This is a genomic window from Pseudomonas sp. KT_2_4 (assembly GCF_041410225.1).
GTDB lineage: Bacteria > Pseudomonadota > Gammaproteobacteria > Pseudomonadales > Pseudomonadaceae > Aquipseudomonas > Aquipseudomonas paracarnis.
Genome location: NZ_CP166962.1, coordinates 4,505,357 through 4,563,027 on the forward strand (window position 1 = coordinate 4,505,357; position 57,671 = coordinate 4,563,027).

46 protein-coding genes and 1 pseudogene (2 of these 47 running past the window's edge) are annotated in these 57,671 nt (G+C 61.9%); 18 read left to right on the top strand and 29 right to left on the bottom strand.

All coding sequences use genetic code 11. The features are described 5' to 3' along the window. Positions 1-251, top strand: the 3' end of a protein-coding gene (cobJ, locus tag AB9N64_RS20645) for a precorrin-3B C(17)-methyltransferase (protein WP_103451347.1). The gene continues 1,387 nt to the left of window position 1, outside the view; 251 of the gene's 1,638 nt are visible here — the last part of the coding sequence; the start codon falls outside the window, past its left edge; it ends in the stop codon at positions 249-251. A 236-nt stretch (positions 252-487) separates the two neighbouring features. Continuing rightward, a complete protein-coding gene (locus AB9N64_RS20650) occupies positions 488-1,267 on the top strand; it encodes a hypothetical protein (protein ID WP_019818279.1) in 780 nt (259 codons plus the stop codon). Here the strand turns inward: AB9N64_RS20650 and AB9N64_RS20655 are convergent. From AB9N64_RS20655 to AB9N64_RS20715, 13 genes and pseudogenes are all read right to left on the bottom strand, one after another. Then, positions 1,264-1,860: a MarC family protein gene (locus AB9N64_RS20655; RefSeq protein WP_003171467.1), complete on the bottom strand. Its 597-nt coding sequence runs from the start codon at positions 1,858-1,860 to the stop codon at positions 1,264-1,266. The two genes, AB9N64_RS20650 and AB9N64_RS20655, sit on opposite strands and share 4 nt — an antisense overlap. 200 nt (positions 1,861-2,060) lie before the next feature. Continuing rightward, entirely contained in the window at positions 2,061-4,835 is a 2,775-nt protein-coding gene (locus AB9N64_RS20660) for a hybrid sensor histidine kinase/response regulator (RefSeq protein ID WP_019818278.1), read from the bottom strand. 116 nt (positions 4,836-4,951) lie between these two features. Beyond that, positions 4,952-6,244, bottom strand: coding sequence for a phosphoribosylamine--glycine ligase (gene purD, locus AB9N64_RS20665; RefSeq protein ID WP_014716727.1), 1,293 nt, complete (start codon positions 6,242-6,244; stop codon positions 4,952-4,954). Between the two features lie 129 nt (positions 6,245-6,373). Continuing rightward, positions 6,374-7,981 carry a bifunctional phosphoribosylaminoimidazolecarboxamide formyltransferase/IMP cyclohydrolase gene (gene purH / locus AB9N64_RS20670; protein WP_014716728.1) on the bottom strand — a complete coding sequence of 536 codons (1,608 nt, stop codon included), beginning with the start codon at positions 7,979-7,981 and terminating at the stop codon, positions 6,374-6,376. Positions 7,982-8,063: 82 nt separating this feature from the next. Continuing rightward, complete coding sequence (gene fis / locus AB9N64_RS20675; protein ID WP_002555375.1) at positions 8,064-8,384, bottom strand: DNA-binding transcriptional regulator Fis; 321 nt, start codon at positions 8,382-8,384, stop codon at positions 8,064-8,066. After that, entirely contained in the window at positions 8,381-9,394 is a 1,014-nt protein-coding gene (gene dusB / locus AB9N64_RS20680; RefSeq protein WP_003188182.1) for a tRNA dihydrouridine synthase DusB, read from the bottom strand. Before dusB ends, fis begins: the two co-directional genes overlap by 4 nt. Before the next feature lie 185 nt (positions 9,395-9,579). Further along, a complete protein-coding gene (locus tag AB9N64_RS20685; RefSeq protein ID WP_032904014.1) occupies positions 9,580-10,839 on the bottom strand; it encodes a DUF3426 domain-containing protein in 1,260 nt (419 codons plus the stop codon). 30 nt (positions 10,840-10,869) lie between these two features. Beyond that, the gene (prmA, locus tag AB9N64_RS20690) at positions 10,870-11,748 is read right to left on the bottom strand and encodes a 50S ribosomal protein L11 methyltransferase (protein ID WP_014716730.1); all 879 of its coding nucleotides are present in this window, start codon (positions 11,746-11,748) and stop codon (positions 10,870-10,872) included. Between the two features lie 185 nt (positions 11,749-11,933). Further along, on the bottom strand, positions 11,934-13,295 hold the full coding sequence (gene accC, locus AB9N64_RS20695) for an acetyl-CoA carboxylase biotin carboxylase subunit (protein WP_003188188.1): 1,362 nt from the start codon (positions 13,293-13,295) through the stop codon (positions 11,934-11,936). A 17-nt stretch (positions 13,296-13,312) separates the two neighbouring features. Next, positions 13,313-13,777, bottom strand: coding sequence for an acetyl-CoA carboxylase biotin carboxyl carrier protein (gene accB, locus AB9N64_RS20700; RefSeq protein WP_014716731.1), 465 nt, complete (start codon positions 13,775-13,777; stop codon positions 13,313-13,315). Between the two features lie 24 nt (positions 13,778-13,801). Next, positions 13,802-14,257, bottom strand: a complete 456-nt coding sequence (aroQ, locus tag AB9N64_RS20705; protein WP_014716732.1) for a type II 3-dehydroquinate dehydratase — start codon at positions 14,255-14,257, stop codon at positions 13,802-13,804. 292 nt (positions 14,258-14,549) lie between these two features. Beyond that, a pseudogene (locus AB9N64_RS20710) lies at positions 14,550-15,065 on the bottom strand (methyl-accepting chemotaxis protein); the annotation flags it as partial. Between the two features lie 1,499 nt (positions 15,066-16,564). Further along, positions 16,565-18,235, bottom strand: coding sequence for a PleD family two-component system response regulator (locus tag AB9N64_RS20715; RefSeq protein WP_019818274.1), 1,671 nt, complete (start codon positions 18,233-18,235; stop codon positions 16,565-16,567). Between the two features lie 298 nt (positions 18,236-18,533). Here AB9N64_RS20715 and AB9N64_RS20720 point away from each other — a divergent pair, with 298 nt between their 5' ends. The 4 genes from AB9N64_RS20720 (at position 18,534) to speA (ending at position 22,750) form a co-directional block, all read left to right on the top strand. Further along, the gene (locus AB9N64_RS20720; RefSeq protein WP_003188197.1) at positions 18,534-19,601 is read left to right on the top strand and encodes a DUF2333 family protein; all 1,068 of its coding nucleotides are present in this window, start codon (positions 18,534-18,536) and stop codon (positions 19,599-19,601) included. A 2-nt stretch (positions 19,602-19,603) separates the two neighbouring features. After that, positions 19,604-20,140 carry an NUDIX hydrolase gene (locus tag AB9N64_RS20725; RefSeq protein WP_014716735.1) on the top strand — a complete coding sequence of 179 codons (537 nt, stop codon included), beginning with the start codon at positions 19,604-19,606 and terminating at the stop codon, positions 20,138-20,140. A 182-nt stretch (positions 20,141-20,322) separates the two neighbouring features. Next, positions 20,323-20,694 carry a translation initiation factor Sui1 gene (locus tag AB9N64_RS20730; protein WP_003188201.1) on the top strand — a complete coding sequence of 124 codons (372 nt, stop codon included), beginning with the start codon at positions 20,323-20,325 and terminating at the stop codon, positions 20,692-20,694. Between the two features lie 142 nt (positions 20,695-20,836). Beyond that, the gene (gene speA / locus AB9N64_RS20735) at positions 20,837-22,750 is read left to right on the top strand and encodes an arginine decarboxylase (protein ID WP_003188203.1); all 1,914 of its coding nucleotides are present in this window, start codon (positions 20,837-20,839) and stop codon (positions 22,748-22,750) included. Between the two features lie 112 nt (positions 22,751-22,862). On the opposite strand, the gene AB9N64_RS20740 is transcribed toward speA, so the two are convergent. Beyond that, on the bottom strand, positions 22,863-24,206 hold the full coding sequence (locus tag AB9N64_RS20740) for an MATE family efflux transporter (protein WP_038448719.1): 1,344 nt from the start codon (positions 24,204-24,206) through the stop codon (positions 22,863-22,865). A gap of 307 nt (positions 24,207-24,513) precedes the next feature. Here AB9N64_RS20740 and AB9N64_RS20745 point away from each other — a divergent pair, with 307 nt between their 5' ends. Further along, positions 24,514-29,409, top strand: coding sequence for an alpha-2-macroglobulin (locus tag AB9N64_RS20745; RefSeq protein WP_371359651.1), 4,896 nt, complete (start codon positions 24,514-24,516; stop codon positions 29,407-29,409). Positions 29,410-29,478: 69 nt separating this feature from the next. Here AB9N64_RS20745 and AB9N64_RS20750 read toward each other — a convergent pair whose 3' ends face one another. After that, complete coding sequence (locus AB9N64_RS20750; protein ID WP_003188208.1) at positions 29,479-29,772, bottom strand: hypothetical protein; 294 nt, start codon at positions 29,770-29,772, stop codon at positions 29,479-29,481. Between the two features lie 245 nt (positions 29,773-30,017). On the opposite strand from AB9N64_RS20750, the gene pbpC reads away from it, so the two are divergent. The 6 genes from pbpC (at position 30,018) to AB9N64_RS20780 (ending at position 36,891) form a co-directional block, all read left to right on the top strand. Beyond that, positions 30,018-32,309 carry a peptidoglycan glycosyltransferase PbpC gene (gene pbpC / locus AB9N64_RS20755; protein ID WP_371360395.1) on the top strand — a complete coding sequence of 764 codons (2,292 nt, stop codon included), beginning with the start codon at positions 30,018-30,020 and terminating at the stop codon, positions 32,307-32,309. Positions 32,310-32,402: 93 nt separating this feature from the next. Next, a complete protein-coding gene (locus AB9N64_RS20760; protein ID WP_003188211.1) occupies positions 32,403-32,711 on the top strand; it encodes a MazG-like family protein in 309 nt (102 codons plus the stop codon). Further along, on the top strand, positions 32,704-33,453 hold the full coding sequence (locus AB9N64_RS20765; RefSeq protein WP_014716739.1) for a methyltransferase: 750 nt from the start codon (positions 32,704-32,706) through the stop codon (positions 33,451-33,453). The genes AB9N64_RS20760 and AB9N64_RS20765 overlap by 8 nt, the downstream gene beginning before the upstream one ends. Positions 33,454-33,476: 23 nt before the next feature. Next, positions 33,477-34,079, top strand: coding sequence for a DUF4136 domain-containing protein (locus AB9N64_RS20770; protein WP_014716740.1), 603 nt, complete (start codon positions 33,477-33,479; stop codon positions 34,077-34,079). A 44-nt stretch (positions 34,080-34,123) separates the two neighbouring features. Further along, positions 34,124-34,681, top strand: a complete 558-nt coding sequence (locus AB9N64_RS20775; protein ID WP_014716741.1) for a DUF4136 domain-containing protein — start codon at positions 34,124-34,126, stop codon at positions 34,679-34,681. Positions 34,682-34,947: 266 nt separating this feature from the next. Beyond that, entirely contained in the window at positions 34,948-36,891 is a 1,944-nt protein-coding gene (locus tag AB9N64_RS20780; RefSeq protein ID WP_371359652.1) for a pilus assembly protein TadG-related protein, read from the top strand. 480 nt (positions 36,892-37,371) lie between these two features. Here the strand turns inward: AB9N64_RS20780 and AB9N64_RS20785 are convergent, their stop codons facing one another. Together AB9N64_RS20785 and AB9N64_RS20790 are read right to left on the bottom strand one after the other, a co-directional pair. Then, a complete protein-coding gene (locus tag AB9N64_RS20785; RefSeq protein WP_038448727.1) occupies positions 37,372-40,113 on the bottom strand; it encodes a PAS domain-containing sensor histidine kinase in 2,742 nt (913 codons plus the stop codon). Further along, positions 40,110-40,547 (bottom strand): TadE/TadG family type IV pilus assembly protein, encoded by a 438-nt coding sequence (locus AB9N64_RS20790; protein ID WP_003188217.1) that lies wholly within the window; start codon positions 40,545-40,547, stop codon positions 40,110-40,112. The genes AB9N64_RS20785 and AB9N64_RS20790 overlap by 4 nt, the downstream gene beginning before the upstream one ends. A 71-nt stretch (positions 40,548-40,618) precedes the next feature. Between AB9N64_RS20790 and AB9N64_RS20795 the strand changes: the two genes are divergently transcribed. Both AB9N64_RS20795 and AB9N64_RS20800 read left to right on the top strand, forming a co-directional pair. Beyond that, positions 40,619-41,122: a prepilin peptidase gene (locus AB9N64_RS20795; RefSeq protein ID WP_014716746.1), complete on the top strand. Its 504-nt coding sequence runs from the start codon at positions 40,619-40,621 to the stop codon at positions 41,120-41,122. 71 nt (positions 41,123-41,193) lie between these two features. Beyond that, positions 41,194-41,979, top strand: coding sequence for a response regulator transcription factor (locus tag AB9N64_RS20800; RefSeq protein ID WP_014716747.1), 786 nt, complete (start codon positions 41,194-41,196; stop codon positions 41,977-41,979). Between the two features lie 48 nt (positions 41,980-42,027). Here AB9N64_RS20800 and AB9N64_RS20805 read toward each other — a convergent pair whose 3' ends face one another. The 8 genes from AB9N64_RS20805 to cpaB are packed head-to-tail and all read right to left on the bottom strand — an operon-like array spanning position 42,028 to position 49,451. Beyond that, on the bottom strand, positions 42,028-42,297 hold the full coding sequence (locus tag AB9N64_RS20805; protein ID WP_191949479.1) for a DUF3613 domain-containing protein: 270 nt from the start codon (positions 42,295-42,297) through the stop codon (positions 42,028-42,030). A gap of 10 nt (positions 42,298-42,307) precedes the next feature. After that, entirely contained in the window at positions 42,308-43,033 is a 726-nt protein-coding gene (locus AB9N64_RS20810; protein ID WP_019818344.1) for a tetratricopeptide repeat protein, read from the bottom strand. 10 nt (positions 43,034-43,043) lie between these two features. After that, positions 43,044-43,931 carry a type II secretion system F family protein gene (locus AB9N64_RS20815; protein ID WP_019818343.1) on the bottom strand — a complete coding sequence of 296 codons (888 nt, stop codon included), beginning with the start codon at positions 43,929-43,931 and terminating at the stop codon, positions 43,044-43,046. 1 nt (position 43,932) lies between these two features. Continuing rightward, the gene (locus tag AB9N64_RS20820; protein ID WP_060767982.1) at positions 43,933-44,814 is read right to left on the bottom strand and encodes a type II secretion system F family protein; all 882 of its coding nucleotides are present in this window, start codon (positions 44,812-44,814) and stop codon (positions 43,933-43,935) included. 9 nt (positions 44,815-44,823) lie between these two features. Next, complete coding sequence (locus tag AB9N64_RS20825; RefSeq protein ID WP_014716751.1) at positions 44,824-46,095, bottom strand: CpaF family protein; 1,272 nt, start codon at positions 46,093-46,095, stop codon at positions 44,824-44,826. After that, complete coding sequence (locus AB9N64_RS20830) at positions 46,092-47,285, bottom strand: hypothetical protein (RefSeq protein ID WP_019818342.1); 1,194 nt, start codon at positions 47,283-47,285, stop codon at positions 46,092-46,094. Before AB9N64_RS20830 ends, AB9N64_RS20825 begins: the two co-directional genes overlap by 4 nt. Beyond that, on the bottom strand, positions 47,282-48,487 hold the full coding sequence (locus tag AB9N64_RS20835) for a type II and III secretion system protein family protein (protein ID WP_060767983.1): 1,206 nt from the start codon (positions 48,485-48,487) through the stop codon (positions 47,282-47,284). Before AB9N64_RS20835 ends, AB9N64_RS20830 begins: the two co-directional genes overlap by 4 nt. 19 nt (positions 48,488-48,506) lie before the next feature. Then, positions 48,507-49,451: a Flp pilus assembly protein CpaB gene (cpaB, locus tag AB9N64_RS20840; protein ID WP_371359653.1), complete on the bottom strand. Its 945-nt coding sequence runs from the start codon at positions 49,449-49,451 to the stop codon at positions 48,507-48,509. A 336-nt stretch (positions 49,452-49,787) separates the two neighbouring features. On the opposite strand from cpaB, the gene AB9N64_RS20845 reads away from it, so the two are divergent. Together AB9N64_RS20845 and AB9N64_RS20850 are read left to right on the top strand one after the other, a co-directional pair. Beyond that, on the top strand, positions 49,788-49,985 hold the full coding sequence (locus AB9N64_RS20845) for a Flp family type IVb pilin (protein ID WP_073453197.1): 198 nt from the start codon (positions 49,788-49,790) through the stop codon (positions 49,983-49,985). A 53-nt stretch (positions 49,986-50,038) separates the two neighbouring features. Further along, entirely contained in the window at positions 50,039-50,443 is a 405-nt protein-coding gene (locus AB9N64_RS20850) for a response regulator (RefSeq protein ID WP_072434937.1), read from the top strand. A gap of 130 nt (positions 50,444-50,573) precedes the next feature. Here AB9N64_RS20850 and AB9N64_RS20855 read toward each other — a convergent pair whose 3' ends face one another. From AB9N64_RS20855 to AB9N64_RS20870, 4 genes are all read right to left on the bottom strand, one after another. Then, on the bottom strand, positions 50,574-52,256 hold the full coding sequence (locus tag AB9N64_RS20855; RefSeq protein WP_371359654.1) for a ShlB/FhaC/HecB family hemolysin secretion/activation protein: 1,683 nt from the start codon (positions 52,254-52,256) through the stop codon (positions 50,574-50,576). 186 nt (positions 52,257-52,442) lie between these two features. Then, the gene (locus AB9N64_RS20860) at positions 52,443-54,296 is read right to left on the bottom strand and encodes a collagen-like triple helix repeat-containing protein (RefSeq protein ID WP_371359655.1); all 1,854 of its coding nucleotides are present in this window, start codon (positions 54,294-54,296) and stop codon (positions 52,443-52,445) included. A gap of 303 nt (positions 54,297-54,599) precedes the next feature. Next, positions 54,600-55,448 carry a MaoC/PaaZ C-terminal domain-containing protein gene (locus tag AB9N64_RS20865; RefSeq protein ID WP_014716758.1) on the bottom strand — a complete coding sequence of 283 codons (849 nt, stop codon included), beginning with the start codon at positions 55,446-55,448 and terminating at the stop codon, positions 54,600-54,602. A gap of 2 nt (positions 55,449-55,450) precedes the next feature. Next, positions 55,451-56,803 (bottom strand): 3-oxoacyl-ACP reductase, encoded by a 1,353-nt coding sequence (locus AB9N64_RS20870; RefSeq protein ID WP_014716759.1) that lies wholly within the window; start codon positions 56,801-56,803, stop codon positions 55,451-55,453. A 113-nt stretch (positions 56,804-56,916) separates the two neighbouring features. Here AB9N64_RS20870 and AB9N64_RS20875 point away from each other — a divergent pair, with 113 nt between their 5' ends. Next, positions 56,917-57,671, top strand: partial view of an acetyl-CoA C-acetyltransferase gene (locus tag AB9N64_RS20875; protein WP_014716760.1) — the 5' portion only. Its footprint extends 523 nt past the window's final position; 755 of the gene's 1,278 nt are visible here — the first part of the coding sequence; it begins with the start codon at positions 56,917-56,919; its stop codon lies off the right edge, out of view.

A 57,671-nucleotide genomic window follows, 5' to 3' on the forward strand; every position in this document is an offset into this window, starting at 1 on the left:
GGCAACTGGGGCGCGCCCTGGAAATCGTCGCGCTGCATCGCACGCCACAGACGCCAGTGGTGCTGGGCCGTGACATCGGCCGCCCAGGCCAGACACTGCGCGTCACCACCTTGGGCCAACTGACGCCCGAGCAGGTGGACATGCGCACCATGGTACTGATCGGTTCATCCACCACTTGTGTGTTCCCGCGTGCGGGTGGCGGCGAGTGGGTGTACACGCCACGTTGGTATGGCAACAAACCCAACTCCTGAAACAGCCCCGTTGGCTGCCGGAAAGCTCCGAATATCCCAGGGATTCCCCTGGCGTTGTTCGGAGCTTTTTCTTTTTTATGCGATGAAAACCGCACGCCTGCCCGCCGCGCCTTGTCATTGCTGGACGCTGGTTTTGGGCGGGGCAGGCCAAGGGATGTTTGTCGCATGGAAACCCCGCCGCTCCCTGGACTAGTGTGGAAGCAAGCCCCATGTGGGGTGCTTGTGGAGAACAGAAAATGGAGCGACGTCACAAAAGGATCAACAGCAAAAAAAGGCGCAAGTTGATTGCCGCCTACAAGTTACCGGGCGCACCTGCCAGGCAGGCCACGGCAGTGTTGGATAGCGAGGATGATTGCAATGCGGCCGTGGTCAACAACGGCGTGATTTCGTTTGCCGAAGGCTTGTCGGCGTTGAATCGGGAATACGTGCGCAAAAGCTATCTGCTGGCCAGCAGTTATGTGAGCGATGTGCTGAACGTCCAGCGAGGCAGCGAGGCGTGGTACGAGGAATTTATCAAGGTGATGGTCAGCCTGGGGTGGCTGCCGCTGCGCAGTCGCTTTGAGCGAGTCTCGCGTGCGGGCAAGGGCCTGACGGTGCAACTGGCGGCGCTGAATATCATCGCCTCGATGCTGACGTCGACGGCGCTGTCCGGGCCACTGCTCAGCGCATTGCCAAAGCTGGCTGCCGATGCGCTGGACGCACTGAAGCGCCAGCCAGCATCTTTCGAGCTGTTCAAGCGCAATTGCGCAGTGCGTGAGGGCGGCGATTTCGGCCTGGCCTCCTGCGTTGAAACAGACGGCGAGTTGATCATGGTGCTGGTGACCTACAGCACCCATGGTGTGGATAAACAGGTGGGCCTGCCCTTCCTGGAGTGGGACAGCTCCTCGTTCGAGGCCTTCAGCGGGCAGACTTGCCTGGTGCTCAATACCTCGATGGTCAACGAGAAAACCATCCAACTGATGCGCGAAAGCGCCGGTGACAAAGTGGAAATGGCTATCGCCAAATACCGGATCTAGGGCACCAGGTAGCCGCGTACCCCGGTAAAAATGATTTGCGCGGCCAGGGCGCAGACGAACAGGCCCATCAACCGGCTGACAATCTGCAAGCCCTGGTCGCCGAGAATGCGTTCGATACGGTTGGACAGGTACAGCACCACGCCCACCGTCAGGCTGGCCAGGGCAATACTGAGGATGGCGGTGAGCTTATCGTCCCAGTGCGGTTGGCTGACGCCCATCACCAGTAAGGCGCCAATGGTGCCGGGGCCGACGGTGAGCGGGATGGTCAGCGGCACGATGGTCACGTCCTGCTGCACGTTGTCGGTCTGCACCGCCGACTTGCCCTGAGCCATGCCTAATGCGGAGATAAACAACACGCTGCCGGCGCCGATACGGAACGCATCCACGGTAATGCCGAACACGCTGAAAATTACCCGACCGAACAGGTAGAGCAACACGCTCGATACCAGGGTGGCCAGTGCAACTTTCCACGCCAGGCGCCGACGCTCCTTGCTGGAGTAGCCACGGGTCAGGCTGATAAAGCAGGACAGCACAAAGAACGGGCTGTAGAGCACCAGCATCTTCAGGTAAACGCTGAACAACACATGGAGCATGGGGGCGGCTCGCGGGCGGGGAAAGTGTGGAGGAGTCTATCCGACACAGATCAAATGTGGGAGCTGGCTGATCGTTCCCGCGCTCTGCTGATCGTTCCCATGCTCTGCGTGGGAATGCATCCAGTGACGCTCTGCGTCGCGTTCAAGCAGGACGCGGAGCTTACCGGGCGGCGTTGCCACGCGGAGCGTGGGAACGATCATCAGGAAAGGGTGCTGTGCTCAGGGCGCTGTTGGCGCTGCGCCACCCAGTAGTCCACCAGCTCGCGCAGTTGCGACAGTTCCACCGGCTTGGCCATATGCCCGTCCATGCCCGCCTGGCGTGCGCGTTCTTTGTGTTCCGACAGGATATGCGCGGTAAGCGCCACCACCGGCGTGCGCACGCGTTGATGGCTGATTTCCCACGCCCGCAGTTGCTGCGTGGCGGAGAAACCATCGAGGATCGGCATCTCACAGTCCATCAATACCAGGTCATAACGCTGGGCTTTCATTGCCTGCAGCGCTTCTTCGCCGTTGCTGGCGGTGTCCGGGTTGAGGTTGAGCTTGCCGAGCATGCCGCGAATCACTTTGGTGGAGATGCTGTTGTCTTCGGCTACCAGGATGCGGAAATCGCTGGGCACGGTAATGGCTGCCGGTGCGCTGGGGGCCGGGCGTGCAACGAGGGCGCCTTTGCTGCGCTGGGTCAGCTCATCGGCCAGGGTGGTCTTGAGGGTATAACCCGCCACTGGCTTGGCGAGAATGCGCTTGATCCCACAGTTGCGCGCAATGATCTTGCTCGGCGCGTTACTGATGCCGGTGAGCATGATCAGCAGTATGTCGTGGTTCAGGCTCGGATCTTCCTTGATCTTCGCCGCCAGTTGCATGCCGGTCATGCCGGGCATGTTCTGGTCCAGCAGCACCACGTCGAAGTAATCACGCAGGTGCGCTTTGGTACGCAGCAGCGCCAGGGCCTCCTTGCCCGAAGGCGCGGCGCTGACGTTCAGGCCCCAGGCCGTGCACTGCTGAACCAGCACTTTGCGGCAGGTGTCGTTATCGTCCACCACCAGTACGCGGGCGTCCTTGAGCGGGCCGTCGAGGTCGCTGGTCGGATGCTCCAGGCGTTCCGGGTCCAGGGGCAGGGTCAGCCACAGGGTGCTGCCCTGGTGACTGCCGCTTTTGATGCCGAACTCGCCGTTCATCAACAGGATCAATTGGCGGGCAATGACCAGGCCCAGGTGGCCGCTCAAACGCGTCGCCGAGAGGAAGTTCTTGCTGTGCAGTTCGCTGTGCAGCAGGGCGTCGCGTTCGGCGGCTTCCATGGGCACGCCGCTGTCTTGCACGGCAATGCGCAGGCGTGGCTTGGGGCTGCGCTCATCCAGGGCGACGACGATCAGCACTTCGCCTTCATCGGTTTTGTGCAGGGCGTTTTCCAAAAGGCTCAGCAGCGCCTGGCGCAGCCGCGTCGGATCACCGCTGATCACCCGTGGCACCTGAGGCTGGATAAAGCTGATCAGCTCGACATTCTGCTGCTCGGCCTTGGCGCGGAAGATGCTCAGGCAGTCGTCGATCAATGCATTGAGGTCGAACTGCACATCATCCAGTTCGATCTGACCGGATTCGAGCTTGGAAATGTCGAGAATTTCGTTGATCAGGGTGAGCAACTCGTTACCGGCGCTGTGGATGGTCTGCACATAGTCGCGTTGCTTCACCGACAACGGCGTGCCCAGCAGTAACTCGGTCATGCCCAGCACACCGTTCATGGGCGTGCGGATTTCGTGGCTGATCTTCGCCAGGAACTCGGCCTTGGCGGCGATTTCGGCGTTGCTGGCCGCCAGGTCGCGGCTCAGGCTGAAGCGGGTTTCGACAATGGCGCGCTGGCGCTCGCCGAGGGCCAGGCTCATCAGCAGGCCGCTGAGGCAGATAAAGCTCAGCAGGGTGACGATCAGGCCTTGTGGCGCCACCAGGGTGAGGCCGAGCAGGGCGGGCAGGATGATCAGCGTGCCGATGTTGAACACCACCATGGCCGCCACGAACAAGCGCGCCGGGCGGTAGCCTTTTTGCCAATGATAGGCCGAGACGAACAGCATGCTCAGGCCCGCCAGCGCGACCAGGGCATAGGTGATGATGTTCAGCGGCAAGGTGTTGACGAACAACAACAGCAAGCCGCACAGGACGATCAGCAGGATGTCCGCCATCAACACTTTGTTCAGCGGATGCGGGCCCAGTGGCATGAAAAAGCGGTAGGCAAACATCAACCCGCAGGGTGCGGTCAGCAGTAGGGCCAGGTAGGCGCCAGGGGTCTGGATCGCGTGCCAGTTCGGCAGCCACGGCCCCACCAGGTTGAGCAGTAGCGCCAGGCTGAGCATCAACAGGAATTCGCACGCGGCCAGCCACAGGCTACTGCGCGAGCGGTGGTAGGCGAAGCGCGTGAGGTTGTGCAGGATCAGCATCGACAGCACGCCGAACAGCAGACCGTAGATCAATGTCTGGTTCTGGTTGGCAGCGGCCAGCACCGCCGGTTCCAGGGTGATGTAAGGGCGCAGTTCGTGTTCCGAGACCAGGCGCAAATACACCTCCAGGGGCCGCGGGCTCTGGGGCATCGGTAACATGAAGTCACTGCTGGGCAACGGGCGCTCAGCCTGGGGTTGGCGAGTGCCGGTGATTTGCTGCTCCACCAGGGTGTCGCCGTCCAGTACGTACAGGCTCAGGCTGGACAGGTCCGGGGCAAACACCCGCAGCACTTGTTCGTGCTTGCCGGGTTGCAGCCTGAAGCGCACCCACAACGCACCGTCCGGCTGCGCGGCAGTGATCCGGTCCAGTTCGATGGGGCTGAATTGATTGGTATAGCGGGCGGAACGGATGTCGCTCAGTTGCAGGTCGGCCTGTTCATCAAGCAATACCGCCCAGCCACTGCCTTGTGCGGCGGCCTGGGCCGGTAGCAAGCAGAGCAGGGTCAGTAGACTGATTGTGAAACCTATGGCGATCCTGAGCCAGCGCACGGCGAAATCCCTTCGGTAGGTGGATGCACGGGTTAACTATGCGCGGGGCGACAGGGTACGGCAAGGGCCAAAGGCCCTTACCTAACCGAACGGATAGCTACTGCAAGTGTAGCTGCTCAGTTGTTCTCACCACGTTCGCGGGCAATGGCACGGTAGCCAATGTCGGTGCGGTAGAAGCAGCCTTTCCAGTCGATTTTCGCCGCCAGTTTGTAGGCCTGTTGTTGCGCGGCATCGACACTGGCACCCATCGCGGTGGCGCACAATACGCGGCCACCGGCGGTTACAACTTTGCCGTCCTTGAGCGCGGTGCCCGCATGGAACACCTTGCCTTCCAGCGCAGCGGCGGCGTCGAGGCCTTCGATCACATCGCCCTTGGCGTAGTCGGCAGGGTAGCCACCGGCCGCCAGCACAATCCCAACACTAGGACGTGGGTCCCACTGCGCTTCGACCTTGTCCAGGGCCTGGGCGAGGGCGGCTTCCACCAGCAGCACCAGGCTCGATTGCAGGCGCAGCATCACCGGTTGGGTTTCCGGATCGCCGAAGCGGCAGTTGAACTCGATGACTTTGGGGTTACCTGCTTTGTCGATCATCAGGCCGGCATAGAGGAAACCGGTGTATACGTTGCCTTCATCCGCCATGCCGCGCACGGTTGGCCAGATCACCAGGTCCATGACGCGCTGGTGCACGTCGGCGGTTACGACGGGTGCCGGGGAGTAGGCACCCATGCCGCCGGTGTTCGGGCCGCTGTCGCCGTTGCCGACGCGTTTGTGGTCCTGGCTGGTGGCCATCGGCAATACGTTCTTGCCGTCGACCATCACGATAAAGCTGGCTTCTTCGCCATCGAGGAATTCCTCGATGACCACCCGCGAGCCGGCGTCACCAAAGGCATTGCCGGCGAGCATGTCGCGCACGGCGTCTTCGGCTTCCTGCAGGGTCATGGCGACGATCACGCCTTTACCGGCAGCCAGGCCATCGGCCTTGATCACGATCGGTGCACCTTTCTCACGCAGGTAAGCCAGGGCCGGCTCGATCTCGGTGAAGTTCTGGTAGTCGGCCGTGGGGATCTTGTGGCGAGCCAGGAAGTCCTTGGTGAAGGCTTTCGAGCCTTCCAGCTGGGCGGCGCCCGCGGTAGGCCCGAAGCAGTCCAGGCCACGGCTGCGAAACAGATCGACGACGCCTGCCACCAGTGGCACTTCCGGGCCGACGATGGTCAGGGAAACATTCTTCTCGGCAAAATCTGCCAGTTGCTCCAGGGCCAGCACGTCGATGGCGACGTTTTCGCACTTGGCTTCGATGGCGGTGCCGGCGTTGCCGGGGGCCACGAAGACTTTCTGCACGCGTGGGTCCTGGGCTACTTTCCAGGCCAGGGCGTGTTCACGGCCACCGCTGCCAATGATCAAAACATTCATTTCAAAAACCTCGTTAACTTGATCGTTCCCACGCTCTGCGTGGTAATGCTACTTGTGACGCTCTGCGTCACGCTTTGGAACGCAGAGCGTCCCGGACTGCATTCCCACGCAGAGCGTGGGAACGATCAATCAGTGGCGGAAGTGGCGCATGCCGGTGAAGACCATCGCAATGCCAGCTTCATCAGCGGCGGCGATGACTTCTGCATCACGCATCGAACCGCCCGGTTGGATCACGGCGGTCACGCCGGCTTTTGCAGCGTTGTCCAGGCCGTCACGGAACGGGAAGAACGCATCGGAAGCCATCACCGAACCCACCACCTGCAAACCGGCGTGCTCAGCCTTGATCGCGGCGATACGCGCCGAGTTCACGCGGCTCATCTGACCAGCGCCGACACCGATGGTCTGGCGGTTCTTGGCGTAGACGATGGCGTTGGACTTGACGTATTTGGCCACTTTCCAGGCGAAGATCAGGTCGTTGATCTCTTGCTCGGTCGGCGCGCGCTTGGTCACGACTTTCAGGTCCTGGCTGCCGATCATGCCGATGTCGCGGCTCTGTACCAGCAGGCCGCCATTGACGCGCTTGTAGTCCCAGGCCGCGGCGCGGTCTGCCGACCACTCGCCACAGGCCAGCAGGCGCACGTTGGCTTTGGCGGCGACGATGGCGCGGGCTTCTTCGCTGACGCTTGGGGCGATGATCACTTCGACGAACTGGCGCTCGACGATGGCCTTGGCGGTCTCGGCATCCAGTTCGCGGTTGAAGGCAATGATGCCGCCGAATGCGGATTCGGTGTCGGTGGCGTAGGCCAGTTCGTACGCCTGGCGGATACCGCCTTCAGCGTCCGGGCTGACGGCCACGCCGCACGGGTTGGCGTGCTTGACGATCACGCAGGCCGGTTTGACGAAGCTCTTCACGCATTCCAGCGCGGCGTCGGTATCGGCCACGTTGTTGTAGGAAAGTTCTTTGCCTTGCAGTTGGGTCGCGGTGGCAATGCCCACTTCGGCAGGCTTGGCTTCCACGTAGAACGCCGCGCTCTGGTGCGGGTTCTCGCCGTAGCGCATTTCCTGGGCCTTGATGAACTGGCTGTTGAAGGTGCGCGGGAACTGGCTGCGGCCTTCGGTGCTGAGGGTGTCAGCCGCCTGGTTCACGGTGCCCATGTAGTTGGCGATCATGCCGTCGTAGGCGGCGGTGTGTTCGAACGCCTTGAGCATCAGGTCGAAGCGCTGGGCGTAGGTCAGGCCACCGGCCTTGAGGTTTTCCAGGACGTTGGCGTAGTCACTGGCGTTGACCACGATGGCCACGTCTTTGTGGTTCTTGGCCGCCGAGCGCACCATGGTCGGGCCGCCGATATCGATGTTTTCGATGGCGGTCGGCAGGTCGCAGCCTGGCTTGTTGATGGTGGCTTCGAACGGGTAGAGGTTAACGGCCACCAGGTCGATCGGCTTGATGCCGTGCTCGGTCATGATGGCGTCGTCGATGCCGCGACGGCCAAGGATGCCGCCGTGGATTTTCGGGTGCAGGGTCTTGACGCGACCGTCCATCATTTCTGCGAAACCGGTGTAGTCCGCGACTTCCACTGCGGCCACGCCGTTGTCCTGCAGCAGTTTGAAGGTCCCGCCCGTGGAGAGGATTTCCACACCCAGGGCTTCCAGCTCCCGGGCAAATTCAAGGATCCCGGTCTTGTCGGAAACACTGATCAAGGCACGGCGGATCGGCAGGCGGGTGGTCTGGTCGGTCATCTCAATTTCCATCAAAAGCAAAGGAAGTCAGCAAAAAAGGCGACCGGTTTTACGCGGGCGCCTTTCTGGTTTGATTGAATGCTTACAGCAAATCGTACTGCTTGAGCTTTTTGCGCAAGGTGCCACGGTTGAGGCCCAGCAGCTCACTGGCTTTGGTCTGGTTGCCCTTGACGTAGTTCATCACGCTTTCGAGCAAGGGCGCCTCGACTTCGGAGAGCACCAGGTTGTACACATCCGTGACGGAAGCGCCCTCAAGGTGGGCGAAATAATTGTGCAGCGCCTTCTCGACACTCCCGCGAAGGGTCTGGCCTTCTTCGCTCGGCGTGTTGAGGTGCTGTTTCAAATTGACGTTGTCGCTCACGGGTGTTGTTCCACTCACTAAAGTCTCGGTCATCATCGTCATGCGGCCACCCCTTCTCCATCCCCTGTTCCCAGGCTCTTGTCGCGTCCGGCGAAGAACTCACGAACGGTGGCGACCTGTGCCTGCGTTTCATCCAAACGATTGAACTGAGCGCGGAATTCCTTGGCGCCCGGCAAGGTGGCGAGATACCAGCCGACATGCTTGCGAGCAATGCGTACTCCCATCACGTCCCCATAGAAGGCGTGCAGGGCGGCCAGATGCTCTAGCAGAATACGTTCCACCTCGACCAACTCTGGTGCCGGCAAGACTTCACCAGTACGCAGGAAATGCTCGATTTCACGAAAAATCCACGGCCGCCCCTGGGCGGCCCGGCCAATCAACAAACCATCGGCACCGGTCGCGTGCAGCACGCGCCGGGCTTTCTCGGCACTGTCGATGTCGCCATTGGCAAAGACGGGCATCGACACGGCCTGCTTGATCGCGGCAATGGTGTCGTACTCGGCTTCACCGGTGTAAAGGTCGGCGCGGGTGCGGCCATGCACCGCCAGCGCTGCAATACCAGCCTGTTCAGCGATCTTCGCCACCGTCAGGCCATTCTTGTTGTCCCGGTCCCAACCGGTACGAATCTTCAGGGTCACCGGTACATCTACTGCGCCGACAACGGCCTGCAGGATCTCGGCGACCAACTGCTCATCTTTCAACAGCGCGGAACCGGCGGCCTTGTTGCAGACCTTTTTGGCCGGGCAGCCCATGTTGATATCGATGATCTGTGCACCCAGCTCCACATTGGCCCGGGCTGCATCCGCCAGCATCTGCGCATCGCCACCGGCGATCTGCACCGAGCGTGGCTCGGGATCACCTTCGTGGATCATGCGCATCCGCGACTTGCGGGTGTTCCACAAACTCATGTCGCTGGTAACCATTTCAGAGACTACTAGACCCGCGCCCAAACGCTTGCACAGCTGACGAAAGGGCTGGTCGGTGACACCCGCCATCGGGGCGAGGATCAAGCCGTTCTGCAATGTGTATGGGCCGATGCGTACCGCCGACATAGGACTTCCCTGTTGTGGGGCCGGATCATTAGAGTTCGAAAAAGGGTTGGCATGATACCCGCTCTCGATGACGGGTTAAAGGCTGAATTGGATAAAATCTGAACAGTTATTTTTTTATCGCCATCGGTTTGGTTGACGATGGCCAAGTCAATAATCCGCCGTCAAACCTCGGTGGGCGCGCCGTTTCACTCGGGTGAATGGAAGCTCAGGCTGTAATTCACGGCTTTGTTGCCGGGGTCCAGGATGTCCAGGGAGATGTGGATTGGCGTCTGGGAGGGCATTTCGCTCACGCCGGCCAACTCGCCGCTCAGGTATTCGGCGGGCTTGAAGCGACGACTGGCAATCAGGCCGCCGTTCAAGTCCGCAAAGCGCAGCTCCAGCAGTGGGAAGGGCTGGGAGAAGGTCGCGCGGTTATAGAGGATGGCATCTACCACCAGTGCCCCGGCGAACTCGGGGTGGCTGCGCACCACCAGGTTGCTGCTCTTGATATGGGTAATGTCGACCCGCGATGGCACGGTGCACCCCAGTTTCGGGCATAGCGTCTGGAACCACGGGCGATAGGCGTCCTGGCGGGCCAGGTCGTCGAACTGGTAGGCGATGTACTGGCCGGCCAGGCCGGCGGCGGCGAGTACGACCAACAATATCCAGAGCAGACGGCGACCCCAGCCTGACGGACGCTTCTGCGCATACAGGTGCAGGGGGTCGTCTTCCAGGTCCTGGAGCAACTCATCGTGTACACCGGCCTCCGTTCGCGCGCGCTTGCGTCGCGCGAACGCGCGGTCTTCGGGTTCAGGCTCATCGTGCTCGTCGCGGGTGGGTGTCAGCGGCGGGTCGAGGTCGTCATCCACGGTAGTGGCGTGCAGAGCTGGTTCGTCATCGAGTTCGTCGACGTGGGCAGACATGGACGGTTCGGTGCGCTGTTTGGACGCAGGTGCCTTAACCGGCTCGGGCTCTTCTTCTGGTGCCTGTGCACGCTCTTCGGGTGGCTCACTGAACAGGCTGGCCGCCCATTTTTCTTCCTCGGCCTTGACCGTGTCGCGGCTGGCACTGAAGGACTCTTCCTTTTGCCGACGGTCGGCGCCTGGCTGGCGACGTTCTGCGCCCACTGCCTGGGTGTGCTGGATCTCGCGACGTTCCAGCCTGGCCAGTTCCTTGTCCAGGTTATCCAGGTCCAGCTCTTCGGCCGTCCACTGCTTCTGGCTGATGGCCCGCGGTGGCGGGGGAGGCATTTCGACAGTCGGTTCGGCGGCCGGCTCGGCGGTGGTCGGCACTTCAGGCTCCGGCGCAGACGCCTGGGCCCGTTGCTCCAGCAACTGGCGAGCGGCGTTGAATACTTGCAGGCACGAGCCGCAACGCACCACGCCGCGAGCCACGCTCAGCTGAGCGTGGTTGACGCGAAAACGCGATTGGCAATGTGGGCACTGGGTGACGAAACTGTCGGTCATGCGGCCATCCGATTCAGGCAAGCGCTCATTCTAGCGCCGACGACCGCTGATGCGTACCCAGCCATCACGGTTGGCGATCGGGTCCAGCTCGAAGTCCTTGGCGTAGGCCGCAGCCACGTCTTCACCTTGCTCGGCGAGGATGCCCGACAGCGCCAGGCGCCCGCCCGGCTTGACCAGGCTCGACAGTTGCGGCGCCAGCGACACCAGTGGCCCGGCGAGGATATTGGCCACCAGCACATCGGCCTGAACCTGGGGCAGGTCCTCAGGCAGGTAGAGTGGGAATTTGCCTTCGGCAATGTTGTTGCGCCCGGCGTTATCGCGGGAGGCTTCCAGGGCCTGCACGTCGATATCGGTGCCCACGGCCTCCTTGGCGCCCAGCAGCAGGGCGGCGATGGCCAGGATCCCCGAGCCGCAGCCGAAGTCCAGTACGTTGCTGTCGGTCAGGTCCTGGCCGTCCAGCCATTCCAGGCACAGGGCGGTGGTCGGGTGCGTGCCGGTACCGAACGCAAGGCCCGGGTCCAGCAGCAGGTTGACGGCGTTTGGCTCAGGAGCAGCGTGCCAGCTTGGCACGATCCACAAGCGCTGGCCGAAGCGCATGGGCTGGAAGTTATCCATCCAACTGCGTTCCCAGTCCTGGTCTTCGATGACTTCGCTGTGATGCTCGGGTAGCGGGCTGCCGGTGAGCAGTTCCATATGGGCCAGCACGGCAGCGGCGTCGGTGCCGTCTTCGAACAGGGCCAGCAAGTGGGTGTGGGACCACAGCGGCGTGGTATTGAGTTCCGGCTCGAAGATCGGCTGGTCTTCGGCGTCCATGAAGGTCACCGACACAGCACCCACTTCGAGGAACGCGTCTTCGTAGGTTTCGGCTTGTTCTGGGCTGATGGCGAGACGGACTTGCAGCCAAGGCATGGCGGGCACCTTTGAAAAAAATGAATGTGCGGCGGGCAGGCCGCGAAAGCGCGCAAGTTTACGCGAGAGCAAGCCAGAAGACGACTGCGCCGACGATCGTTCCCACGCCGAGCGTGGGAACGATCAGGGGTCGGTGGCCCATAAACAACAAAACCGCCCGAAGGCGGCTTTGTTGGGTGGAGCACTTACTGGTTGGCCAGCTTGTGTTCCAGGTAGTGAATGTTCACACCACCTTCGCAGAAGCCTTCATCGCGAACCAGATCCCGATGCAGCGGGATGTTGGTCTTGATGCCGTCGACCACGATTTCGTCCAGGGCGTTGCGCATACGGGCCATGGCCTCGTCGCGAGTGGCGCCCCAGGTGATCAGCTTACCGATCAGCGAGTCGTAGTTGGACGGAACCTTGTAGCCGCTGTACAGGTGCGAATCCACACGTACGCCGTTGCCGCCGGGCGCGTGGAAATGCTTGACCAGGCCAGGGCTTGGGATAAAGGTTTTCGGGTCTTCGGCGTTGATGCGGCACTCCAGAGAGTGGCCGTGCATCTTCACGTCGTCCTGGGTGAACGACAGCACGTTACCGGCGGCGATGCTCAGCATCTCCTTGACGATGTCGATACCGGTGACCATCTCCGATACCGGGTGCTCTACCTGCACACGAGTGTTCATCTCGATGAAGTAGAAACGGCCGTTCTCGTAGAGGAACTCGAAGGTGCCGGCGCCACGGTAGTTGATATCGATGCAAGCCTTGACGCAGCGTGCCAGGACTTCCTGACGCGCCTTTTCATCCAGGCCCGGAGCCGGAGCTTCTTCCAGGACTTTCTGGTGGCGACGTTGCAGCGAGCAATCGCGGTCGCCCAGGTGGATAGCGTGGCCCTGGCCATCGGACAGTACCTGGACTTCCACGTGACGTGGGTTGGTCAGGTACTTCTCCAGGTAGACCATCGGGTTGCCGAACCAGGCGCCCGCTTCGGAGCGGGTCTGCTTGGCGGCTTCGATCAGGTCTTCTTCCTTGTGCACCACGCGCATGCCGCGACCACCACCGCCACCGGCGGCCTTGATGATCACCGGGTAGCCGACTTCGCGACCAATGCGCAGAGCGGTTTCCTCGTCTTCAGGCAGTGGGCCGTCGGAGCCTGGAACGGTGGGCACGCCGGCCGCGATCATGGCGTCCTTGGCCGAGACCTTGTCGCCCATCAGGCGAATGGTTTCGGCTTTCGGGCCGATGAAGGCAAACCCAGATTTTTCCACCTGTTCGGCGAAATCGGCGTTTTCCGCGAGGAAGCCGTAGCCGGGGTGGATGCCATCGGCGCCGGTCACTTCTGCCGCAGCGATGATGTTCGAGACTTTCAGGTACGAGTTCGTGGCCAGTGGCGGGCCGATGCAGATGCTTTCGTCCGCCAGCTTCACGTGCATCAATTCGGTATCGGCCGTCGAGTAAACAGCGACGGTCTTGATGCCCTCCTCCTTACAGGCGCGCAGGATACGCAGCGCGATCTCGCCGCGGTTGGCGATCAGGACTTTTTGCAGTTTCTTCGCAGGTTTCAACATCGAAGGCGCTCCGCGGTTCAAACGATGGTGAACAGCGGCTGGTCGTACTCAACCGGCTGACCGTTTTCTACCAGGATGGATTCGATGACGCCGGCTTTTTCCGCGGTGATGTGGTTCATCATTTTCATCGCTTCAACGATGCAGATGGTGTCACCCACTTTCACGGTTTTGCCCACTTCAACGAAGGCTGGCGAGGTCGGTGCCGGGGTGCGGTAGAACGTACCGACCATTGGCGACTTGACCACGAAGCCGTTCAGCGCAGGCGCGGCTGGGGCGGCAGGTGCAGTGGCGGCGGCAGGCGCGGCAGCCGGAGCTGCAGCGGCTGGAGCCGGTGCTTGCATCTGTGGCGCGTAGAACTGTTGGGCCGGGGTCTTGCTGTGACGGCTGATCCGTACGGACTCTTCGCCTTCCTTGATTTCCAGCTCGTCGATACCGGATTCTTCCAGCAGTTCGATCAGTTTCTTAACTTTACGGATATCCATGAATCATCAACTCCCAAGGGTCGGTCAGGGGCGTTTAGCCTGTTCTTCAATGTGTTCCAGGGCGGCCTCCAGGGCCAGTCGGTAACCGCTGGCGCCAAGGCCGCAGATCACTCCTACCGCTACGTCGGAGAAGTAAGAGTGATGGCGGAAAGCTTCGCGTTTGTGCACGTTCGATAAATGCACTTCGATGAATGGGATGCTCACCGCCAGCAGCGCGTCACGTAATGCAACGCTTGTATGCGTAAAAGCGGCGGGATTGATCAGAATAAAGTCCACGCCTTCGCCACGCGCGGCGTGGATGCGATCAATCAATTCATACTCGGCATTGCTTTGCAGGTAGAGCAAATGGTGGCCGGCTTCACGTGCCCGTCGTTCCAGGTCGAGGTTGATCTGATCGAGGGTTACTGCCCCGTAGACGCCCGGTTCGCGGGTGCCAAGCAGGTTCAGGTTGGGTCCGTGAAGAACCAGTAAGGTCGCCATTGGCTGTTCCTTGTTATTGGTGTGGGTGCGTCAGAACCCGGCGACTATGCCGCAAAGCCTTTGTGACTGTCCAGTTCTATGCAGTAGCCGGCACGATTAGCGAGGATTGCGCAAAATTTGTGACCAAGACCCTGCATCTGGTCAGTGTGGGAGCTGATCGTGCCCACGCTCCGCGTGGGCACGCATCCAGTGATGCTCTGCGTCACGGCTTTAAAGCGGGATGCGGAGCGTCTGGGGCGACATTCCCACGCGGAGCGTGGGAACGATCAGCCAGCTCCCACATTAGATCGGGTCAGACGCGGAAGGCTTGCACGGCGGTAGTCAGTTGCCCGCCCAGTACCAGCAGGTGCTCGCCCTGGCTACGGCCCTGGCCAATACGCAGCAAATTATCCTCACCCAATTGATGAATCCGCTCACTGTTGTCGCGTATCTCGCTCACGGCGCCACTCTGCTGCGCGGTCACATCGGCAATGCGTACGGCGGTATCCGAGATGGTCTGGATCGCGCCGACGATTTCATCCAGCGCGCCATCCGCCGCCTGGGCCTGCTGGGCGGTGGCTTCGGCGTGTTCGACCTGGGCGCGCATGCCTTCTACCGACTGGTGCGCGGCAGTTTGCAGGCCGGCGATCAGGCCCTGGATTTCGGCAGTGGCACCGGCGGTACGCTGGGCCAGGGAACGCACTTCGTCGGCTACCACGGCGAAACCACGTCCGGCCTCACCGGCGCGGGCGGCTTCGATGGCGGCGTTGAGCGCAAGCAGGTTGGTCTGGTCGGCAATCGAGCGAATCACCGTGAGCACGCCGCCGATGGTGGCGGACTCTTCGGCAAGTTTCTCGATCATCTGCGCGTTTTGCTGCACTTCGCCCACCAGCGCATGCAGCCCGGTGAGGCTCAGGCCGATCACACGCTGGCCTTGCTCCACGGCCTGGCCCGCACTGCGGCTGGCGCCGGCCGCCTGGCTGGCATCCCCGGCAACTTGCTGGATGGTGGCTTCCAACTCACCCAGGGAATCACGGATTTGCGCGGTGTCGCCGGCCTGGCGTTCGGCGCCGTCGTGCAGGCCGCTGCTCAGTTCGGCCAGGGCGCGGCTGCTGCCCGCCACTTCTTCGGCATTGCCGCGGATGGTGCTTACCAAATCGACCAGGTAGGCGCGCAGGCGGTTGAGGGAGGCCTCGATATCGTGCAGTTCACGGTTGGTCTTGCCCAGGGCAATCGGTTGGCTGAAGTCGCCTTCGGCCCAGGTCGACAAGGCGGGTGCCAGGTTGGTCAGTACGCGCGCCAGGCGGCGTTGCAGGGTGTCGATCAGCAATGCGATCAGCAGGATCAGGCCAATCATCACGCCCTGCATCACGCGTACTTCGCCCTGGATCCTGGCATGTTGCGCGCGCACCACGGGTTCCAGGCCGGCGATGGCTTGTTGCACGTTAGTGATTTTAAGGTGGGTGCTGGCGGCGAGATCGGCGCGTTGCTGGATCTGTTCACGGGTGCGCTGCAGCTCGGCGGGGTAGCGGGTCAGCAGGCTGTTGAGTTCGCGCTTGAGGTCGACGCCGGTGTCCTGAGCTTCGGTTTTTTCGGTGTTTTCCAGCCCCATCAGCGCGGAAAAATCATCGGTGTTGGATTCAGCGCTGGCCTTTATTCCCAATAGGGGCAGTTGCGCGAGCAGGTCGGCCTGGGTTCGCAGGTTAGTCACCTCCCGCTCGACATCCGCAGCCAACTCGGCGCGCCCGCTGCTGACCAGCTTGTCGCGGGCCAGGGACAGTTTGCCCAAATGTTGCGAGGCGGCGAGCAGCGGCGACATATAGCGCGCAGCCTCCGCGGAATTGACGCCGCTGGCGTACTGGCTCAGTTGTTCCAGGTTTGCGCCCAGTTCACGTTCGGCTTGCAGCAACAGCGCTTGCGGGTCGCCAGCCAATTTACCGGCGGCCAACAGGTCAGTCTTGCTGAAGGTCTCCAACTCCACGAGGCTGGGCCGCAGGCTTTGCGCCAATTCGGGCGGCAGTTCGCCCAGTTGCAGCTGCAGGCTTTCCAGGCTCTGGGTGGCACTGCTCAGGCGCAGGGCATCGCCGCTGGCCAAGTAGTCCTCGATGTTTCGGGCGGCCTGGTTTTGAAAGATCTGGGACAACCCCAGGTAGCGCTCCATCAACAAGTACGGGCGCTCCAGCGCCCGTTGCGACCACCACAGCGTCGCGCCGAGGGCCAGGCACACGGCCACCAGCAGAAGGGTATTGAGATTGGTCAGCAGCTTCAGGCGCATGCGGGGTTTCAACCGACGGCAAGAGATAAGCGCCTGAATTTATTGCGTTTGTATTACAGCGTTATGACCGAATCGGTGGATTCTGGTGAAAAGATGGCACTTTGCTTTGATGTGCGAGCGGCTTGCACGCGGTTGCGTCCGGCGTCCTTGGCGCGGTAGAGCGCTTCGTCAGCCTGAGCGGCCATCATCAGGCTGTCGGAATCGTCGCACAGCTCCACCAGGCCGGCGCTGAAGGTGCACCACAAATCCTGCGGTTGGGCGGGGTAGTGGATTTCTGCAAAGCGCCGGCGAATGTCGTCTAGCACCTTGCAGGCCGATTCCAGGTCGGTGTCGGGCATCACGATGGCGAACTCTTCACCGCCGTAGCGGCCGATGTAATCGGTCTTGCGCAAACGCTGCTTGAGAAACAGTGCCAGGCTCTTGATCACCCGGTCGCCCATGGGGTGGCCGTGGCTGTCATTGACGCGCTTGAAGTGGTCGATATCGAGCATGGCAAAGCTAAGAGGCTTGTTCTCGCGGCGGGCGCGGAAGCTGCAATCTTCGAGCAGTTGCAGGATATGCGTGTGGTTGTACAGCCCGGTGAGGCTGTCGCGCACCATCCGCGCCTTCAAGTTGCGCGCACGCGACGCCCGGTTGCGCACAGTGGTGATCAGGTGACGCGGTTTGATCGGTTTGGTGAGGAAATCGTCACCGCCCTCGCTCATCGCATCCAGTTGCTTATCCAGGTCGTCCTCAGCCGACAGGTAGATGATCGGCACGCTGACGTAGCGGTCGTTGTGGCGAATCACCTTGGCCAGTTCAGTGCCGGTACAGGCAGGCATATACATGTCGAGGATGATCAGGTCGGGCTGGAAATCCGCCAGCTCGGCCATGGCCTGGATCGGTTCGATCAAGGTGCGGGTGATAATCCCGGCACTGTTGAGCAGGCGTTCGGTGTGCAGCGCCTGGGCCCGCGAGTCGTCGATGATCAGCACTTTGTACGGTTCGTACTGGGCCGCGCAGGTCAGCACTTCGATCTTTTCCAGCAGGCTTGAGGCTTCCAGGGTGCCGGTCAGGAACTCTTCGCCACCGGCGCGCACGGCGGCCAGGCGCGTCGGGGTGTCGGTTTCGTGCAGGCTGAAAAACAACAGTGGCAGCTTGTGCTCCAGGCCCTCTTGGGCTTCTGCGGCGAGCTTCAGGCCCAGGCCTGTGCCGCAGAAGTCCACGTCCATCACGATCGCCGACGGCAAACGCTCGGCCATGGCCGCGCGAAAGGCGGCGACGCTGTCCAGGGCGTGGGCGCTCATCCCAAAGAATTCGAGCTGCTTGGCCAGGCGCTCGGCGCGGTCATGGTCGGCGAGCATCACATAGATCGGCTTGCGCATCGGCGGCAGGAAGGTTTGCTCAAGCTGGTCGCCCTGGCGCAGGCCGGTGCGGGACAGGCGTTGCATCAAGCGGTTGAGCTCGGTGATCAGTTGGCTGCTCAGGCGGCCACGGTTCTCGTCCACGGCTTGCAGGGACTCACTGATATGCCGTGCCAGTTGCGTGTGTTCGGGCTGTTCGAAGCGTTCGGCGAAGCGCTGCAGGCGCAGGTTGGCTTCGCTGAGTTCGGAAAAGTCGGCGTTCGACCACTCGCTGCGTTGCAGGCGCTGCCAGATCTCAAGAATTTGACGTGCCTGATGAATTACCCGCTGGGCAAAGTGCTGCTTGAGACGCTCGCGGCTGGGGTCTTCTGACTCGGTCATATCCTGACTACTGTGAGGGTGCATGCTGAGGTCGACTGATGGCTCTATGCTAGCACCTCTTTTCTGATAGATGAGTGTCATACGTCAATTAAGTCTGCGTGCCGAAGATTCAGTTATTGACCGGCTGGTCGCCCAGCGTAAAAGGTGTGCATCCTTTATAGTCCAAGCGGCCCGGTGCGCCACTTTCGTGTAAAAGCCCCGCACCGATGGGCACGATGGGGTAGGGTTGTGGTCGGAATGTCTGAACGCACCCGGACAATTGACGTGCATGAACTCAAGTGATTGAAAGGATATCGCCATGCTGGACTGGAAAAACCGCGAAGGCAGTGCCAAAGGCCCCGCCCCTGAGCCCAAGTCGGCCAACCGCAGCTATTTTCGCAACCTGCTGATGAGCCGGGCGTTGCTCAGCATCATCGGCTTGTACCTGCTGGTCACCGGTGGCCTGGGTTGGTACTGGAGCCAGGAGCCGGCGCTGTTTCCGGTGCAGCAAAACGCCCAGCTTGCCGCCGAGAAGGAAGGCAAGCAGATGGTGGTGGGTTACACCACCGTTGAAACACTCAAGACCGTGGTCGGCACCTTGCTGAACAAGCCAGGCGGCTACATCTCCAACGACCGTTTCCCTCCGGGCTTGTGGATGGACAATATGCCGAGCTGGGAGTACGGCGTACTGGTGCAGGTGCGTGACCTTACCCGCGCCCTGCGTAAAGACTTCGCCCGCTCCCAGTCGCAGTCGGCTGAAGACGCTGACTTGGCCAAGGCCGAGCCGCGCTTCAACTTCGATAACAAGAGCTGGGTGCTGCCTTCCAGTGAGTCGGAATATCAGGAAGGCATCAATTCCCTGAGCCGCTACGAAGCGCGCCTGTCTGACCCGAACCAGCGCGGCGCGCTGTTTTATGCGCGTGCCGACAACCTCAACAACTGGCTGGGTGATGTGGCCACCCGTTTGGGTTCGTTGTCCCAGCGTCTGTCCGCCAGCGTAGGCCGGGTCAAGTTGAACACTGCGCTGAAAACCGAGGCGCTGGCGCCGGGTGAAGTGCCGCAGGTTGATGAAGAAGTGGTGGAAACCCCATGGATGCAAATCGACAACGTGTTCTACGAAGCGCGCGGCCAGGCGTGGGCCCTGTCCCATCTGTTGCGAGCCATCGAAGTCGACTTTGCCGACGTACTGGCCAAGAAAAACGCCACCGTCAGCGTGCGCCAGATCATTCGTGAGCTGGAGGCCTCGCAGGAACCGGTATGGAGTCCTATGATTCTTAACGGCAGTGGCTTCGGCGTACTGGCGAACCATTCGCTGGTGATGGCCAACTACATTTCCCGGGCAAACGCTGCAGTGATCGACTTGCGTCAGCTCCTCAACCAGGGTTGATGATGGACGCTACTCAAAAGGAGGCCGCACACCGAGCGGCTTCCGATGCTGAACTGATCTGCTGGGTCGACGAGCAGGACCACCTGCTCGGCCACCTGGTCAGGTCCGACCTGCGCCAGCGCGGCTTGATTGGCCGCTGCACGTTTATCTTCCTGTTCAATTCCAAAGGCGAGTTGTGTGTGCACCGGCGCACGCTCAGCAAGGCGTTGTATCCAGGGTATTGGGATACGGCGGCGGGTGGGATGGTGGCCGAAGGTGAGAGTTATGCCGTTTCGGCAGCCCGCGAGCTGGAAGAGGAATTGGGCGTCAGCGGTGTGCCCTTGACCGAACATGACCATTTCTATTTTGAGGATGGCGACAGTCGGCTTTGGTGCAAATCCTACTCTGCCGTCTGGGACGGCCCCCTGCGCCTGCAGCCCGAGGAGGTCATGGAAGCGCGGTTTTTAAGCATCGAAATCATCCAGCAAGAGGCCGAACAAAAGCCCTACTGCCCGGACGCCCAGGAAGGCTTGCGGCGCTATCTGGCCTCGCGTCGCTAAAGTTGCAAAAAATGGCGCCATTTGGCTCTTAGCAAGTCGGCTTTTTGCCGTTACACTGCGCGCCTTTTCACCCGAACCACATTAGCGGTTCGGTAGCGCTGCCCCTGCCTGAGTGGGGCTTCGCGGTCGGTCACCGCCTTGTGCGGCGCCGATCAGTCTTCATCCTCCCAAGAGGATTGCCGGTGGCCAAAAAAGCCGCATCCTTCGCCGCCCTTGGTGGCCTGGTATTTTCCACCGATGCAGGTCGACACTGCCCGGACTGTCGTCAGCCCGTGGATTCGTGCACCTGCAAACAGACCCTGATCCCTGAAGGCGACGGTATTGCCCGCGTGCGTCGCGAGAGCAAAGGCCGTGGCGGCAAGACGGTGACCACCATCACCGGCGTGCCCCTGGCTGAAGAGGCCCTGAAGGAATTGGCCACTTCGCTGAAAAAGCGCTGTGGCACCGGTGGCGCGTTGAAAGACGGGGTTATCGAGATCCAGGGCGATCACGTCGAGTTGCTGTTGGCCGAGCTGATCAAGCTCGGGTACAAGGCCAAGAAGTCCGGCGGCTGAAAGCCTCTTCCCAACCTGTGGCTAAACTCTGTCCTGCCAGTGGGGTCTACTTCCCTTGCAGGCAAATCGTCATTTTCATTCTTTAGACTGCGCCAGCCTCCGCGAGAGGTGGCGCCTTCGCCTTCATTTATAGGGGACTTCGATGTCCGTACGACGCACACGCAAAGACGATGGCAGCCAATGGACAGTTGCGGACAGCCGCAGTGTTTACGGGATTCGCCATTGGGGGGCCGGGTATTTCGCGATCAATGAAGCCGGTCGCGTAGAAGTTCGTCCGAACGGCCCGAACAGCACGCCCGTCGACCTGTACGAGCAAGTCGATGAGCTGCGCAAAAGCGGCCTGTCGTTGCCGCTGTTGGTACGCTTCCCCGATATCCTGCAAGACCGCGTGCGCCAATTGACCGGTGCCTTCGATGCCAACATCGAACGCCTGGAATACCAGAGCAAGTACACCGCGCTGTACCCGATCAAGGTGAACCAGCAAGAAGCGGTGATCGAGAACATCATTGCCACCCAGAACGTCTCCATCGGCCTGGAAGCCGGCTCCAAGCCTGAGCTGCTGGCCGTGCTGGCCCTGGCGCCGAAGGGCGGCACCATCGTCTGCAACGGTTATAAAGACCGTGAGTTCATCCGCCTGGCGCTGATGGGCCAGAAGCTCGGCCACAACGTGTTCATCGTGATCGAGAAAGAGTCCGAGGTGGGGCTGGTGATCGAAGAGGCGGCGAGCCTCAAGGTCAAGCCGCAGGTGGGCCTGCGTGTGCGCCTGTCGTCCCTGGCATCGAGCAAGTGGGCGGACACCGGTGGCGAGAAATCCAAATTCGGCTTATCCGCAGCGCAGCTGCTGTCAGTGGTCGAGCGCTTCCGCGCGGCCGGCCTGGACCAGGGCATCCGCCTGCTGCACTTCCACATGGGCTCGCAGATCGCCAACCTGGCCGACTACCAGCACGGGTTCAAGGAAGCCATTCGTTACTACGGCGAACTGCGCAACCTCGGCCTGCCGGTGGACCACATCGACGTCGGTGGTGGCCTGGGCGTGGACTACGACGGTACCCACTCGCGCAACGCCAGTTCGATCAACTACGACATGGACGACTACGCCGGCGTGGTAGTGGGCATGCTCAAGGAATTCTGCGACGCGCAGAGCCTGCCGCATCCGAACATCTTCTCCGAAAGCGGCCGTTCCCTGACCGCTCACCACGCCATGCTGGTGGTACAGGTCACTGACGTCGAGAAGCACAACGACGAAATCCCGACCATTGAAAACAAGGAAAGCCTGCCCGAAACCGTGCAATGGCTGGTGGACCTGCTGGGCCCGACCGACATCGAGATGGTCACCGAAACCTACTGGCGCGCCACCCACTACATGAGCGATGTGGCGGCCCAGTACGCCGACGGCAAGCTGACCCTGGCCGAAAAAGCCCTGGCCGAACAGTGCTACTTCGCGGTGTGCCGTCGCCTGCACAACTCGTTGAAAGCCCGCCAGCGCTCGCACCGCCAGGTGCTGGACGAACTCAATGACAAGCTGGCCGACAAGTACATCTGCAACTTCTCGGTATTCCAGAGCTTGCCGGATACCTGGGCCATCGGCCAGGTCCTGCCTATTCTGCCGCTGCACCGCCTCGACGAAGAGCCGCTGCGCCGCGCCGTGCTGCAAGACCTGACCTGCGACTCCGACGGCAAGATCAAGCAATACGTCGACGAGCAAAGCATCGAAACCAGCCTGCCGGTGCACGGCTTGAACGAAGGCGAGGACTACCTGCTGGGGATCTTCCTGGTCGGCGCCTATCAGGAAATCCTGGGCGACATGCACAACCTGTTCGGTGACACCGACTCGGTGAACATCTACCAGCGTGAAGACGGTTCGGTGTACAGCGCCGGGATCGAGACCCACGACACCATCGAAGACATGCTGCGCTATGTGCACTTGTCGCCGGAGGAGTTGATGACTCATTACCGGGACAAGTGCGCCAGTGCGAAGATCTCGGCCTCGGAGCGCACCCAGTTCCTGGATGCGTTGCGCCTGGGCCTGACCCGTTCTTCGTACCTGTCCTCGTAATAAAAATGTGGGAGCGGGCTTGCCCGCGATGGCGGAGTGTCAGGCAACCGTTAGGGGGCTGACCCACCGCCATCGCAGGCAAGCCAGCTCCCACATTTGGGTCTGCGTTCCTTCAGTTCCCGCCCAGCCACAGCCCTTGCCGATTCAAGTGCCAGGCAATTGCCCACAGCGTCAGGCTGCGCACCGCCATGAACAGCAGGAAGGTGATCCACAATCCGTGGTTACCCATGCCCTGCAACGCCCAGGCAATCGGCAGTACCAGCAGCACCGTCAGCAACATCCCATTGCGCATCTCCCGCGCGCGCGTTGCGCCGATAAACAAGCCATCGAGCAAATAACTCCACACCGCAATCAACGGCAATACCGCAAGGTAGGGCAGGTAGATATCGGCGGTTTCGCGTACGCTGGGGATATCGGTTTGCATGGCGATAAATAGATGGCCGCCGAAGGTGAACAGCAGGGCGAAGCCGATGCTGGCGATCAGTGACCAACCGCAGGCCACGACTAATGAGCGACGCAACGCCTGCCGGTCACGGGCGCCGATGGCGTGGCCGCAGAGGGCTTCGACCGCGTGGGCCAAGCCATCCAATGCGTGAGCCGTCAGTAACAGGCCGTTAAGCAGCAGCGCATTGGCTGCCACGGTGGCATCGCCCAACCGTGCGCCTTGCACGGTGATCATGAAAAACACCGACTGCAACGCCAGGCTGCGGATGAAGATGTCGCGGTTGACCGCCAGCAACGGGCGCCAGCTTTGCCACAGTTTCAACGCGGCCCAGGCGATATGCCCCGGATAGGCGCGCAGGGCTTTTTGCGTGAGCGCCAGGCCGAGCAGGGCGCCGGTCCACTCTGCGATCACCGAGGCTCGGGCGGAGCCGACCACGCCCCAGTCCAGCCCAAGTACAAACCACAGGTTAAGCGCAATGTTGACCAGGTTGGTGGTCAGCAGAATCGCCAACGGCGCCCGCGCATTCTGAGTGCCGAGGAACCAGCCGACCAGCGCATAGCTGGCGAGGGCGGCTGGCAGACCGAACAGACGGGTGTGGAAAAACTCGCGGGTCAGTTGGTTCAGTTCTGGCGAAGGCTGCATCCATTCCAGGGCCAGATGGCTCAAGGGAATGCCCGCGGTGCCCAGCAGCATCGCCAGGCCCAGCGCCAGCAACAAGCCTTGCAACAGGATCTGCCGCAACGCCGCGCCATCGTTGCGCCCGGCGGCTTGGGCGGCGAAGCCGGTGGAGCCCATGCGCAGGAAGCCCATGGCCCAGGCGAGGAATGTATACAGGCTGGCTCCGACAGCCACGGCGCCCAGTTGATGGGCGTGGGGCAGGTGGCCGATGACCATGCTGTCCACCAGGGCCACCAAGGGCACCGAGATATTCGACAGGATCATCGGCGCGGCCAGGGCCCAGACGCGGCGGTGGGTAGGGCGGTGGCGCCAGTCGGACAATAAGGTGGACATGCAGTCTCCTTCGGGGGAGCGGCATTGTACCCGGCCATCAGTTGTACAGCAGGCCCAATGTGGGAGCTGGCTTGCCTGCGATGACGGACTCTTTGCCAACTCATCCGGTGACTGACCCACCGCTATCGCAGGCAAGCCAGCTCCCACATTTTGATCTTGATCGCCAATGGTTGTGGGATTTGGCTTGGCTTCATGCCCCACCAAGAACCAACCGCCCCTCCGTCGGTCAATGTGACCGGTGCCGCAGCGGCTTGGTCGGCGCTGATATATAGTTCACCCCTCGGTTCCCTCTGACTATGAGTGCCCCATGCTTAACAAAGGACTGTTCCTGGCCTGCGCGCTGGCCCTGCTGAGCGCTTGCGATTCTTCCGATAAACCCGCTGCACCGCCTGCGCCCACTGTGGCGGCAGCGCCGAAGCCGGTGAAAGCTGCGGTGGACGTGGCAGCGTTGAAGCAACGCTATGCCGGGCGCGAGCTGAGCGTGGTGGACGTGTCCGAGGTGCAGTTGGACGGGGCCAGCACCTTGTCGGTGAGCTTTTCCATTCCTCTGGATCCGGATCAGAAGTTCGCCGACAAGCTGCACCTGGTAGACAGCAAGTCCGGCAAGGTCGATGGCGCCTGGGAACTGTCCGATAACCTGATGGAATTGCGCCTGCGCCACCTTGAGCCGCAGCGCAAGCTGGTGCTGACCGTGGACGCCGGGGTGAAGGCAGTCAACGGCAACACCCTCGCCGCCGAATACAACGCCCGCCTGGAAACCCGCGACCTGCAAGCCACCGTCGGCTTCGCCAGCCGCGGCACCCTGTTGCCGACGCGCCTGGCCGAGGGCCTGCCGGTGATCGCGTTGAACGTCGACAAGATCGACGTGGAATTCTTCCGGATCAAACCCGAATCCCTGCCGTCATTCCTGGCGCAGTGGGGGCGTAATACCAGCCTGCAAAGCTATGAGTCCCGTGAACTGCTGCCAATGGCCGAGCTGGTCTACGGCGGGCGTTTCGACCTGAACCCGGCGCGCAATACCCGCGAAACCCTGCTGCTGCCGATTGCCGGCCTCAAGCAGTTGCAGCAGCCGGGCGTGTACCTGGCGGTGATGCGTGCTTCGGGCACCTATAACTATTCGCAACCGGCCACCCTGTTCACCTTGAGTGATATCGGTCTGTCGGTGCACCGCTATGCCAATCGCCTGGATGTGTTTACCCAGGCGTTGGAAGGCGGTAAGGCGCTCAACGGCGTCGAACTGGAAATCCTCGATGCCGAAGGCCGTGTGCTCGGACAGGGCAAGACCGAAGACGGTGGCCACGCCGAGTTGCCACTGCCGAAAAAAGCCCAGGTGTTACTGGCCAAGCAGGGCGAGCAAACCAGCCTGCTGCGCCTGGACAGCGCCGCGCTGGACCTCGCCGAGTTCGATATCGGCGGGCAGCCCTCTCACCCGTTGCAGTTCTTTGTGTTCGGCCCGCGTGACCTGTATCGCCCTGGCGAAACCGTGCTGCTCAACGCGCTGTTGCGTGACAAGGATGGCAGGGCGGTAAAGCCGCAACCGGTCAGCGTCGAAGTACGGCGCCCGGATGAACAGGTGAGCCGCAAGTTCGTGTGGGAGGCCGACGCGTCCGGCCTGTATCAATACCCGTTGCAACTGGCCGGCGAGGCGCCGACCGGTCGCTGGCAGTTGGTATTCGACCTCGGTGACGGCAAGCCGCAACTGTATGAATTTCTCGTCGAAGACTTCCTGCCCGAACGCCTGGCGCTGGAACTCAAGGGCAGTGACACGGCGTTGAGCCCGGCGGATAACCCGGTCATCCAGGTCAACGGTCGTTACCTCTACGGCGCGCCCGCATCCGGTAACCGCGTCAGTGGCCAGGTGTACGTGCGCCCACTGCGTGAGGCGGTCAAATCCCTGCCGGGCTACCAGTTCGGTTCCGTCACGGAAGAAGAGCTGAGCCAGGATTTCGAGCTGGACGAAAGCGTACTCGACGCCAATGGCGAGCAAGCGCTGACCCTGGAAAGCAAGTGGGCCGAGGCCAAATCGCCGTTGCAACTGATCGTGCAAGCCAGCCTGCAAGAGTCCGGCGGTCGGCCGATCACCCGGCGCCTGGTGCAGCCGATCTGGCCGGCCGAGCAGTTGCCGGGCCTGCGTGGCCTGTTTGATGGCAAGGAAACCAACGGCGATGGCCCGGTGGAATTCGAAGTGCTGGTGGCCAACCAGGACGGTCAGAAACTGGCCGCACAAGACCTCAAGGTGCGCCTGGTGCGTGAGCGCCGCGACTACTACTGGAACTACTCGGAGAATGACGGCTGGAGCTACCACTTCAACGAGAAATTCCTCAATCTCGATGAGCAGAGCCTGAACATCAAGGCTGGCGACACCGCCAAGGTCAGCTTCCAGGTGGAGTGGGGCCCTTACCGCGTGGAGGTCGAAGACCCGCAGACCGGGCTGGTCAGCAGCCTGCGTTTCTGGGCCGGCTACCAGGCCCAGGACAACACCGAAGGCGGTGCCGTGCGCCCCGACCAGGTCAAGCTGGCGTTGGACAAACCCGCCTATGGTGATGGCGACACCGCCAACGTCACCGTCACGCCACCGGCTGCCGGTAAAGGCTACCTGTTGGTGGAGTCTGCCGAAGGTCCGCTGTGGTGGCAGGAAATCGACGTGCCGGCCGAAGGCAAAAGCTTTGCGGTGAAGCTCGACCCGAAATGGTCGCGCCACGATCTGTATGTAAGCGCCCTGGTGATTCGTCCGGGCGAGCGCAAAGCCAACATCACGCCTAAACGCGCCGTGGGCTTGCTGCACCTGCCGCTGGATCGTACCCAGCGCAAACTCGGCCTGACCCTCACCGCGCCAGAAAAAATGCGCCCCAAACAACCGCTGACGGTGAAGATCGCCGCCAAAAACGCCGATGGCAGCGTGCCCCAACAGGTGCACGTACTGCTGGCGGCGGTGGATGTGGGCATCCTCAATATCACCGAATACCCAACGCCCGATCCGTACGCCAGCCTGTTTGGCCGCAAAGCCTATGGCGTCGACCAATTCGACATCTATGGGCAACTGATCGAAGCCGGTCAAGGGCGCCTGGCCAGCCTGGCATTTGGTGGCGACGCGGCATTGGCCAAAGGCGGCAAGCGCCCGGACACCAGCGTGACCATCGTTGCCCTGCAAAGCGCCCCGGTGACTCTGAACGACAAAGGCGAGGGTGAAGTCAGCGTCAATATTCCCGACTTCAACGGCGAACTGCGCCTGATGGCCCAAGCCTGGAGCGATGATCGCTACGGTATGGCCGAAGGCAAGACCGTGATCGCCGCCCCGCTGATTGCCGAGTTGTCGGCGCCGCGCTTCCTGGCAGGAGGCGACCAGACCACCCTGGCCCTGGACCTCTCCAACCTGTCGGGCAAGGCCCAGAAACTCGATGTGCAATTGACCGCGCAAGGTCAGCTGCAGTTGGTCAACAGTGGCGCGCAATCGGTTGAGCTCAAGCAAGGTCAGCGCACCACCCTGCGTATTCCGGTACAAGCCTGGGGCGGGCTCGGCCAGGGCAAGGTCACGGTCACCGTCAACGGCCTGGACTTGCCGGGTGAAAACCTGCCGCCGTTCAGCCGCGAATGGACCTTGGGCGTACGCCCGGCGTACCCGGCCTTGCTCAAGCATTACCGCGCAGTGCTCAAGGATCAGCCGTGGAGCTTGCCGTCGGGCGCACTGGATCAATTCGATGCATCGGGACGTGAGGCGTTGTTGAGCCTGTCGAGCCGGCCGCCGTTGAACCTGGGCGCGCAGATCAGTGCACTCAAGGCGTACCCCTACGGTTGCCTGGAGCAAACCGCCAGTGGCTTGTACCCGTCGCTGTACGCCGACGACGCGCTGCTCAAGCGCCTGAGTATCAAGGGCGAGCCGGATGCCGAGCGCAAGCGCAAGATCGAGTTGGGCATTGAGCGCCTGCTGGGCATGCAGCGCTACAACGGCAGCTTTGGTTTGTGGGGCGCCGATGGCGAGGAAGAATATTGGCTGACCGCCTATGTCACCGACTTCCTGCTGCGCGCCCGCGACCAGGGTTTTGCCGTACCCCCTGAAGCCTTGAAGAAGGCCAGCGAGCGCCTGTTGCGGTATGTGCAGGAACGTAATCTGATCGAGGTGGATTACAGCGACAACGCCGAACACACCCGGTTTGCCGTGCAGGCGTATGCCGGCATGGTGTTGGCGCGCAGTCAGCAGGCGCCATTGGGCGCGTTGCGCAGCCTGTTCGAACGGCGCAGCGACGCACGCTCCGGCTTACCGCTGGTGCAGTTGGCAATTGCCCTGCAGAAAATGGGTGACCAGCCCCGTGCGGATCAGGCGTTGTTGGCCGGCTTGGCGGCGCAGCGCAATGCCAATGAGTGGCTGGCCGACTACGGTAGCCCGCTGCGCGACCAGGCGATGATCCTGGCGTTGCTGGAGGAGAACGACTTGGCCAAGGGCCAGCGCGAGGAGCGGTTGTTCACCTTGTCGGATCAGTTGGCCGCCAGCCCGTACCTGTCGACCCAGGAGCGTAATTCACTGTTCCTGGCCGGGCGCCTCGGGTTCGCCAAGCCCCAAGCGAACTGGCAAGTGTCGCTCACCGGCAGCGGCGGTGTGCGTGAGTTGAACAACCAGCAATCGACGTTGGAGTTGGACGGTAAGTTGTTGTCCAGCGACCTGGCCTTGAGCAATCAGGGTGAAGCGCCGGTGTACCAGCAATTGACGGTCTCGGGTTATCCACACGTGCCGCCAGCGGCCGGTGGCAACAACCTGAGTATCCGCCGCGAATACCTGGGCATGAACGGCCAGCCGTTGAACCTGCGTAACCTCAACAGCGGTGATCTGGTGCTGGTGCACTTGGCGGTCAGCGCCAAGCAACGGGTGCCGGATGCCCTGGTGGTCGACCTGTTGCCTGCCGGCCTGGAACTGGAAAACCAGAACCTGGCCCAAAGCGCGGCGAGCCTGGAGAACGCCAGCAGCCAGGTGAAGGAGTGGCGTGAGTCGATGCAGAATGCCTCGCTCAAGCATCAGGAGTTCAGGGACGATCGCTATGTGGCCGCGATGAATCTGGATGGCTATGGCACCACGCACTTGCTGTACCTGGCGCGCGCGGTGACACCGGGAACCTACCGCGTGCCGCCGCCGCAGGTAGAGTCGATGTATCGGCCGAACTGGCAGGCGGTGGGCGAGACGCCGGTGGATATGGTGATCAAGGGCCGCTGAAAGACAATGGTTGAATCCCTGTAGGAGCGAGCAAGCTCGCTCCTACAGGGGGAATCGAGCGTTTGCCTGTCAGTGCACAACCCAACTCAGCAACCACAGCCCCAGCATCAGCCAGATGATCCCCACGATAATCGAGGCCCGCATAAAGGCGCGTACCGCCGAGTAGAGGAACAACAACCCGACAATCAGGGTAATGATGCTGATGATCGAGGTGTCCATGCCCAAGGTGCGTGACAGGCCGTCGATAAAGTTGCCGCCGGCGTGGGTCAAGGCCCCGAACAAACCGCTGAGCCCGTCGACGATAAAACGGATGACGGAACCGAGCGCCTGGCCCAACCATTCGAAAAAGCTTTCTACCTGCATGTGCGTGTCCTGATGAGAAGGTGGGCGTAACTGTGCCTTTGGTTGTCGATAACGCAGGCGAGTTCCCTGCAAGCATAGAGGTTTGCCCGTTTGAGTTTTAGTTTAATCACGTCCGAATGTACGCGGCCCAATGTGGGAGTTGGCTTGCCGGCGATAGCGGTGGGGCAGTTGTGGATAAGTTGACTGATCCTGCGCTATCGCAGGCAAGCCAGCTCCCACAGTTATTGCGCTGGGCTTTGGGTTGTGTGGTGTTGGTGGTTGCCCTGCTATGGCTGGCCGATCGTATCTGGCCCTTACCCCTACCCCAGGACGACCTGGCCCGGGTAGTGCTGGCCGAAGATGGCACACCACTGTGGCGATTTGCCGATGCCAATGGCGTATGGCGCTACCCGGTACACACCAGCGAAGTATCGCCTTATTACCTCGACGCGTTGCTCACCTATGAAGACCGTTGGTTCTACCAGCACCCCGGCGTAAACCCGTTGGCGCTGGTGCGTGCGACCTGGCAAAACCTGAGCGGCGCGCGGGTGGTGTCCGGCGGCAGCACTTTGTCGATGCAGGTTGCGCGCCTGCTCGACCCACATTCACGCACCCTGCACGGCAAGTTACGCCAGCTGTGGCGTACCGCGCAGCTGGAGTGGCACCTGTCCAAGGACGAAATCCTCAACCTGTACCTGAACCGCGCACCTTTCGGCGGCACGCTGCAGGGCGTGGCGGCGGCAAGCTGGGCGTACCTGGGCAAGTCACCGTCTCAGCTGACTCACGCCGAAGCCGCGTTGCTCGCGGTGTTGCCCCAGGCGCCAAGCCGTTTGCGCCCGGACCGTCATCCGCAGCGCGCCCAGGAGGCCCGCGACAAAGTGCTGCGCCGCCTGGCCGAGTTTCAGGTATGGCCGCAATCGGCGGTTGATGAAGCCCTGGAAGAACCCCTGCTGCTCGCCCCACGCCTGGAACCTAGCCTGGCGCCTCTGCTCGCACGCCGGCTGAACCGCCCCGACAGCCCGCCGCTGATTCGCACCACCCTGGATGCCACCCTGCAACGCCGTCTGGAAGACCTGTTGCTGGGCTGGCGCGCACGCCTGCCGGAACACACCTCGGCGGCCATCCTGGTGGTGGAAGAAGAAAGCATGGCGGTGCGCGCCTACCTGGGGTCGGTGGATATCAACGACACCAAGCGCTTTGGCCATGTGGACATGATCAGCGCACTGCGTTCGCCCGGTTCCACCTTGAAACCTTTTCTCTACGGGATGGCGTTGGACGACGGCCTGATTCACTCTGAATCCCTCTTGCAGGATGTGCCTCGACGCTATGGTGACTACCGCCCTGGCAACTTTTCCATGGGCTTTACCGGGGCAGTGCCGGCGAGCACGGCGTTGTCCAGCTCGTTGAACCTGCCGGCGGTGCAACTGCTGGAAGCCTACGGGCCCAAGCGCTTTGCCGCGCAGATGCGCATCGGTGGCATGCCGTTGGCGTTGCCGGCATTGGCCGAGCCGAACCTGGCGTTGATTCTCGGCGGTGCGGGCAGTCGCCTGGAGGACCTAGTGAGTGGCTACAGCGCCCTGGCCCGCGATGGCAAGAGCGCCACCCTGCGGTTGCAACCGGACGATGCGCTCAGGGAGCGGCCGTTGCTGTCGCCCGGCGCCGCGTGGATTGTGCGGCGCATCCTCAGCGGCCAGGCGCGGCCCGACCGCGACCCGCGTGCCGAGCTGGTCCAACGCCCGGTGCTGGCGTGGAAGACCGGTACCAGCTACGGCTTTCGCGATGCCTGGGCGATTGGCGTAGGCCCGCGTTACCTGATCGGCGTATGGATCGGCCGGCCCGATGGCACGCCGGTACCCGGGCAATTCGGCCTGGCGTCGGCAGCGCCGTTGATGCTGCAGGTGCACGACGTGCTGACCAACCGCGACAGCCAGCGCGGCATCAGTGCGCCGGTCAAACCGGTGCCTGCCAATATCGGCGTGGCGGCGATCTGTTGGCCGCTGGGCCAGCCCATGAGCCGCAGCGACCCCAACTGCCGCCGCCAGCGTTTTGCCTGGACCCTGGACAGCACCACGCCGCCGACCTTGCAGGCATTGGATCAACCCTTGAGTGTGGGCTTGATGGAAAGCATCTGGGTTAACACCAAAGGCTTGCGGGTCGATGCCCATTGTCCTGGCGCAACCTCCAAAAGCATTGCCCTATGGCCGGCACCGCTGGAGCCTTGGTTACCCAGGGTTGAACGCCGCGAAGCGCGCATCCCGGCGGCTGACCCGGACTGCCCGCCACCGGCGCTGGCCGCGTCATCGCCGTTGTCCATCGTAGGCGTACGCGAGGGCGATCAATTGCGTCTGCCCGCTGCCAGTCAGCAAGCCTTGCGCCTGAACATCTCCGCCCTGGGCGGCAGTGGCCGGCGTTGGTGGTTCCTCAATGGTGCGCCGTTGGGCGACAGCGCCAATCAGGACAGCATCAATGCCAGTTTTGAACGGCTGGGCCGTTATCAGCTCAGCGTATTGGATGAAGCCGGTCAAACCGCCAGGCTCGAATTCAGCGTTGTCGACTGATCGCTGATCGTTCCCACGCTCTGCGTGGGAACGCCGCCTGGGACGCTCCGCGTCCCGTCATGGGGTAAGCTATACCCATTCAGGAGCCCCCGCATGAACCTCGAACACCTCACCGAACGGCTGCACCGCATCCGCGATACCAATGACTGGAAACAGTTTCACAGCCCGAAAAACCTGGCCATGGCTGCCAGCGTGGAAATGGCCGAGCTGGTGGAAATCTTCCAATGGCTCACCGAAGACCAATCCCGCCAACTGCCCGCCGATAAACTCGCCCATGCGGGCCAGGAGGTCGGTGATATCGTCCTGTACCTGCTGCTGCTGTGCAGTGAACTGGGCCTGGATATGAACGAAGTGGTGCGCGCCAAACTGGCCGATAGCGAACGGCGGTTTGCCCATGAGTGATCGTCATTTCGACCAGTTGGCCACGCGCTTTGCCGAAAAAATCTACGGCGGCGCCAAGGGCGCGATTCGCCTTGCGGTGCTCCAGGCCGACCTGGTAGAAGCCTTGCCGCAACGCCCATTGCGCGTGCTGGATATCGGTGCAGGCCTGGGGCATATGTCGCTGTGGCTGGCCGAGCAGGGCCACGAGGTAACCCTGGCCGAACCCGCTGCGCCGATGCTTGAAGGGGCGCGTCAGCGCTTTGCTGACGCCGGCCAGACCGCGACCTTTATTCATGCACCGTGGCAGGACTTGCTCGGCCAACTCACCGAGCCTTACGATCTGGTGCTGTGCCATGCCGTGCTGGAGTGGTTGGCCGAGCCCCACGCCATCCTGCCGGTGCTGCACCAACTGACGCTGCCGGGGGGCTGGTTGTCCCTGGCCTTCTACAACCGTGATGCGTTGATCTACCGCAACCTGCTCAAAGGCCACTTCCGCAAAATGCGCAAGAACGACATGGCCGGCGAAAAGCAGAGCCTGACGCCGCAACAACCCCTGGACCCACGGGAGTTGGCGACGCAACTCGAAGGGCTGTGGCAGGTCGAAAGCCAAAGTGGCGTGCGGGTGTTCCACGACTATATGCCGGTGGAATTCCAGGCGCGCGCCAACCTGCAGGACTTGTTGGAGATGGAGCTCGCTCACCGTCGTCACCCAAGCTTTGCCGGGCTTGGGCGATATTTGCACTGGATCTGCCGCCCGGTTTAAGCGGCCCAGCGTGGGAGGTCGACATGCGTCGTCTCGGTTTAATCCTGTTGTCTTTAGGTCTTGGGGCTTGTTCGAGCCCCAACCCTTACGTCGCCAGTTCGGCACCGATGCCGCCGGCGCCCGCCCAGGCAGCCACTACCTTTGATGCCAGCGCTTACCCCGCGCCGGTACGCGACTATGGCGCCTACCGCAGTTGGGGCTGGCTCAACGGCCAGTTGCCGGCGGGTACGGCCTGGGCCGATTCGGCGCAGATTGCCGAGGCGGTCAGCAGCGCTCTCGACCAGCGTGGCTTGCGTCCCTTGCATGACAAGCGTGCGCCCGACCTGCTGGTGAGCGCTGATGTACGCCTGGAAAAACGCCTGCGCCAGGTCCAGGATGATTACGGGTATGGCTACGGTGGCTACAACCGTTATGGCAATGGTTATGGCATGTACAACAGCGTGCCTGTGGTGCGTACCTATGAAGTGACAGTGGCCGTGGCGCGTATCAGCCTGTTCGATGCGCGCACCCGCCAGCCGGTGTGGAGCACCAGCGCCGAAACCACCAGCCAGGGCAGCCTGAGCGAACGCGCCGATAGCTTGCGCAAGGCGATGCAGAAGGCAATGGCCGCCTATCCGCCCAGTTAGCAGCTATTCTCATTACAGGCCCACGTTGTTTTTTGGAGAACACCATGCTTCGTCGCATCGCTGCACTCGCTGTTGTCATGTTGCTGGGCGGTTGCCAGAGCAACCAGGTCAACCATGATTTCGACGCCAGCCGAGACTTCGGCGCCTATCGCAATTGGGCCTGGAAAGACCCGGCGTTGCAGTACCGTCCCGATGACCCGCGAATCAAGAGCGACCTCACCGAGCAACGCATCCGCCAGGCCGTGGGCGAACAGCTGGATCAGCGCGGTTTGCGTCCTGCGGCGGCGGGTACCAAGGCAGACCTGAATGTGCAGGCCTATTTGATTGTCGAAGACCGCCAGCAGCAAGTCACCACCAACTATGGCGGTGCCTGGGGCGGCCCGTGGAATGGTTATTGGGGCGCGCCGATGTACAACGAAACGCGCAATATCACCTACAAAGTGGCGACCATCCAGATCGACCTGCTCGACGGCAAGGACGGCAAACTGGTGTGGCGCGGCAGCGACGAACAAATGATGGCCAGCACGCCAAACCCCGAGGATCGCAACAAGGCCATCCGCAGCACTGTGACCAAGATCCTCTCCAACTACCCGCCGCGCTGATCACCCCCTCTCACCCCTGTGGGAGCTGGCTCGCGAAAGCGGTGTGTCAGTCACTGCTTCAGTTACTGCACTACCGCTTTCGCAGGCAAGCCAGCTCCCACATTTGATCTTCAGTGTTTTGAGCATAGCGTTCGCTTAGCTGAGTTGTATTAGGGGGCCGACATTCAGGGCATCTCCGCCAGTCGCCAATGTGGCGAGTTGCCAGCAACCTGTCGAAGCCTTGTCTACACTCCAGTGCAACGGAGAGTTAGCGCAGGAGTGCTTCGATGTCTCCCCGATTCGGTTCCAGACAGCGTGGTGCAATAGGCTTGATGGCGGCAGGCACCTTGGCCTTGGCTCTGGTGTTCACGTTGCTGGCGGTCGACAGCGGGCGCTTGTATCTGGAAAAGCGCAAGCTGCAATCCGTCGCCGACACCTCGGCGTTGGAAGCCGCTGGTCTGGGTGGCCAGTGCGGTACCAACACCACCGCGAACGCCTATGCCACGCAAAATGCGGCGCGCAACGGTTTTGTGGTCGGTAATGGCAGCACCCTGGCGGTGACATGCGGCACCCTGGCGACCAACGCCCTCAACACCCGTGTGTTCAGCGCCGATGCCACCAAGAGTGACGCAATCCGCGTGGTGGCCTCGCGCACCGTCCTGACCAGCATCGCCAATGGCCTGTGGAACCTGTTCAGCGGCGCGCCGATCAACCCGCAGATCAACTTGAGCGCCACCGCCGTCGCGGCGACACCGCCGCCCGTGGCGCAGTTGTCGATCCGCAGCAGCCTGGCCAGCGTCGATTCAGGCAAATCCCCGCTGCTCAACCTGGTGATCGGCAACCTGCTCGGCGGCAACCTTTCGCTCACGGCGGCGGGTTGGAACGGCTTGCTGCAGACCAACGTCAACCTGCTCAGTTACCTCGACCAACTAGCGATCAACCTGAACGTGAAGGCCGGTGACTACGATGCCTTGCTCAGTACCGCGGTCTCGGCGACTCAACTGATCGACGCTGCTGTGAAGGTCTTGCAGAAAAACGGCGCGGCGGCCACGGCGGTCATCAATGACGTGATTTCGATTCAAGCCATTGCACCTAACAGCAAGCTGTTAACGGTGGGAGACCTGGTCGACATCGCCACCGGCACGCCGACAGCGGCGCTGAACAGCAACGTGCAATTGTTTCAACTGCTGGAAGCGGTAGCGCAGTTGTCCAGTAGCAAGAATGCGGTGAGTGCGGCGGCGCAGGTCGCGATTCCGCTAGTGGGCAATGTGTCGATCCAGACCAAGGTCATCGAACCGCCGCAGCTGTCGGCCATTGGCAATCCAGCGTTGGCGAAGAAGGGCTTATTGAATACCCCACCGACCGATCAGATTTTTGTACGCACTGCGCAAGTGCGTACGTTGGTGACTGTACAGGCGCCGATCATCAAGGCGGTTTCTGGCGTGGCGTCCATATTGACAGGCCTGGGCACGCCGGTGTCCCAGGTGGTCAAGGGCTTGTTGAATCTCAACCTGCCGGCGGTGGTTGGCGGTGTGTTGTGCCTGGTGGCCTGCAATGTGGCTGACGTCGATGTCACAACATCGCTAGGCATTTACATCGAAGCCGGCAGTGCGCAAACCAATGTCACGGATTTCAATTGCGACTCGCCGGCCTCCAAATCCTTGACGGTGAAAACCACTACTTCCCTGGCTACCTTGGCCGTCGGTACGGTGGATCCGGTGGCGGCTTTTTCTTCCTCGGCAGCAGTCAATGTGCAGCCGGTCAGGCTGATTGATTTTGGCGAGCGCTACTGTGTGGTCCTGACGCTGCTGTGCAGCCCCAACCGTACACCCAATGTGGGTGGCGGTTTGCTGTTGAAAGCCAACTCCACCATTGCCGCGCAGACCAGCACGATGGTGTTTGCGCCGGTGGCCGAGATGAATGCGCCGCCCACCTACAAGTTCGCGCCGGGTACCGCCAATATCGTCGGCAGCCTGGCGGCGACCCTTAATGGCTTGCAGGTGACTTACGCACCGCCTAGCGGCACTGTCTCCAATGGTGCGTTGGCTGGGGTCGCCGGGTTGTTGGCGACTATCACTACGGCGGTGGTGGGGCTGATCCAGAATGTGTTGTCGCCGATTCTCGACCCCATCGTTAATACCTTGCTGAGTGCCTTGGGCATCAACCTGGGCAATGCCGAAGTCGGTGCCAACCTTACTTGCCATATGGGTCGGGCTTATCTGGTGATTTAGCTGACCTTTCGAGTTCCAAATGTGGGAGCTGGCTTGCCTGCGATGGCGGCCCGCCAGCCGACACTTCTCTAGCTGACACCCTAAGATCCAACTGTGGGAGCGGGCTTGCTCGCGAAGGCGGCCTGGCAGTCAACACAGTTGGACCGGGTACATATCCATTATTTAGGTAACGGCCACTTAGGGTTCCGCCCTGACGGCGGCTCACTTTGCAAAAGCGGCAAAGTAAGCAAAACGCTCTTGCCCCACCACTCGGCACCTCGCCCAGGCTCGGTGTGCCCGTAATCCGCCAGTGATTTGGGGGGCCGCCGCCACGCGCCATCCATGGCGCGGGGCGGCTAAACCGGCATCCCTGCCGGTTTGCCCCCCAAATCCCTGGCGAATTCCGGCCAGCGTGGTTTGACGGGGCGCTTAAGATCAAGATCAAAAGCAGATCAAGAGCAGATCAAGAGCAGCTCGCTTCGCATCGTGGTTAGCGTTGAATTAGTTCTGCGCGATGGGGAGTTCGATGCAGAATTTCGCGCCGGCCTCGCTGTTGGTAACGCTCAGGCGTCCGCCCATGTTTTCCACAATCCCATAGCTCACCGAGAGGCCCAGCCCGGTGCCCACGCCTATCGGTTTGGTGGTAAAGAACGGCTCGAAAATCCGCTCCAGCAAGCGCGGGTCTATCCCGCCGGCGTTGTCTTCGACCCAGATGCGTACATGGCGGCTGTCGTGCTCGCTGTGCAGGGCAATCCAGGGGCGCAGGGCAGGGTCTTTTTCTCGTTGGCTGAGCAATGCGTCACGGGCGTTGACCATCAGGTTGATCAGCACCTGCTCCAGCTGGTCGACATAGCCTTTGACCTGCACCGAGAAGTCCGCAGGGCTGATGCGCACGTCCACACCTTTGCCGCGCAGGCCTTCGCTGAGCAGGGACAGAGTGCCCTCCAGCGCCTGCGCCGGGTCGAACGGTTGCTGCTCAATTTCCGAGCGGCGGCCGAACACGCGCATATGGTCGACCACCCGTGCTGCACGTTGCACCTGGGCGTCGATGCGCTGGAGTTTTTCCGTGAGGTAGTCGATTTGCACATCGCCATTGCCCAAGCGCTTGAGCACGTTGACGACGGCCATGTGCATCACGTTCAGCGGTTGGTTGATCTCATGGGCCAGGCCGGTGGCCATTTCGCCGAGGGTGGCCATTTTCGCGCTTTGGGTCAGTTGCTGCTGGGAGCGGCGTACTTCGGTGTTGTCGCGCCCCACGGCCTGCACCTCGATCAGGGCGCCTTGTTCATCGAAGACGCCACGGTCCGACCACACCCACCAGGCATGTTCGCGCCCCGGCAGTTGCAGGCTGATTTCCGCCGTGCTCACCGGGAATTCCGGGGTCAGTTGCTGGATGCGCTGTACAAAGGCGGCGCGTTGTTCATCCGACAGCCACTGGCCCAGGTCGATGCCTGGCAATTGCTCGGGCCGACATTCCAGGTAATTGGCCAGCGGCGTGTTGCCGAAGGTGAGGATCAGGTCGGGGCGGTAGCGACAGATCATCGCTGGCGAGTCTTCTACCAGGATGCGGTAGCGTTCTTCACTTTGGCGCACCTGCTCGGCGGCCAGGGTCGCTTCGGTGACGTCCAGCCACAGGCCTACGGCTTCCACCGGCAGGCCGAGGTCGTCGCGCAAAAGCTTGGCTTCGTCGAGCAGCCAGTGGTAGTTGCCTTGTTTATCGCGCAGGCGGTAGCGGCTGCGCACGTTGCCTTCGCGCAGCAGTTGGCGGGTGCGTTCGAAGTAGCGTTCTCGGTCGTCGGGGTGAATCAGCGCCGCCAGGGTGTCGTGGTTGCAATCGGCCAAGGTCCAGCCCAGCAGCGGCAACAGGCTGGCGCTGAAAAACGCCGGGTGCAGCGCGCCGTTGACGTAGCGCTGCACATAGATGACGGCCGGTGAGCTGGCGATCAGGTTGTCCAGGCGCGCATGGGCGGCGGCGGCTTGCAGTTGCTGGTTCTGGATGTCGCTGATGTCGAGCATGAAGCCGATCCAGCGCCGTTCATTGCCGGCGCCCAGCACTTGGCCTTGTATGCGGTACCACAGGGGCGACTGCTCAGGCTCGGTGCGTTGCAGGCGCACGCTGGTCAGCAGTGGCTTGCCCAGGGCTTGCAGGTCTTTCAGGCGGCTGTCGAGGGCCTGGCGGTCGGCGGGGTGGATAAGTTCGAGCCAGGTGCCGAGAGGTTGGCGGGTGGGGCCTTCGTCCAGGCTCAGGTTGCGCAGCAATTGTGGCGCCAGCTGGATCTCCTGGGTGGCGGGCAACAGTTCCCACCAGCCAGTGCCGAGCAGGCCTTGCAGGGCTTCAACCCGTTCCAGTTGCTGGTGGTGACGCTGTTCGCGCAGGCGGCCCAGCAGCGGCGCGGCGAGTGCTGCGCACAGGTTCAGCCAGTCACGCTCGCCGGTGTGGTGTGCCTGGCCGTTATAAAAACCACACAGCAGCCACGCGGCGGCGCCATGGCTGTCGCGGTACGGCACCAGGAAGCCGTCGGCATTGCCAAATACACCGTGCAGGCGCGGGTTGTCGCTGCGCCCCTGGACAATGTCCAGGCTCAGTGGCGTGTTGCCGTTGATGCTGTCCAGGCTGGTGCCCAGGTGTTGCCCGGTTTGCCATAAGGCCGGGGCGTCGTGGGCGGCGTAGTGGCTGTAGATGCGCCAGCCCTGGTCATCTTCGTCGAGCAGTGCCATGGCGACGCAGGGGATGCGCCAGCGCTGGGCCACGCTGCGCAGGTGTTCGCTGAACACCTGGGGTAAGCGGTTGATGCTGCACACGCGCAGCTGTTCGCTCATCAGGGCGGCGAGTTGGTGGTTCTGTTCGCGTTGCTGCACCCGTACTCGGTCGGCCAGCAGGTCAGTGATGTCCAGCAGGTGCAGGGCCCAGCCGTCACCCTCCGGCTCGATCCAGCCGCGGGTATGCAGGACCTGGCCGGCAGCGCCCTGGAAGTCGAGGTCCAGGCCGTGTCGTTGCCACTCCTGCGGCGTGCCCTCGACACTCCGCGCGCTGTCGGCACACAGCAAGGTCTGCAAGGGCGGGTTGGGCGCGTTGGCAAGATGCTGGGCAAGTAAAGGCTTCAAGGTGCCCGAGATGTTCAGCACCCGACCCAGGTTGTCCAGTTGCACTTGCAGGCCCGGCGCGGGTGCTGCTGGCGCGTCCAAGGCCAGGGAGCTGGTGCGCCCGCGCAGGCGTGCGAACAATTTATCCCCCGTCGTCAAAACTGAAGGCTCGAGGTAGCAGTGAGGTTGGTGGGCAGGTTGGGTACGGTGCCCACCCCGGGCAATACCAGGGCCGGCAAGACCGCTTTGATATTGGCCGAGGGGTAGGTGATCTTCACTGTCAGCAAATTATTGGTGTAGGTGGCGGTGATATAGCCGGGCAAGAATTTCAGTGAGCCGGGGATCCAGTTCAATTGGGCCTGGGCGGCATCCTTGGCGCGTTGCACCACCAGGGCCGAATAGCCTGCGGTGCTGGGGTCCAGGGACACACTGCGGCGTACCCCTTCAGCCGCCGCCTGGTGAAATGACTGCATCAACAGCAATGGCAAGCTGTAGCTGAGCATGCCGTAGAACACCGCAAAAAAAATCACGAAGACCAAGGCAAACTCGATCGCCGCAGCACCTTTTTGCTTTCTCGGGAGGCTCGATTTCATGACTGCGTCTACCCTGAGGCGAGTACTTGATATCAGCATAGAATCATTCAGCCAAAAGGGATGTTTTTTACGTGATCCAGACGCTAGTGATTGTGCTGTGGTTGGGCGTATGTGCCGTGCAGGATATTCGCCAGCGCCAGATTGCCAATACGCTGACCCTGGGCGTTGGGCTGCTGGCGTTGATCTACCTGCTGTGGGCGGGGTCGACGTGGCTGGGCGCGCCTCGCAGCGAGGGGGGGCTGGCCTTGGCCTTGGCGTTGGTGCTGACTTTGCCGGGTTATGCGTTGGGCCGCTTTGGCGCGGGAGATGTGAAGTTGCTCGCCGCCCTGGGGCTGGCCTCCAATATCGAGTACCTGCTGGGGGCGTTGATCGGTGCGGGCATCGCCATGGTGGCCTGGACACTTATGCATCAAGGGCTTAGCTCAAACCGCGTTGAACGGGGAGGGCAAGCGTCAACAAAACAGCCTTTTGCGCCCTTCGTTTTGACAGGTTTTGCCGGCAGCTGGTTTTGGATCCATCAGTCGCGCGAGTTGATTAATGCTATGTACATAGTCGGAAAGTACGTCTACGTTTAATCAGGAGTTGTGTAGGAATTTTCGTCAGAAAGGATAGGTCATCATTTGGCTTGCCAGGCATGGAGTAGCGCGTGAACAAGCTTACGTCCGCAGTAAAAGTGCTCGTAGTCGACGATCAACCCTTAATCGTAGAGGAGCTCTGTGAATTTCTTGAAAGCAGCGGGTACCGTTGTGTCCCGTGCGAGTCCAGTGAGCAAGCTGTCCAGCGTTTCAAGGAAGACCTTCAGATCGGTTTAGTGCTGTGTGACCTGCATATGCCGGACATGGACGGCATCGAGCTGGTGCAGGCGCTGCAACGCATCGCCGGCAAACATCGCGCGTTCGAAGCGATCATGCTTACCGGGCGCGCCGACAAGCAGGATGTGATCAAGGCCCTGCGTGCGGGCATCGCTGATTACTATCAGAAGCCGATCAACCTCGATGAATTGCTCGAGGGCCTCAAGCGCCAGGAAGTGGCATTGGAGGAGCGGCAGAAAGACCTGCAGCTGGGCACGCTCAACCAGAAGCTGCAGTACCTGTCCGAATCCATCAACGACTTGTATATGGACTTGGACAAGGTGCGCCGAAACCCGACGCCCCAGGACCATGACGGGGACCCTTCGGCCGATGAAGCCGGGCCGTTGGAGATCCCGGCGATCTTCAATCAACTGTCACCGCGCCAGTTGGATGTGGCCCGCCTGGTGGGCAAGGGCCAGACCAACTACCAGATTGCCTGTGAGCTGGGGATTACCGAGAACACGGTCAAGCTGTATGTGTCCCAGGTATTACGCCTGACCCATATGCACAACCGCACGCAGTTGGCGCTGGCGTTGTCACCGAACAACTCGGCGATGCGCCAGCGAGTAACGGCGCACTAGCACCGCCCCCCTGTAGGAGCGAGCTTGCTCGCTCCTACAGGGGGGATTTTATTTGCTGCCCTGCGCAGTCCCGCCTACTTTCTGATCAAAAAACTCCGGGATTGGATGCTTGTTGCTGTCCAGCCAGCGCTTGAGCGCCTGTTCGCGTTCTGCCGGCGTGGTTTTTTGCGGGTTGGCCGAGGCTGCACGCCCGCTCAGTTGCAGCGCCATCCAGTTTTCCGTTTCTGCCTGCCGGGGTGAAGATGGCCCCGCTTCGATGGCCGCAGCAAGGAGGGGCAGCGCCAGGCAGGCAAGGCCGGCAAGGTGGTGGAATTTCATCATCGACTCCCTATTTCACAGAGGCCGGCAGCGTGTCGCTGACCGCCGCTACCTGATCTTTGACTGGACGCTGCGGTGCCGTGCCAGCTTCCTTGAGGTGTTGCGCCCGTGCCTGGGCCCGGGTCACCTGATCAGGGCTCAACCCGAGTTGGCCGACCACTTTCGCGGCCTGCTCCCAATTGTCCTGATAGATCAGCAAGGTCACCAGGTTCACTGCCGCCAGTTGATCGCTTTGCTTGAGCTCGATGGCGGTCATGAATTCAAAGCGTGCGTCGTCCAGGCGCCGTTGATCGAGGTACACCACGCCCAGGTCATTGCGGATTTTTTCGTCGGTGGGCGCCAGCCGTGCCGCACGTTGCAGGTGAGCCATGGCCTGGCCGTTGTCGCCCTTGGCCGATGCCAGTTGCCCCAGGCCGTGCTCACCGTCGGCGGCCAGGCAGGTGCCCAGCAGGCTGCGGTACAACGGCTCGGCGTCAGCACGGCCCAGCAAGCGATAGGCACGGGCCTGGCGTTGACGAACCTGGGGCAGGGTGCTGGGCAGGTTCTGCAGGTTGGCGAGGCTGGCGTGCAGCTTGCCTTCGTTGGCCATGTCATCGGCCAGGTTCAGCGACAGCTCCTGGTCGGCGCTGGGCTTGGGGCAACTGCCCGGCGCCAGCAACCCGGCCCACGGAACCTGGCCATTGCTGGCACAACCGCCCAGCATCAGCAGGCTCAAGGCGACGATCAGTGGTTTCATGGCAGGCTCCTCAAAAATTATTCAAGGCTCGGGAGATGGCGATCATGGCCGGCCCCCCCAGCACGATCAGCAAGGCGGGAAACAGGAACACCATCATCACCACGGACATCTTCGCGGACATCTTCGAAATGTATTCCTGCAGGCGGGTCAGGCGGCGGTCGTCGAGCAACTGCTTGAGGGCCAGCAGGGATTTCATCGCACCGCCGCCTTGGTGGATCAACTGCTGAAGGATGATGCAGGTGTCGGTGAACTCATCCACGGCCAGCAGGCGTGCTGTCTTGCCCAACTCTTCGGACAGCTCCAGACCCGAGTCGACCCTTGCCAGGACCAGCCGCAGTTCATGGGTCAGGTCTGGCAGCAAGCGCTGGGCTTCGGTGCTCAACACCCGCAGCGATTGCTCAACTGCCATGCCGGATTCGAACAGGATGCGCAGCAACGGAATGAAGGTGGAAATTTCCCGAGCGATGCGCTCCTGGCGGTATTTCGCGCTGAGGGCCAGGATGCGTTTGGGCAGCAGGTAACCGATGCCCAGGGCAATTGCCGGGGCAATCCAGGGCGAGCCAGCATGGGGGAACAGCAGTTGCTGGCCGAGCAGGGTCAAGCCCAGTAGCACGATGGGCACGCCGATCTGGAAAGCCGCAAACATGGAACGCTGGTTGGCTTTGCGCCAGCCGACGCGGTTGAGCAGGGTCTGGGTTTCGTTGTCCAGGCTGACCGAGCGCTGGGCCACGGCGCTGGCGCCCAACTGGCGCATCAGGCTGCCGAGTTTGTCCTCGCGGGTCAGTTGGCCTTGCAGGCGTTGGCTGACCAGGCGTTGACGGCGCTTCTGCTCCAGCAGGTTGCCGACGATCAAGGCGACGGCGGCGAGCGACAGCAGGATGCAGATCAGGATGGCCATCTCAAATACTCCGCAACATGCGCCACATGACGAAGGTGCCCGTGATGTCGAGCGCCACCGCGGCCAGCAGCAGGTAGCGCCCTGTACCGTCGTTCCACATGCTCATCAGGTAGCCTGGGTTGACCATCAAAAAGTAGCCGACCATGGCGATGGGCAAGCCTGCCAGCACATAGGCGGTCATGCGCGTTTCGCCGGTCATGGCCTTGAGTTGGCGCGCACCCTGTTCGCGCTCGCGGATCATCTTGATCAGGTTTTCCAGCAGCTCGCTGGCGTTGCCGCCGTAGCGGTGGTTGACCTTCAGGCCCAGGGCAAACAGGCGGAACTCATCGCGTTCGTAAAACTCGGCAAAGTCGCTGACCGACTCCGGCAGGCTCACGCCCATTTGCACGTTACGCTGGATGCGGCTCATCGCCTGTTTGAGCGGCGCTTCGGTGCTGTCGATTGCGCCCAGAACGGCGTCTGCCAGGGTGCGCCCAGACTTGAGGCTGCGCACGCTGTGGTCCAGCAGCTGCGGTAATTGTTCGACCATGCGCTGCACTCGCCGTTGGTAGCGCCAGGCGATATACACCCGCAACAGCAGCGGCGGCATGATCAGCATGGCCAACAGGCCTAGCCCGCCGGCCAGCAGATAGCCCAGCAACATGCCCGCGGTCCAGCCACTCAGCCACAACCCCAGGCCGTCGGTGGGCTTGCCCAGGCCGGCGCGCTGGAACATGCGCTCCAGCGCAACCCAGCTGCCGTTCGGCTCCTGGGCTACCGGCTGGCCATCGGAGAGCCGCTCCAGCACCCGATCGGTACCGGCCTGGCGCAGCCCTCGCTGGAACAGCCAGACGGACAGGCTGATCAGCAGGATGCAAATGAGCAGCAAGACAAGTCCGGTCATAAACCCTCTCTACAACGGCAATGCCGATTCACGCCGCAGCTTGTCGCCGGCCGGGTTGAGCGCTTCGCGCAGGAAGCCAAAACCGGTACGGCGGTCGAGGCGGAACAGGGTGTTGGTGACATACACGTCGTCGCGTACGCCCACCACTTCTACCACCTCGCTGACGCAACGGCGCCCATCGGGCAGGCGCGTCAGTTGGATCACCACATCCAGTGCGGCGCAGATCATCTGCCGCAGGGTTTTCTCCGCCACCACACGGCCGGTCAGACCCACCAGGGTTTCCAGGCGCAATAGCGCGTCCTGGGCATTGTTGGCGTGCACCGTGCTCATGGAACCGTCATGGCCGGTGTTCATGGCCGTCATTACGTCGAGCACTTCGACGCCACGGATCTCGCCAAGGATGATGCGGTCCGGGCGCATCCGCAGGGCGTTGCGAATCAGGTCGCTGGCCTTGACCTCGCCATGCCCCTCGGCATTGGGCGGGCGGGTTTCCAGGCGCACCACGTGGGGGTGGCCCAGTTGCAGCTCGGCCACGTCTTCGATGGTGACCAGGCGTTCGTGGGGGTTGATCAATTGGCTGAGGATATTGAGTAGCGTGGTCTTGCCGGTGCCTGTGCCGCCACTGATGAGGATATTGCAGCGCTTGCCCACCGCTTCCTGGAAGAACTCGAAAATAGGGTGGTCGATGGTCTGCATCGCCACCAGGTCGCTGCTCTTGAGCATGTCCTTGCGAAACTTGCGGATCGACAGGCAGGGACCGTCCAGGGCAATCGGCGGGATGATCGCATTGACCCGGCTGCCATCTGGCAAGCGCGCATCGACCATCGGTGACGACTCATCCAGGCGCCTTCCAAGGGGCGCGAGAATGCGCTGCATGACGCGTTCTACATGGTGCGCGTCGATAAAACGCAGATCGCTCTGATGGAGTACTCCGTCACGCTCGATAAACACCCGGTGCGGGCCGTTGACCAGAATCTCGGTGATCGACACATCGCGCAGCAGCACTTCCAGCGGGCCGAAGCCAGTCAGCTCGTCGACGATTTCCTCGGCCAGGCGCTCCATTTCATAGCGCGAGATCGCCAGGTGCATGCGCGTGATGTATTCGGCCACTTTGTCGATGACAAATTGCGCCAGGGATTGGCGCGAGCCTTCCAGCAGATTCTGGCCCGACTCTTCGATGGCATCGATGATGTAGCGATGCAGCACCAGTTTCAGGCCATCATGGTCGTTGTGCGCGGCGCTTCCACGGGCCGGGGCGCCGAAGAGTTTTTCGCCGTTCATCGACTCGCCCCCAGCAGGCGTTCGAACCAGCGTGTCGAGGGTTTATCCAAGCCTTCGGTACGTTTGGCCAGGCGCTCGCCCAGGTGACGCAGGGCTTGGGTCAAGGCTTCGCGGGGGGCCAGGGTGAACAGGCTTTGCCCCTGGTTTTTGGCGTTCAGGCGCACTTCTGGGCTCAGGGGCAGCACGGCGATGCACTCCAGGCCGAAGCTTTTTTCCAGGGCTTCGGTGTCGGGGGCACAGGCTTTGATGTAGCGATCGACGAGCAGCTTGGCATGGTCGAGCTTCATGCCTTTTTCGCGCCACAGGTTCAGCACCGCCAGGTTACGCCGACAGTCGAGCACGCCCTGGTCGGTGCACCACAGCAACTTGTCGCAGTGGCTGACAAAGGTACGCAGGGCTTCGCTGTCCGCTTGCCCGGTGAGGTTGACCACGATGTGCTGGAAGTGCTGGCGCAAGGCGCTGAGCAACATGTACAGCTCGGCGGCGCTGGTCATTTCCAAGGGTTCATCGCTGGCGGCGTAGGCAAGGATCCGCAGGCCGTCGTCGGTGCTGGTGAAGGCGCTGTTGATGAGCGTGGCGTCCAGGCGGCGCAGGTGGCGCAAGGCGTCGCCGAAATTGAAGGTGCTGTCCAGGCCCAGCAGCGCGAGGCTATCGCCCCTGGGCAGGCCGAGGTCGAGCATCAGCGTCTGCTGGCCGCTTTTTTGCACCACCATCGCCAAGTGGCTTGCCAGCAAGGCGCCATCGGTGTTGCCCTGGGCACCGTAGAGCACGGTGAGGCCACCGAGGTGGGCGTTCGGCGCGGTGGGCGGCAAGCGCTTGCTCAGGCGCCGCACCAGCCCGGCCACTTCGCTGGAGCGCGAGCCATAGGCGACAAAATCCCGCGCACCGGCACGCATGGCGTTGAGCACCAACTGGTTGTCCATGCCGTCGCCCAAGGCCACCACCGCCAACATCGGCTTGGCTTCCAGGGCGCCTTCGATCAAGGCGCTCTGAGCCACCAGGTGTTCACGGTCCAGGCCCACGAACACCAGGTTGGCGAAGGTCACGTCCACCAGTGCCAGCAATTCATCGAGGCTGCCGCCGCCTACGCTGATCACTTGGCCAAGGGGCGCCAGTGCACCTTGGAGCCATTCCAGGTCGGTGCTGTTGCGGGTGATTGCCAGGAAGGTCTGGCTCAGGCTATCGCTCATTGGGAAAGTCCGCTGCGACGGTCGAAGTTGCCGTTTTCCAGGAAGAACAGCCGGAACCAATTCGGGTCATAGGTGCGCAGTTTTTCGCCGGGCAGCGACGGCAACTGCGCATTGGCAGCCAGTGGCTGGACCAGATGCGGCGTGACAATCATCAGCAGTTCTTTTTCTTCGCTGTTGATATTGGAGTCGCGGAAAAACGCACCAAGGATCGGGATATCGCCCAGGCCCGGGAGCTTGGCGATGGTGGAGCGGTTGGTGCTGCTGATCAGGCCGCTGATCACAAAGCTTTCGCCATCGGCCAGTGACACACTGGTGTCGGTGCGTCGGACGGTCAGGGCAGGCACCTGGATGCCCTCAATCCGGATCGCGTTGTTGTAGTCCAGCTCGCTGACTTCCGGGGCGACCTTCAAGGCGATGCGGTTGTGGTCGATGACCGTGGGCGTGAGGGTCAGGCGAATGCCGAACTCCTTGTACTCGATGGTGATGGTATCGCTGCCGGCACTGGGCACCGGAATCGGCACTTCGCCGCCGGCCAGGAAGGTTGCGCTCTGGCCGCTCATGGCCACCAGGCTCGGGCGTGCGAGGGTGTAGGCGAAGCCACTGCTTTCCAGGGCGTTGATCAGCGCCTTGACCCGGCCACCGCCAAACCCGATGTTGAAGCTGTCAGCGCTCACCGGCAATTTGAAGATGCCCTCTGAAGGGGACAGCAAGCTTGGGCTGCCGAGGAAGAAATTGTTGCCCATGCCCAGGATCTTGGTGCTGGCTTCCTTGAGCTTGGTGCGGCTGACCTCGACGAAGCGAATATCGGTCTGCACCTGGCTGGGCAGCGTCGGGTCTTCGGAGGGCGACAGCGATTGGCTGGTCAGCGCCGAGGTGGCCTTGCCTTTAACGAACACCATGCTCTGACGCGGCGTGGTCGAGCAGCCGGTCCACACCATCAGGCTGGTGGCACCGCTGCCGACACCGGTGAGCAGAAAGTGGCGGTCGCCGTTGACCCGCACGTCGGCGATTTTCGGATCGCCGATAGCCAGGCGCGTAATCGCTACCGGCGATTGCAGCTCGGTCTGCAAGCCTTCGCCCACCTCGATCGCAGCGGGCAGTTGGCCCAGGGTGTTGCAGTTGCCCGATGCGCCCATCGCCATGCCCAGGGGCAGGCACGGCAGCATCAAGGCCAAGGCCAATTGAGCGTAGCGTTGGCTCATTCAAGGCATCCTTGTTCAATCAGGGGGTAGGTTGTGCCGCCGCCGCGCCGCGAATCACTTCGACGCCCCGACGCTGGCCGGTGTCGGCCACCGCGGGGGTGATTTTTTTTGGCGGGCCGCTGAGGGCCAATTGGGTGAATTGGTAGAGGTTGCGGTTGGCGCTTTGCACCTTGTCCGGGGTGTCGCTTTCGCCGGCCCAGTAGCGGCTGAGCAATTGTTCGTCGGCACTGCGCACGGCCAGGCGCAGCGTGCCGGCTTGGGAGGCGAGCATCAGTCGGCTCAGCAAGGGTTCGGGCACCGCCAGCACCACACTGCGCGCGGCAGTGCGGCGTTGGGCAGCCTGGGCGCGTTCTTCGGCGGTGGCGGGTGGCGGTACGGCCGGGGTGCCGTCGTTGGCCAAGCCCAACTGGTCGCCGACGCTGAGCAGGCGAATCGCTGGGATGACCACCTGCGCCGACTGCTCGGCATTGGCATTGTCCTGGCGCAAGAACAGCAAGACATCGACGTAATCGCCGGGGCTCAACTGGCCACCGGCACCGATGACCTCATCGACGGCGACGGCCAGTGCGCGTTCGTTTGTACGAATCATGCGGGCCAGGGGGCCGCCGGCGGTGAAGCTCTCATCATTGAGCCAGGTGCCGGCACCCAGGGCCCGCAAGGGCGTGCGGCCGATGGCCTGGTCAACGCTGGTCAGGCTGCCAGCCGGCACGGTGCGCAGTTTTTCCACGGCGACATCGGCAGCGGTGAGGGGCACAAAAGGCGCAACCGCGTGCACCAGCACCACGACCGGCTGGCGGGTCTGGTCTTCCACGATAGCAACGGTTTTTTCAACGGAAATGACAGGTGCTGGCGAGGGCGCTACGGCGGGTGCCGGCGGACGGCTCAGCACCAGGCCCCAATACCCTGCAACCAGGGCTCCGATAAGCAGCAAGCCAGCCAGGACCATGCTGATACGACTGTTCATGACGGCGCTCCCTATCCTGTTGCACTGCTTTTATTCCCGTTAATCCAAACGAGTTAAATTCGCAACTGGGCTGTGATGAACAACTAACGATTTGGCTATTTGAAGGTAGCCCAGCTAGGACAAATTGCCATTACTGAATGAAAAAATTATCTGCGCGGTTAAAGCGGGGGCTGTAAATAACGGATTTGTGGGGCTGGCGCGGCGACTAATACTTTATGATTAATTCGTTCTTACAGTTGTGAGTGTTAAATTTGTTGACAATGCTCTAGTGGCACACGGCAATCATTGTGCGGGCCAGCTGTATCGGCGCTTTGTGGCGCATGAAGGAGATCTCATATGATCCTTGACCTGTTCTTGAAATTTTACATTCACGCTCAGTTATTCCTGCGCCGTAGAGACGGGGCGTCGGCCATTGAATATGTGATTATTGTGGCGATAGTTGCGTTGGTTATCGTTGGTTTCGGTTCCGAGATTGGGGATAAGATAAAAGGTATCTTTCAAAAAATCTCCGATGAGCTGCCGGCTGCGACTTAGCTGTGATTGCTGTACGTATCTGTTCCGGTGATTCTTTTTATCAGGTACCGCCCATGACCCACCCTTCGTCATCCCGCCAACAAATCCTATTGGTGGATGACGAGGAGGATGCGCTGATCGAGTTGGCCGAATCCCTCGAAAACGAGGGATTCGTCTGTTTTACCGCGACTTCCGTCACCTTCGCCTTGCAAGAATTGACACTTCACCCCGATATCGCCCTGGTCATCACCGATCTGCGCATGCCCGAGGAAAGCGGTATCTCCTTGATCAAGCGCCTGCGCGAACACACCTCACGCTCGCATTTGCCTGTGATCGTGATGTCGGGTCATGCAGAAATGGATGATGTCAGCGATATGCTGCGCTTGCAGGTGCTGGATCTGTTTCGCAAGCCGATCTACCTGGCTCGCTTGCTCGATACCCTCAATAGCCTGTTTCCCCTCTCTACACCTGGTCGGTAACGGACCGGCACCGCTTATTAAATGTGGGAGCTGGCTTGCCTGCGATAGCGGTGGTTCAGTTAAAGATTCATTGACTGACACACTGCCTTCGCGAGCAAGCCCGCTCCCACGTTGATTACAGGTGCCCTCATCACAGTTGATAACTGAAACTCAGCGTATATCGCGGCCTGCGATTAAAGCTGTCCAGGGCGATATCCGACATTGGCTTGGCCGCCTCCAGCGCGATGTTGTAGTACTTCTTGTCGCCAAAACGTAAACCCACCGCCGCCGAGGACATGTCGTTGGCCTTGACCGGCAGGTCGTTGAACCAGGATTTGGCGCGGTCGACTACGACGTAGGGTTGCAGGATCTTCACCCAGTTGCCGGTGCGGTTGAAGCTGTAGTTGACCTCGTACGCCACCCCCCAGCCCTTGTCGCCCGAGCCTTGGTCGTCCGGGTAGCCACGGCCGAAATTCTGCCCGCCGAAGGTCGCGCGTTCGCTGTCGGGCAGGGTGTTGTCGCTCCAGTACAGCGCACCCGACAACACGCCTTGCCAGTTGTCGAAGAACTTGTCGCTTTGCACGCCGGAAAGGCGCAGGCGGAAGAAGTCGAGGTCGGGTTTGGCCACGCCCAGGTCACTGCGGGCCTTGGCGCCCAGACCGTCGATGCCCTGGTACAGACCACCACTGATGATGCGCAGGCGTTGCGCGTCGGCTTTGCGCCAATCGCCTTCGACGGCCAGGGCGCGCAGGTTGGATTCGATGTCGAAACGCAGCGGGTAGCCCACCAGTTTATAGCGCGTGGTCTGGTCGACCGCGTACAGGCGCGTGCCCAGGGTGAGCGACTCGGTGGGGGAGGCGATGAACGGATGGCTCAGGCCAATGGAGTAGCGGTCGATGGACTGGTGCGGCTTGAGTTCGAAACCGCCATCCAGTTGCACGCTGCTGTTGGGGTCGGCGCGATAGCGTTCGGCGGCGAGCGCCAGTTGGGTGCCCTCGGCGTTGATGAACTGGTTGTAGTCCACACGGTAGTAGTGTTCTTTGTCCTCGCCGGGTGGGAACAGGCCGCTGACGCTGAGCTGCTCGCCCATGGACGTCTGGGAATTGCTGGTGGCGCTCAGCAACGCTTGCGTGCCGCCACGGCTTTTTTGCACCAGGCTCATGCTGGTGGTGAAAGGTTTGCGGCTGGCCTGGATCTGCATGTGCGTGGCGCCATCAGTGGTGCCCGGTGGCGGTACTTGCGCCTGTACGCTGAGGCCGGGGATGCGGCTCATCAGCGTGGTGTAGCGCTCGAAAGTCTTGCGGGTCAGCGGGCGCTCAGCCAGGAGCTTCTGCGCGAGTTTATCGACGTAGGCCGACACCGAACCGATGTCGCCGGTTTGTTGATAGTCCTTGATGTAGCCCTCCACCAGTACCACGCGGACCAGGCCGTTTTCGAAATTCTGTTGCGGCAGGAACGCGTAGGACAGCAGGTAGCCATCCTCCTGGTAACGGCGGGTGATCCCACGGGTCGCTTCAATCAGTTGGGCGAGGTTGGTTTCTCGTCCAATCAACGGCGCATACACCTGTGCCGTCTCGGCGAGCGGGTAGACCGTTCCGCCTTCGATCTGCAACTTTCGAATAGTGACCTTGGTGTCCATCAACAGCGGCTGGCCGGCAGTCGGTGGCGCTTCAGGTACCTGGGTTTTCGACGAGGGTGGTCGGTAGGCGTCGGCGGGCAGGTTGGGCACCGGCAGGGTGCGGACAGTGTCGTTGCTGTTAAGAAAGCTGGGAAGGGTCTCGGCCTGGACGTAGGCACTGAGGGTGAGCAATAACAACGGCGTCAACACGCGCATAGGACACTCCATGGTCAACTGCAGCAGCGCTTCGGGCCCGCCGGGTTCTGGGACTCGGTTCGGGAGGGTGGCGATTGATAAAGCGTGTCGCCGCCCATAAAAAAGACGAGAGACTTATTAAAGGTCTCTCGTCTCAACCAAGCGTAGGCGCTGTAGGGGAGGCCGTCTAATCGGCCAGGTGCATTTCTATTTGCCGGTCAGGCCGTTCAACAAACCGCCCAGACCGCCAGTGGCCGTAGTGCCGCCTGTGGTTGTGGCCGTGCCGGTTGCTGTGGCGGTGGTGCCGATATTCAGGCCACCGAGCAAACCACCGCTGGTGCCGCCAGTGGTGCCGCCCGTCACCAGGCCACCCACCGAGGCGACGGTGCCGCCGACCGCTGTGACGGTGGTGCCTACCGCGTTGGTGATCGGGTTGGCGTTGGCCGCCGTCAGGTTGGTACCCAAGCTGCTGACTGCGCCGCCGACTTGAGTGACCAAACCATTCACCGGAGCACCCACACCGGTAGTCGTGCCGATGGTTTGCGTCAGGTTGGTGACGCCGCTGGTCACAGGATTGAGCGCTGCGCCGACATTGGCCGCCACGGTGGCGACCGGTGCGGTAGCTGCGGTGTTTGCTACACCTGTGCCACCCAGCACAGTGCCCAGCGACGCAACGGTGCCGCCGACTGCACCACCGGTCACACCCGCTGCACTGACGGTGCCGTTGGTGTTGCCCACGTTCAGGCCGGTACCTACGTTAGCCACCAGGCCACCCACCAGCTCTGGAAGGCCGGGAGCCGAGGTGCCACCGGTTGGGGCCACATAACCGCCCGATTTATCCAGTGTGCCACCGACGCCAGTGAGCACGGTGCCGACAATACCGGTGACCGGGTTGCCCGTGCCGCCAGTGCTGGCGACTTGAGTACCCAGGCCAGTGACAGCCGAACCGACTTTATCCAGTACGCCATTGAGTGGAGCGCCCAGGCCGGTTGCGTTGCCCAGGTTGCCGGTGGTGTTTTCCACCAGCGACACTACAGGCACCACTACTTTGCTGCCTAAGGTATTGGTCAATGAACCCAGTGGGCCCGTGGTGCTGGCCGTGCTGAGGGTATCGCCGAGCATGGTGACGGTGGTGCCGACTTTATCCACAACGCCACCTACCGCAGTGCCTACTCCGCCTGTCACACCGCCGACGACGGGTACTCCCCCGAGGGTGGTTGACAGTGATTGGCCGGTGGTCGAGAGGCCGCCGCCCAAATCGGCCACCCCATTACCTACGCCTGCTACCGTGGTGCCCAGGGAGTTGGTGTTGGTGCCCAGTGAGCCCAAGCCGGCGGTTACGCCAGTGCCGATGCTGTTAACAGCGGTGCCTGCCGAGGTGACCAGGCCGCCAGCGGTTGCGCCGACGATGGGTACGCCATTCAACGTCGAACCCAGGTTACCGACCGCTGTACCGACATTGCCGACTGTGGTGCCAAGGGTGCCGGCGATCTGGCCGGTGACCAGTGGGGTGGTTGTCGAACCAGTGCCGCCGCCAGTGCCGCCACCAGTACCACCGCCAGTGCCGCCGCCAGTGCCGCCACCAGTACCACCGCCAGTGCCGCCGCCAGTGCCGCCACCAGTACCACCGCCAGTGCCGCCGCCAGTGCCGCCACCAGTACCACCGCCAGTGCCGCCGCCAGTGCCGCCACCAGTACCACCGCCAGTGCCGCCACCAGTACCACCGCCGGTGCCGCCGTCACCACCGCCCGTGCCACCACCGGTTCCACCGCCAGTGCCGCCGTCACCGCCGCCCGTGCCACCACCGGTTCCACCGCCAGTGCCACCGCCAGTGCCGCCGTCACCGCCGCCTGTGCCACCACCGGTCCCACCGCCTGTACCGCCGTCACCGCCACCAGTACCTCCACCTGTGCCGCCTCCGGCGCCTGCACCCGCATCCGGCGATGACGCCGCCACGCTGGATTTATGCCCGCCACCACCGCTGCTGCAGCCGCCCAGGCTCATTGCCAGAACGAGGGCCAGCGCGGTACTTGCTTTCCAAAACACGACTTGAGTTTTCATGATTGAGTTCCTTGCACCTGGTACAACCTTGGTTGTTTCAAACCCTCGTTATTTCTTTGGATAACGATAGGTTTGTCCGTGTGGCTATCTCAGGCCAGGGCACTCTTTCACGCAATGCTCAACTTGGTATTAACGATTTATATACACCCGGGCTTAGTCGGCTTAGGAACTAATACCAAAGGTGTAATGGGAGGGTGTTTCGGATTGTTTAGATGATTAAAATCAAAGGCTTGTGAAAAAGCGGCGGACCTCTCAAGGTCCGCTATAACTTAGGGTGTATATATACAATTAATCAGGGGGTTTTCAGGAAATCGGCTGCCACTTGCCCCGCATGTGTTGAATATCCCCAGCGCCTTTGAGTTCCAACCCTCCGCTGGAACCGGCCGCGCTACTTATTAATATCACTTCACTGGGCAGGCGCACCGGCTTCATGAACTCGACGTCAATTTCAATATTGGCGGCCGGCAAGTGTTCTGCCAGCGCCGCGAGGGTGCGGGCCTTGTTCCACAACCCATGGGCGATGGCCTGGGGAAAACCGAACAGCTTGGCGGTAGGCGCACTAAGGTGGATGGGGTTGTAGTCGGCAGACACGCGTGCGTAGCGGCGGCCTATGTCAGTGGGCGCTTTCCAGCGCGTCAATTCGGTGAGCGTGCCTGGGGTTTGCAATCCGCTCTCCAGGGCTTCGCCTTCCAGCTTCACGCCCCGGCATAACATTTGGCTTTCGGCTTCCCACAAGAGCCCAAGGGCATCCTCTATAACGGTGACGATGTCAAAGGTGGCCCCCTTGGGATGGGGGCTGAGATTGCGTGCGTAGACACCGACACTCACGTCACCGACTCCACCCAAAGGCCGATGAATACGGATGCGATTGCGCAGGTGGATCAACCCCAGCAGTGGAAATGGAAAAGTCTTGTCCGTCAGCAATTGCAGTTGCAGGCCGAACGCGAGGATATGCGGATAAGTCGCGGGCAGCATCGGGCTGTCAGCAAAGCCGCATACCTTGCGATAAGCCGCAACCGCGCCGGGATTGACACTTATCCGGCAGCGCAACCCACGTTCGGGCAATGTGCTGCCGGTGATCTTGCGCTTGAGCGCCGCGCGCCAATACAGCGGCAGTAGAGACGGGGTGCTGTCCAACGTTTGCCATTGCATGCTTACGCTCCCAGAAGACTTTGCCCACACACTCGCAGCGTCTGGCCGCTGACCGCACCGGAGCCCGGCTGGCTCAGCCAGGCGACGGCTTCGGCCACATCCTGGGGCAAGCCACCTTGACCCAGGGAACTCATGCGGCGCCCGGCCTCACGCAGGGCGAAGGGGATATGCGCGGTCATCTGGGTTTCGATAAACCCAGGCGCAACGGCGTTGATGCTGATCCCACGTTCCTTCAACAGCGGCGCCCAGGCTTGAGCCAGGCCGATCAATCCGGCCTTGCTTGCGGCATAGTTGGTTTGCCCACGATTGCCGGCGATGCCACTGATGGAGGCCAGCAACACCACCCGAGCGTTGTTTTGCAGTGTGTCGTTGTCGAGCAGGGCCTTGGTCAGCACTTGCGCAGCCTTGAGGTTGACCGCCAGCACTGCGTCCCAGTATTCCGGGGTCATGTTGGCCAGGGTTTTGTCGCGGGTGATGCCGGCGTTGTGCACCAGGATGTCGAGCCCGTCTGGCAGGTGCTCGATCAGTTGGCGTGCGGCATCTTCAGCGCAGATATCCAGCACCACCGTGCGCGCATTCAGGCGTGCGGCCAGGGCTTCAAGGTCGGCCTTGGCCTGGGGCACATCGAGCACAATGACCTCGGCGCCGTCGCGGGCCAGGGTTTCGGCGATGGAGGCACCGATGCCTCGAGCGGCGCCGGTAACCAATGCCTTGCGCCCGGCCAGCGGGCGCGTCCAATCTTGCACCGGGGTATCGCAGGCCGCCAGGCGAATCACCTGGCCGGAGATATAAGCGCTTTTGGGCGAGAGGAAAAACCGCAGCGCGCCTTCCAACTGATCTTCGGCGCCGTCGCCCACGTACAGCAACTGCAGCACGCCACCGCTGCGCAGCTCCTTGGCCAGGGAGCGGCTGAAGCCTTCCAGGGCGTGCTGGGCGCTAGCGGCGAAGGGGTCGCTGAGGCTTTCCGGCGCTCGGCCAAGGATTACCAGGTGTGCACTGTGGTCGAGATTTTTCAGCAGCGGTTGGAAGAATTCGCGCAGTTGCTTGAGCTGCTCGGTGTGTTGCAAAGCACTGGCGTCGAACACCACCGCCTTGAGCTTGGGGCCGTGTCCTGGAATCCACGCGGGCGCTGTCGAGGCTTCGGCGCCGTAGCTGTAGACGGCGTCGGTGAGTCGGTTGGCAAATGCCAGCACCTGGGTTGCCAATGCGCCACCGCCCAGCAGCAGGGCGCCTTCGACCGGGCGCAGGCGTCCGGCTTGCCAGCGTTCCAGGCGTACCGGTGACGGCAGGCCAATGGCGGCGACCAGGCGATGGCCGAGGCTTGAGTTGGCGAAGTCGATATAACGGTCAGACATGGAACGCTCTCCGAAGGCTGGGGTTCAAAGGTTGACCACCCTGGGGTGGCAGTCGTTCGATTGAGCCTAGGCTAGGCTTGATGATTCCACCCACCACCACAAGGGAGCTTTCCATGACTCAATTGCGCCGTGTAGCGATCATTGGCGGTAACCGCATTCCTTTCGCCCGTTCCAATGGCCCCTATGCCACGGCGAGTAACCAGGCGATGCTGACTGCCGCGCTGGAGGGCCTGATCGAGCGCTACAACCTGCACGGCCTGCGCATGGGCGAGGTGGCCGCCGGCGCGGTGCTCAAGCATTCCCGTGATTTCAACCTGACGCGTGAATGCGTGCTCGGCTCGCGCCTGTCACCGCAAACCCCTGCGTACGACATTCAGCAAGCCTGTGGCACGGGGCTGGAGGCGGCGCTGCTGGTGGCCAATAAAATCGCCCTGGGCCAGATCGAATGCGGCATTGCCGGCGGGGTGGACACCACCTCGGATGCACCGATTGGTGTGAATGAAGGGCTGCGCAAGATCCTGCTGCAAGCCAACCGCAGCAAATCCCTGGGAGATAGATTAAAACTCCTGTTACAACTTCGTCCTCATCACCTCAAGCCGGAACTGCCGCGCAACGGCGAACCGCGCACCGGTTTGTCCATGGGTCAGCACTGCGAGCTGATGGCCCAGACCTGGCAGATCCCCCGCGCCGAGCAGGACCAGCTTGCGCTGGAGAGCCACCAGAAGATGGCGGCGGCCTACGCCGAGGGCTGGCACAACGATTTGCTCACGCCCTTTCTCGGCCTCACCCGCGACAACAACCTGCGCCCCGACCTGACCCTGGAAAAACTCGCCAGCCTCAAGCCGGCCTTCGAGCGCAGCGAAAAGGG

Bases quoted from the DNA above. Each gene is read 5' to 3' on its own strand.
- AB9N64_RS20650 (WP_019818279.1), top strand. From the start codon at position 488: ATGGAGCGACGTCACAAAAGGATCAACAGCAAAAAAAGGCGCAAGTTG.
- AB9N64_RS20655 (WP_003171467.1), bottom strand. From the start codon at position 1,860: ATGCTCCATGTGTTGTTCAGCGTTTACCTGAAGATGCTGGTGCTCTAC.
- purD (WP_014716727.1), bottom strand. From the start codon at position 6,244: ATGAATGTTTTGATCATTGGCAGCGGTGGCCGTGAACACGCCCTGGCC.
- purH (WP_014716728.1), bottom strand. From the start codon at position 7,981: ATGACCGACCAGACCACCCGCCTGCCGATCCGCCGTGCCTTGATCAGT.
- fis (WP_002555375.1), bottom strand. From the start codon at position 8,384: ATGACGATGATGACCGAGACTTTAGTGAGTGGAACAACACCCGTGAGC.
- dusB (WP_003188182.1), bottom strand. From the start codon at position 9,394: ATGTCGGCGGTACGCATCGGCCCATACACATTGCAGAACGGCTTGATC.
- AB9N64_RS20685 (WP_032904014.1), bottom strand. From the start codon at position 10,839: ATGACCGACAGTTTCGTCACCCAGTGCCCACATTGCCAATCGCGTTTT.
- prmA (WP_014716730.1), bottom strand. From the start codon at position 11,748: ATGCCTTGGCTGCAAGTCCGTCTCGCCATCAGCCCAGAACAAGCCGAA.
- accC (WP_003188188.1), bottom strand. From the start codon at position 13,295: ATGTTGAAACCTGCGAAGAAACTGCAAAAAGTCCTGATCGCCAACCGC.
- accB (WP_014716731.1), bottom strand. From the start codon at position 13,777: ATGGATATCCGTAAAGTTAAGAAACTGATCGAACTGCTGGAAGAATCC.
- aroQ (WP_014716732.1), bottom strand. From the start codon at position 14,257: ATGGCGACCTTACTGGTTCTTCACGGACCCAACCTGAACCTGCTTGGC.
- AB9N64_RS20715 (WP_019818274.1), bottom strand. From the start codon at position 18,235: ATGACCGAGTCAGAAGACCCCAGCCGCGAGCGTCTCAAGCAGCACTTT.
- AB9N64_RS20720 (WP_003188197.1), top strand. From the start codon at position 18,534: ATGCTGGACTGGAAAAACCGCGAAGGCAGTGCCAAAGGCCCCGCCCCT.
- AB9N64_RS20725 (WP_014716735.1), top strand. From the start codon at position 19,604: ATGGACGCTACTCAAAAGGAGGCCGCACACCGAGCGGCTTCCGATGCT.
- speA (WP_003188203.1), top strand. From the start codon at position 20,837: ATGTCCGTACGACGCACACGCAAAGACGATGGCAGCCAATGGACAGTT.
- AB9N64_RS20740 (WP_038448719.1), bottom strand. From the start codon at position 24,206: ATGTCCACCTTATTGTCCGACTGGCGCCACCGCCCTACCCACCGCCGC.
- AB9N64_RS20745 (WP_371359651.1), top strand. From the start codon at position 24,514: ATGCTTAACAAAGGACTGTTCCTGGCCTGCGCGCTGGCCCTGCTGAGC.
- AB9N64_RS20750 (WP_003188208.1), bottom strand. From the start codon at position 29,772: ATGCAGGTAGAAAGCTTTTTCGAATGGTTGGGCCAGGCGCTCGGTTCC.
- AB9N64_RS20760 (WP_003188211.1), top strand. From the start codon at position 32,403: ATGAACCTCGAACACCTCACCGAACGGCTGCACCGCATCCGCGATACC.
- AB9N64_RS20765 (WP_014716739.1), top strand. From the start codon at position 32,704: ATGAGTGATCGTCATTTCGACCAGTTGGCCACGCGCTTTGCCGAAAAA.
- AB9N64_RS20770 (WP_014716740.1), top strand. From the start codon at position 33,477: ATGCGTCGTCTCGGTTTAATCCTGTTGTCTTTAGGTCTTGGGGCTTGT.
- AB9N64_RS20775 (WP_014716741.1), top strand. From the start codon at position 34,124: ATGCTTCGTCGCATCGCTGCACTCGCTGTTGTCATGTTGCTGGGCGGT.
- AB9N64_RS20780 (WP_371359652.1), top strand. From the start codon at position 34,948: ATGTCTCCCCGATTCGGTTCCAGACAGCGTGGTGCAATAGGCTTGATG.
- AB9N64_RS20790 (WP_003188217.1), bottom strand. From the start codon at position 40,547: ATGAAATCGAGCCTCCCGAGAAAGCAAAAAGGTGCTGCGGCGATCGAG.
- AB9N64_RS20805 (WP_191949479.1), bottom strand. From the start codon at position 42,297: ATGAAATTCCACCACCTTGCCGGCCTTGCCTGCCTGGCGCTGCCCCTC.
- AB9N64_RS20810 (WP_019818344.1), bottom strand. From the start codon at position 43,033: ATGAAACCACTGATCGTCGCCTTGAGCCTGCTGATGCTGGGCGGTTGT.
- AB9N64_RS20815 (WP_019818343.1), bottom strand. From the start codon at position 43,931: ATGGCCATCCTGATCTGCATCCTGCTGTCGCTCGCCGCCGTCGCCTTG.
- AB9N64_RS20820 (WP_060767982.1), bottom strand. From the start codon at position 44,814: ATGACCGGACTTGTCTTGCTGCTCATTTGCATCCTGCTGATCAGCCTG.
- AB9N64_RS20825 (WP_014716751.1), bottom strand. From the start codon at position 46,095: ATGAACGGCGAAAAACTCTTCGGCGCCCCGGCCCGTGGAAGCGCCGCG.
- AB9N64_RS20830 (WP_019818342.1), bottom strand. From the start codon at position 47,285: ATGAGCGATAGCCTGAGCCAGACCTTCCTGGCAATCACCCGCAACAGC.
- AB9N64_RS20835 (WP_060767983.1), bottom strand. From the start codon at position 48,487: ATGAGCCAACGCTACGCTCAATTGGCCTTGGCCTTGATGCTGCCGTGC.
- cpaB (WP_371359653.1), bottom strand. From the start codon at position 49,451: ATGAACAGTCGTATCAGCATGGTCCTGGCTGGCTTGCTGCTTATCGGA.
- AB9N64_RS20845 (WP_073453197.1), top strand. From the start codon at position 49,788: ATGATCCTTGACCTGTTCTTGAAATTTTACATTCACGCTCAGTTATTC.
- AB9N64_RS20850 (WP_072434937.1), top strand. From the start codon at position 50,039: ATGACCCACCCTTCGTCATCCCGCCAACAAATCCTATTGGTGGATGAC.
- AB9N64_RS20855 (WP_371359654.1), bottom strand. From the start codon at position 52,256: ATGCGCGTGTTGACGCCGTTGTTATTGCTCACCCTCAGTGCCTACGTC.
- AB9N64_RS20860 (WP_371359655.1), bottom strand. From the start codon at position 54,296: ATGAAAACTCAAGTCGTGTTTTGGAAAGCAAGTACCGCGCTGGCCCTC.
- AB9N64_RS20865 (WP_014716758.1), bottom strand. From the start codon at position 55,448: ATGCAATGGCAAACGTTGGACAGCACCCCGTCTCTACTGCCGCTGTAT.
- AB9N64_RS20870 (WP_014716759.1), bottom strand. From the start codon at position 56,803: ATGTCTGACCGTTATATCGACTTCGCCAACTCAAGCCTCGGCCATCGC.